The 55,683-nt window shown below is 76.6% G+C and carries 56 protein-coding genes (1 of these 56 only partly in view); 30 read left to right on the forward strand and 26 right to left on the reverse strand.

Features of this window, described 5'->3' with window-relative positions:
• Positions 1–156 precede the first annotated feature (156 nt).
• Positions 157–1,818, forward strand: coding sequence for a thiol reductant ABC exporter subunit CydC (gene cydC, locus ACI79L_RS18120; protein WP_456938106.1), 1,662 nt, complete (start codon positions 157–159; stop codon positions 1,816–1,818).
• Between the two features lie 91 nt (positions 1,819–1,909).
• Here the strand turns inward: cydC and ACI79L_RS18125 are convergent, their stop codons facing one another.
• Both ACI79L_RS18125 and ACI79L_RS18130 read right to left on the reverse strand, forming a co-directional pair.
• Positions 1,910–2,221, reverse strand: coding sequence for a hypothetical protein (locus tag ACI79L_RS18125; RefSeq protein WP_456938107.1), 312 nt, complete (start codon positions 2,219–2,221; stop codon positions 1,910–1,912).
• 128 nt (positions 2,222–2,349) lie between these two features.
• Positions 2,350–2,991 (reverse strand): hypothetical protein, encoded by a 642-nt coding sequence (locus tag ACI79L_RS18130; RefSeq protein WP_456938108.1) that lies wholly within the window; start codon positions 2,989–2,991, stop codon positions 2,350–2,352.
• A 19-nt stretch (positions 2,992–3,010) separates the two neighbouring features.
• On the opposite strand from ACI79L_RS18130, the gene ACI79L_RS18135 reads away from it, so the two are divergent.
• The 6 genes from ACI79L_RS18135 to ACI79L_RS18160 all read left to right on the forward strand — a co-directional run bounded on the left by ACI79L_RS18135 (position 3,011) and on the right by ACI79L_RS18160 (position 5,475).
• The gene (locus ACI79L_RS18135) at positions 3,011–3,274 is read left to right on the forward strand and encodes a hypothetical protein (protein WP_456938109.1); all 264 of its coding nucleotides are present in this window, start codon (positions 3,011–3,013) and stop codon (positions 3,272–3,274) included.
• Positions 3,275–3,407: 133 nt separating this feature from the next.
• The gene (locus ACI79L_RS18140; RefSeq protein ID WP_456938110.1) at positions 3,408–3,803 is read left to right on the forward strand and encodes a nuclear transport factor 2 family protein; all 396 of its coding nucleotides are present in this window, start codon (positions 3,408–3,410) and stop codon (positions 3,801–3,803) included.
• A gap of 34 nt (positions 3,804–3,837) precedes the next feature.
• Positions 3,838–4,248: a nuclear transport factor 2 family protein gene (locus ACI79L_RS18145; protein ID WP_456938111.1), complete on the forward strand. Its 411-nt coding sequence runs from the start codon at positions 3,838–3,840 to the stop codon at positions 4,246–4,248.
• The gene (locus tag ACI79L_RS18150) at positions 4,245–4,658 is read left to right on the forward strand and encodes a nuclear transport factor 2 family protein (protein WP_456938112.1); all 414 of its coding nucleotides are present in this window, start codon (positions 4,245–4,247) and stop codon (positions 4,656–4,658) included. The genes ACI79L_RS18145 and ACI79L_RS18150 overlap by 4 nt, the downstream gene beginning before the upstream one ends.
• Positions 4,655–5,080, forward strand: a complete 426-nt coding sequence (locus tag ACI79L_RS18155; RefSeq protein WP_456938113.1) for a nuclear transport factor 2 family protein — start codon at positions 4,655–4,657, stop codon at positions 5,078–5,080. The genes ACI79L_RS18150 and ACI79L_RS18155 overlap by 4 nt, the downstream gene beginning before the upstream one ends.
• Entirely contained in the window at positions 5,077–5,475 is a 399-nt protein-coding gene (locus ACI79L_RS18160) for a nuclear transport factor 2 family protein (protein ID WP_456938114.1), read from the forward strand. The genes ACI79L_RS18155 and ACI79L_RS18160 overlap by 4 nt, the downstream gene beginning before the upstream one ends.
• On the opposite strand, the gene eutC is transcribed toward ACI79L_RS18160, so the two are convergent.
• From eutC to ACI79L_RS18180, 4 genes are all read right to left on the reverse strand, one after another.
• A complete protein-coding gene (gene eutC / locus ACI79L_RS18165) occupies positions 5,468–6,202 on the reverse strand; it encodes an ethanolamine ammonia-lyase subunit EutC (protein WP_456938115.1) in 735 nt (244 codons plus the stop codon). The two genes, ACI79L_RS18160 and eutC, sit on opposite strands and share 8 nt — an antisense overlap.
• Positions 6,203–6,219: 17 nt before the next feature.
• Positions 6,220–7,635, reverse strand: coding sequence for an ethanolamine ammonia-lyase subunit EutB (locus tag ACI79L_RS18170; RefSeq protein ID WP_456938116.1), 1,416 nt, complete (start codon positions 7,633–7,635; stop codon positions 6,220–6,222).
• An 86-nt stretch (positions 7,636–7,721) separates the two neighbouring features.
• The gene (locus ACI79L_RS18175; protein WP_456938117.1) at positions 7,722–8,603 is read right to left on the reverse strand and encodes an SDR family NAD(P)-dependent oxidoreductase; all 882 of its coding nucleotides are present in this window, start codon (positions 8,601–8,603) and stop codon (positions 7,722–7,724) included.
• A gap of 36 nt (positions 8,604–8,639) precedes the next feature.
• Positions 8,640–9,041 (reverse strand): hypothetical protein, encoded by a 402-nt coding sequence (locus tag ACI79L_RS18180; protein WP_456938118.1) that lies wholly within the window; start codon positions 9,039–9,041, stop codon positions 8,640–8,642.
• 86 nt (positions 9,042–9,127) lie between these two features.
• Between ACI79L_RS18180 and ACI79L_RS18185 the strand changes: the two genes are divergently transcribed.
• From ACI79L_RS18185 to ACI79L_RS18205, 5 genes are all read left to right on the forward strand, one after another.
• On the forward strand, positions 9,128–9,748 hold the full coding sequence (locus tag ACI79L_RS18185) for a hypothetical protein (protein WP_456938119.1): 621 nt from the start codon (positions 9,128–9,130) through the stop codon (positions 9,746–9,748).
• 133 nt (positions 9,749–9,881) lie between these two features.
• Complete coding sequence (locus tag ACI79L_RS18190) at positions 9,882–10,151, forward strand: DUF2277 domain-containing protein (protein WP_456938120.1); 270 nt, start codon at positions 9,882–9,884, stop codon at positions 10,149–10,151.
• Between the two features lie 105 nt (positions 10,152–10,256).
• The gene (locus ACI79L_RS18195; RefSeq protein ID WP_456938121.1) at positions 10,257–10,790 is read left to right on the forward strand and encodes a hypothetical protein; all 534 of its coding nucleotides are present in this window, start codon (positions 10,257–10,259) and stop codon (positions 10,788–10,790) included.
• Positions 10,791–10,840: 50 nt separating this feature from the next.
• Positions 10,841–11,335, forward strand: a complete 495-nt coding sequence (locus ACI79L_RS18200) for a PGPGW domain-containing protein (protein WP_456938122.1) — start codon at positions 10,841–10,843, stop codon at positions 11,333–11,335.
• Between the two features lie 84 nt (positions 11,336–11,419).
• Positions 11,420–12,610, forward strand: a complete 1,191-nt coding sequence (locus ACI79L_RS18205; RefSeq protein ID WP_456938123.1) for an FUSC family protein — start codon at positions 11,420–11,422, stop codon at positions 12,608–12,610.
• Between the two features lie 2 nt (positions 12,611–12,612).
• On the opposite strand, the gene map is transcribed toward ACI79L_RS18205, so the two are convergent.
• Positions 12,613–13,395 carry a type I methionyl aminopeptidase gene (gene map / locus ACI79L_RS18210; RefSeq protein WP_456938124.1) on the reverse strand — a complete coding sequence of 261 codons (783 nt, stop codon included), beginning with the start codon at positions 13,393–13,395 and terminating at the stop codon, positions 12,613–12,615.
• A 69-nt stretch (positions 13,396–13,464) separates the two neighbouring features.
• Here map and ACI79L_RS18215 point away from each other — a divergent pair, with 69 nt between their 5' ends.
• Complete coding sequence (locus ACI79L_RS18215) at positions 13,465–13,722, forward strand: hypothetical protein (RefSeq protein ID WP_456938125.1); 258 nt, start codon at positions 13,465–13,467, stop codon at positions 13,720–13,722.
• Here ACI79L_RS18215 and ACI79L_RS18220 read toward each other — a convergent pair.
• Complete coding sequence (locus tag ACI79L_RS18220) at positions 13,719–13,931, reverse strand: hypothetical protein (protein ID WP_456938126.1); 213 nt, start codon at positions 13,929–13,931, stop codon at positions 13,719–13,721. The two genes, ACI79L_RS18215 and ACI79L_RS18220, sit on opposite strands and share 4 nt — an antisense overlap.
• A 167-nt stretch (positions 13,932–14,098) precedes the next feature.
• Between ACI79L_RS18220 and ACI79L_RS18225 the strand changes: the two genes are divergently transcribed.
• The gene (locus ACI79L_RS18225) at positions 14,099–14,650 is read left to right on the forward strand and encodes a DUF6328 family protein (RefSeq protein ID WP_456938127.1); all 552 of its coding nucleotides are present in this window, start codon (positions 14,099–14,101) and stop codon (positions 14,648–14,650) included.
• 80 nt (positions 14,651–14,730) lie between these two features.
• Here the strand turns inward: ACI79L_RS18225 and ACI79L_RS18230 are convergent, their stop codons facing one another.
• A complete protein-coding gene (locus ACI79L_RS18230; protein ID WP_456938128.1) occupies positions 14,731–15,183 on the reverse strand; it encodes a very short patch repair endonuclease in 453 nt (150 codons plus the stop codon).
• A gap of 62 nt (positions 15,184–15,245) precedes the next feature.
• On the opposite strand from ACI79L_RS18230, the gene ACI79L_RS18235 reads away from it, so the two are divergent.
• Positions 15,246–16,676 (forward strand): hypothetical protein, encoded by a 1,431-nt coding sequence (locus ACI79L_RS18235; RefSeq protein WP_456938129.1) that lies wholly within the window; start codon positions 15,246–15,248, stop codon positions 16,674–16,676.
• Here ACI79L_RS18235 and ACI79L_RS18240 read toward each other — a convergent pair.
• The 6 genes from ACI79L_RS18240 to ACI79L_RS18265 all read right to left on the reverse strand — a co-directional run bounded on the left by ACI79L_RS18240 (position 16,591) and on the right by ACI79L_RS18265 (position 22,731).
• Positions 16,591–17,352 carry a glycosyltransferase gene (locus ACI79L_RS18240; RefSeq protein WP_456938130.1) on the reverse strand — a complete coding sequence of 254 codons (762 nt, stop codon included), beginning with the start codon at positions 17,350–17,352 and terminating at the stop codon, positions 16,591–16,593. The genes ACI79L_RS18235 and ACI79L_RS18240 overlap by 86 nt on opposite strands.
• The gene (locus tag ACI79L_RS18245; protein ID WP_456938131.1) at positions 17,349–18,206 is read right to left on the reverse strand and encodes an NAD-dependent epimerase/dehydratase family protein; all 858 of its coding nucleotides are present in this window, start codon (positions 18,204–18,206) and stop codon (positions 17,349–17,351) included. The genes ACI79L_RS18240 and ACI79L_RS18245 overlap by 4 nt, the downstream gene beginning before the upstream one ends.
• Positions 18,203–19,000, reverse strand: coding sequence for an aldolase/citrate lyase family protein (locus ACI79L_RS18250; RefSeq protein ID WP_456938132.1), 798 nt, complete (start codon positions 18,998–19,000; stop codon positions 18,203–18,205). Before ACI79L_RS18250 ends, ACI79L_RS18245 begins: the two co-directional genes overlap by 4 nt.
• Before the next feature lie 43 nt (positions 19,001–19,043).
• Complete coding sequence (locus ACI79L_RS18255) at positions 19,044–20,111, reverse strand: ABC transporter ATP-binding protein (RefSeq protein ID WP_456938133.1); 1,068 nt, start codon at positions 20,109–20,111, stop codon at positions 19,044–19,046.
• Complete coding sequence (locus tag ACI79L_RS18260) at positions 20,108–21,610, reverse strand: ABC transporter permease (RefSeq protein ID WP_456938134.1); 1,503 nt, start codon at positions 21,608–21,610, stop codon at positions 20,108–20,110. Before ACI79L_RS18260 ends, ACI79L_RS18255 begins: the two co-directional genes overlap by 4 nt.
• Before the next feature lie 98 nt (positions 21,611–21,708).
• Positions 21,709–22,731 (reverse strand): iron ABC transporter substrate-binding protein, encoded by a 1,023-nt coding sequence (locus ACI79L_RS18265; RefSeq protein ID WP_456938135.1) that lies wholly within the window; start codon positions 22,729–22,731, stop codon positions 21,709–21,711.
• Between the two features lie 169 nt (positions 22,732–22,900).
• Here ACI79L_RS18265 and ACI79L_RS18270 point away from each other — a divergent pair, with 169 nt between their 5' ends.
• From ACI79L_RS18270 to ACI79L_RS18280, 3 genes are read left to right on the forward strand one after another with little or no spacing between them, the layout of a single operon-like run.
• Positions 22,901–23,935 carry an ATP-binding cassette domain-containing protein gene (locus ACI79L_RS18270; protein ID WP_456938136.1) on the forward strand — a complete coding sequence of 345 codons (1,035 nt, stop codon included), beginning with the start codon at positions 22,901–22,903 and terminating at the stop codon, positions 23,933–23,935.
• Entirely contained in the window at positions 23,932–24,795 is an 864-nt protein-coding gene (locus ACI79L_RS18275; RefSeq protein ID WP_456938137.1) for an ABC transporter permease, read from the forward strand. Before ACI79L_RS18270 ends, ACI79L_RS18275 begins: the two co-directional genes overlap by 4 nt.
• Positions 24,796–24,814: 19 nt before the next feature.
• Complete coding sequence (locus ACI79L_RS18280) at positions 24,815–25,261, forward strand: GNAT family N-acetyltransferase (protein ID WP_456938138.1); 447 nt, start codon at positions 24,815–24,817, stop codon at positions 25,259–25,261.
• Between the two features lie 7 nt (positions 25,262–25,268).
• Here ACI79L_RS18280 and ACI79L_RS18285 read toward each other — a convergent pair whose 3' ends face one another.
• Entirely contained in the window at positions 25,269–25,823 is a 555-nt protein-coding gene (locus ACI79L_RS18285) for a DM13 domain-containing protein (protein ID WP_456938139.1), read from the reverse strand.
• A gap of 81 nt (positions 25,824–25,904) precedes the next feature.
• Between ACI79L_RS18285 and ACI79L_RS18290 the strand changes: the two genes are divergently transcribed.
• Positions 25,905–26,288 (forward strand): PaaI family thioesterase, encoded by a 384-nt coding sequence (locus ACI79L_RS18290; RefSeq protein WP_456938140.1) that lies wholly within the window; start codon positions 25,905–25,907, stop codon positions 26,286–26,288.
• Positions 26,289–26,346: 58 nt separating this feature from the next.
• Here ACI79L_RS18290 and ACI79L_RS18295 read toward each other — a convergent pair whose 3' ends face one another.
• Positions 26,347–26,994: an LppU/SCO3897 family protein gene (locus tag ACI79L_RS18295; protein WP_456938141.1), complete on the reverse strand. Its 648-nt coding sequence runs from the start codon at positions 26,992–26,994 to the stop codon at positions 26,347–26,349.
• Between the two features lie 114 nt (positions 26,995–27,108).
• Positions 27,109–27,360 (reverse strand): hypothetical protein, encoded by a 252-nt coding sequence (locus ACI79L_RS18300; RefSeq protein ID WP_456938142.1) that lies wholly within the window; start codon positions 27,358–27,360, stop codon positions 27,109–27,111.
• Between the two features lie 120 nt (positions 27,361–27,480).
• On the opposite strand from ACI79L_RS18300, the gene ACI79L_RS18305 reads away from it, so the two are divergent.
• The gene (locus tag ACI79L_RS18305) at positions 27,481–27,762 is read left to right on the forward strand and encodes a DUF427 domain-containing protein (RefSeq protein ID WP_456938143.1); all 282 of its coding nucleotides are present in this window, start codon (positions 27,481–27,483) and stop codon (positions 27,760–27,762) included.
• Between the two features lie 48 nt (positions 27,763–27,810).
• Here ACI79L_RS18305 and ACI79L_RS18310 read toward each other — a convergent pair whose 3' ends face one another.
• The 3 genes from ACI79L_RS18310 to ACI79L_RS18320 form a co-directional block, all read right to left on the reverse strand.
• Positions 27,811–28,236, reverse strand: coding sequence for a hypothetical protein (locus ACI79L_RS18310; RefSeq protein WP_456938144.1), 426 nt, complete (start codon positions 28,234–28,236; stop codon positions 27,811–27,813).
• Between the two features lie 120 nt (positions 28,237–28,356).
• Entirely contained in the window at positions 28,357–29,337 is a 981-nt protein-coding gene (locus ACI79L_RS18315) for a ferritin-like domain-containing protein (protein WP_456938145.1), read from the reverse strand.
• Between the two features lie 100 nt (positions 29,338–29,437).
• Positions 29,438–30,169 carry a TetR/AcrR family transcriptional regulator gene (locus ACI79L_RS18320; protein WP_456938146.1) on the reverse strand — a complete coding sequence of 244 codons (732 nt, stop codon included), beginning with the start codon at positions 30,167–30,169 and terminating at the stop codon, positions 29,438–29,440.
• A 127-nt stretch (positions 30,170–30,296) separates the two neighbouring features.
• On the opposite strand from ACI79L_RS18320, the gene ACI79L_RS18325 reads away from it, so the two are divergent.
• Positions 30,297–32,468, forward strand: a complete 2,172-nt coding sequence (locus ACI79L_RS18325; protein WP_456938147.1) for an MMPL family transporter — start codon at positions 30,297–30,299, stop codon at positions 32,466–32,468.
• 51 nt (positions 32,469–32,519) lie between these two features.
• Here ACI79L_RS18325 and ACI79L_RS18330 read toward each other — a convergent pair whose 3' ends face one another.
• Positions 32,520–32,660, reverse strand: coding sequence for a hypothetical protein (locus tag ACI79L_RS18330; RefSeq protein ID WP_387988812.1), 141 nt, complete (start codon positions 32,658–32,660; stop codon positions 32,520–32,522).
• A gap of 840 nt (positions 32,661–33,500) precedes the next feature.
• Between ACI79L_RS18330 and ACI79L_RS18335 the strand changes: the two genes are divergently transcribed.
• The 6 genes from ACI79L_RS18335 to ACI79L_RS18360 all read left to right on the forward strand — a co-directional run bounded on the left by ACI79L_RS18335 (position 33,501) and on the right by ACI79L_RS18360 (position 44,711).
• On the forward strand, positions 33,501–34,001 hold the full coding sequence (locus ACI79L_RS18335; protein ID WP_456938148.1) for a TerD family protein: 501 nt from the start codon (positions 33,501–33,503) through the stop codon (positions 33,999–34,001).
• 427 nt (positions 34,002–34,428) lie between these two features.
• The gene (locus ACI79L_RS18340; RefSeq protein WP_456938149.1) at positions 34,429–34,689 is read left to right on the forward strand and encodes a hypothetical protein; all 261 of its coding nucleotides are present in this window, start codon (positions 34,429–34,431) and stop codon (positions 34,687–34,689) included.
• Positions 34,686–37,493, forward strand: coding sequence for a VWA domain-containing protein (locus tag ACI79L_RS18345; protein ID WP_456938150.1), 2,808 nt, complete (start codon positions 34,686–34,688; stop codon positions 37,491–37,493). Before ACI79L_RS18340 ends, ACI79L_RS18345 begins: the two co-directional genes overlap by 4 nt.
• Positions 37,494–37,528: 35 nt before the next feature.
• The gene (locus tag ACI79L_RS18350; protein ID WP_456938151.1) at positions 37,529–41,110 is read left to right on the forward strand and encodes a tubulin-like doman-containing protein; all 3,582 of its coding nucleotides are present in this window, start codon (positions 37,529–37,531) and stop codon (positions 41,108–41,110) included.
• Positions 41,107–43,851, forward strand: coding sequence for a hypothetical protein (locus tag ACI79L_RS18355; protein WP_456938152.1), 2,745 nt, complete (start codon positions 41,107–41,109; stop codon positions 43,849–43,851). Before ACI79L_RS18350 ends, ACI79L_RS18355 begins: the two co-directional genes overlap by 4 nt.
• A gap of 5 nt (positions 43,852–43,856) precedes the next feature.
• Positions 43,857–44,711 (forward strand): hypothetical protein, encoded by an 855-nt coding sequence (locus tag ACI79L_RS18360; protein ID WP_456938153.1) that lies wholly within the window; start codon positions 43,857–43,859, stop codon positions 44,709–44,711.
• On the opposite strand, the gene ACI79L_RS18365 is transcribed toward ACI79L_RS18360, so the two are convergent.
• Positions 44,697–45,698 carry a hypothetical protein gene (locus tag ACI79L_RS18365; RefSeq protein WP_456938154.1) on the reverse strand — a complete coding sequence of 334 codons (1,002 nt, stop codon included), beginning with the start codon at positions 45,696–45,698 and terminating at the stop codon, positions 44,697–44,699. The genes ACI79L_RS18360 and ACI79L_RS18365 overlap by 15 nt on opposite strands.
• A gap of 172 nt (positions 45,699–45,870) precedes the next feature.
• Between ACI79L_RS18365 and ACI79L_RS18370 the strand changes: the two genes are divergently transcribed.
• From ACI79L_RS18370 to ACI79L_RS18380, 3 genes are read left to right on the forward strand one after another with little or no spacing between them, the layout of a single operon-like run.
• Complete coding sequence (locus tag ACI79L_RS18370) at positions 45,871–49,149, forward strand: TRAFAC clade GTPase domain-containing protein (protein WP_456938155.1); 3,279 nt, start codon at positions 45,871–45,873, stop codon at positions 49,147–49,149.
• A 10-nt stretch (positions 49,150–49,159) separates the two neighbouring features.
• Positions 49,160–51,796, forward strand: a complete 2,637-nt coding sequence (locus ACI79L_RS18375) for a GAP1-N2 domain-containing protein (protein WP_456938156.1) — start codon at positions 49,160–49,162, stop codon at positions 51,794–51,796.
• The gene (locus tag ACI79L_RS18380) at positions 51,793–53,760 is read left to right on the forward strand and encodes a GAP1-M domain-containing protein (protein ID WP_456938157.1); all 1,968 of its coding nucleotides are present in this window, start codon (positions 51,793–51,795) and stop codon (positions 53,758–53,760) included. Before ACI79L_RS18375 ends, ACI79L_RS18380 begins: the two co-directional genes overlap by 4 nt.
• 115 nt (positions 53,761–53,875) lie before the next feature.
• Here ACI79L_RS18380 and ACI79L_RS18385 read toward each other — a convergent pair whose 3' ends face one another.
• The 3 genes from ACI79L_RS18385 to ACI79L_RS18395 form a co-directional block, all read right to left on the reverse strand.
• The gene (locus ACI79L_RS18385) at positions 53,876–54,400 is read right to left on the reverse strand and encodes a DUF4234 domain-containing protein (protein ID WP_456938158.1); all 525 of its coding nucleotides are present in this window, start codon (positions 54,398–54,400) and stop codon (positions 53,876–53,878) included.
• A 231-nt stretch (positions 54,401–54,631) separates the two neighbouring features.
• A complete protein-coding gene (locus tag ACI79L_RS18390) occupies positions 54,632–55,090 on the reverse strand; it encodes an NUDIX domain-containing protein (RefSeq protein ID WP_456938159.1) in 459 nt (152 codons plus the stop codon).
• A gap of 106 nt (positions 55,091–55,196) precedes the next feature.
• Positions 55,197–55,683: the 3' portion of a hypothetical protein gene (locus ACI79L_RS18395; RefSeq protein ID WP_456938160.1), read on the reverse strand. Its footprint extends 14 nt past the window's final position; the window shows 487 of its 501 coding nt (coding positions 15–501); its start codon lies beyond the right edge, outside the window; the stop codon is at positions 55,197–55,199.

Genomic DNA, 55,683 nt, shown 5'->3' on the forward strand with positions numbered 1-55,683 from the left:
GCGCACTCAGCACGCCGCGCACCTCCTCGGCCGGGACGGCGTAGGGCGGGTCGGCGAGCACGAGGTCGAAGCGGGCCGGGGGGGGGGGGGCGCCGCCCCCGCGCCCCCCCCCCCCCCCCCCCCCCCCCCCCCCCCCCCCCCCCCCCCCCGGGGCCGGTGCCGGCCGCTCCCGCCACCACCCCGACGACGGGGCTCGGCTGGCCGCGGCGGGCGCTGCTCCGGGCGGTCGCGGCCGGCACCGCCTCGGCCGGCGCGGGCGTCGCGCTCACCGCGGTGAGCGGCTGGCTGATCGTCCGGGCCGCGGAGATGCCGCCGATCCTCACGCTGATGGTCGCCATCGTCGGCGTGCGCGCCTTCGGCCTCGGCCGCGCGGCGCTGCGCTGGGTCGAGCGGCTCACCGCGCACGACGCCGCCCTGCGGTTGGCCGCCGACCTGCGGCTGCGCGTCTGGCGGGCACTGGCCGCGCAGGGCGTGGCCGCCGACCGGACGCCGGGCAGCGCGCTGGCCCGCGTGGTCGGCGACGTCGGCCTGGTGCAGGACCTGTCGGTGCGGGTGGTGCCGCCCGCGGCGGTCGCCGCCGCCGTCCCGGTGCTCACGCTGGCCGCGCTGGCGCTGCTCTCGCCGGCCGCCGCGGGCGCCGCGGCGCTCGTCCTCGCGCTCACCGCCGCGGGCGTGCTGCTGGTGCACCGGCGGGTCGACGCCGGCGCCGCCCGCACCGAGGGCGCGCTGCGGGTGGCCGCGCTGCGCGACGTCACCACCGCCCTCGACGGCGCGGCCGACCTGCGCGCGCACGGCCTCGCCGCCGCCACCGCCGCCGACCTCGCCGCGGTGGCGGGCCGCCGGTCCGCGGTCGCCGCGGCCGGCGCCCGGGCCGGCGCGCTGGGCACCGGCCTGGTCGTCCTCGGCACCGGGCTGGCCGCCGTCGCCGCCACGGCGGTCGGGGCGGCGTCGGGCCTCGGCGGCCCGGAGGTCGCGGTCCTCGGCCTGGCCCCGCTGGCGCTGGCCGAGCCGCTGGCCGGGCTGGTGTCCGCGCTGCAGCGGCGCGGCGCGCTCGCCGACGCCCGCGCCCGCCTCGAGGCCGTCCTCACCGCCCCGGTGCCCGCCGACCCCGCCGACCCGCTGCCCGCCCCCGCGCCGGTGCGCGACCTCGCCGTCACCGGTCTCGTCGCCGGCTGGCCCGGCGGCCCGGACGTGCTGCGCGGCCTCACCGCGCGGGCGGCCGCCGACGGCGGCTGGCTGGTGGTGCGCGGCCCCTCCGGCGCCGGCAAGTCGACGTTCCTCGCCGTGCTGCTCGCGGCGCTGCGCCCGCGGGCGGGGCGCTACGCGCTCGGCGGCGCCGACACCGCCCGGCTGACCGGCGCGGCCGTGCGGGCCCGCACCGCCTGGCTGCCGCAGGACGCGCACGTGTTCGCCTCGACGATCCGCGCCAACCTGGCCCTGGCCGCGCCGCGCGGCGAACTGGCCGGCCCCGGCGGGGAGGCGCGGATGACCGCCGCGCTCACCGCCGCCGGTGTCGGCCCGCTGCTGGCGGGGCTGCCCGACGGGCTGGACACGCCGGTCGGCGCCGGTGGCACCGCGCTGTCCGGCGGCGAGCGGCGGCGGCTGGCCGCGGCCCGGGCCCTGCTGGCCGACCGCGACGTCGTCCTGCTCGACGAGCCGACCGCCCACCTGGACCCGCCGACGGCGGCCGCCCTGGTGCGGGACCTGCGTGCCGCGCTGGCCGGCCGGGTCGTCGTCTGCGTGACCCACGACGACGGCGTCGAGCAGGCCGGCGACACCGTGCTCGACCTGGGCGACCGGCTGGCGCTCACCGCCTGAGGACCGGGCCCGACAGCGCACGTCCCGGCGTCACCGGCCCCCTCCCGGGGCCCGCCCCGAGCCAGCGAGGGGTGGGGAGGGGGGTCCTTCCTCAGGCGGCCGCGGCGCCGGACCAGCGGGGGACGGCGGGCCGGACCCGGCGCACCTCGAAGCCGGGGCTGGCGGGCAGCCGCGGGTCGACGACGAGGGGCACGCCGGCCGGCTCGCCGAGCGAGCGCGGACCGGTGCCGTGCCAGCCGAGCTGCGCGCACAGGCGCTCGTACAGCTCCGGCCGGACGGCGATCTCGCGGGGCGGCGCCGCGCCGGGCGCCCAGGCGACGGCGAGCAGGTCCCCGGCGGCGTCGGACGGGCCGGGGTGCGTGCTCGCGGGGAGGGGGACGACGGTGAGGGTCGTGGTGGCCATGACGAGCCTCCGTGGGCGGTTCCCCGTGCTCCGTACAACGCCGGGGGGAACGAGGTCATGCCTACCGCCGGGGTCTGACAGTTCTCCCGTGCTACCCGGTGGCAGCGCCGGGAACCGCGCCGGCGGGATCAGTTCCCGGCGGGCACGTCGACCGGGACCTCCGGCCCCAGCCCGGCCCCCTGCAGCAGCGGCAGGTCGTCGCCGGACCAGAAGCTGCCCGGGTCGTACCAGTTGCGCGGGCGGTCGGCCGGCAGCAGTCCCATGGCCGCGTAGGTGGCGGCCACCAGCTCGGCGCAGAACACCGTCTCGGCCGCGGTGCCCCGGCGCAGCCGGCCGCTGAGCCAGCCGCGGACCAGCCCGCGGGTGGTCGGGAACGGCCGGCCGTCGAGGCGGGCGACCGTGCGCAGGACGGCGTCCTCCATCGCGCGGGTCACCCCGCCGTCGTCGGCCGGGCCGACCAGCTGGCGCAGCCACGCGCGCTGGCCGTACCGCTGCCGCCAGGTGACGACGGCGTCGCGCAGGTCGTGCAGCTGGACGCCGCGCTGGTGCTGCCCGGTCCAGGCGTCGGGCAGCGAGCGGCCGAGCTCGGCGTGCCAGAGCAGCGGCGGGAGGTCCTCGAGGACCACCGCCATCCCGACGTGGTTGACCGGCGCGTTGGTCACCGCGCGGATGACCCGGTCGGCCGGCGAGGCGCCGCGGAACACCCAGACGTCGCCGGTGCGGGTCAGCTCGACCGCGTCGTCGAGCGGGAGCGTGCGCGGGCCGGTCACGCGGCTACGGTAGGAGACCGTGCGGTCACCGACGCGGCTCTGGAAGCTCCTCGGCCTGGCCGGGCTGGCCGGTGTCGCGGCCACCGGCGCGGTGCTCGCCCGCGGCGAGCGGCAGCGCCGGGCGTACACGCCCGAGGACGTCCGCGCGCGGCTGCACGAGCGGCACGCGGCCGCCCTCGCCGCCGCGCCGGAGGCGCAGCCGCACGCGGCGGAGCCGCCCGGCCCCGTCGAGGTGCCGGCACGGCGCCGGTGGCTGCGCCTGCCGCTCCGCCGTCGCCGCTGACCCAGGTCACCCCCGCCCGGACGGACGGCGACCGCCACACCGGGCCGCGCAGCACCCCCTCCTCCCCCTCCCGCGCCGGGTCGACACTGCTCGCGCCGTCCACGGGGGATCCGTCCTCGGGAGGGAGAGCACCGTGTCCGACCACGCCAACGCCACCCGCATGCGTGAGGGCTACGACGCGTACGCCAAGGGGGACCTCGCCGCCCTGACCGAGCTGATGCGCGAGGACATCCAGTGGCACGAGCCCGGCGACGGCCCCCTGTCCGGTGACTACGAGGGGCCGCAGGCCGTGTTCGCCATGTTCGCCCGGTCCATGGAGCTGACGGAGAACAGCCTGCGGGTCGAGCCGGTCCAGGTGTGCGCCGACGACGAGCACGGCGTCGCCCTGGTCCGGTTCCTGGCCCACCGCGGCGACCGGCACCTGGACGCGCTGGTCGCCCAGGTCTTCCGCTTCGACGGGGACGGCCGGGTGGCCGAGTTCTGGAACGCGCCCACCGAGCCGCAGGTGATGAAGGACTTCCTGAGCTGAGCCCGTCGATCCGTCGATCCTGGAGGAGGCAGTCGTGACCACCGAGCACCCCAACCTCGCCCGCCTGCGGGAGGCCTACGAGGCGTTCGCCAAGGGTGACCTGGCGACGCTGACCGGGCTGTGGCGGGAGGACATCCACTGGCACGAGCCGGTGATCACCCCGCTGGCCGGCGACTACGAGGGACCGCAGGCCGTGTTCGGCATGTTCGCCCGGCTCATGGAGCTGACCGGCAACACCTTCCGCGCCGAGCCGGTGCTCCTGTGCGCCGACGACGCGCACGGCACCGCGCTGGTGCGGTTCACGGCGTCCCGCGGGACCGCGTACCTGGACACGCTGGCCGCCCACGTCGTCCGCTTCGACGCGGACGGCAAGATCGCCGAGTTCTGGCACGCCCCCACCGAGCCGGGGGTCCTGGCCGCCTTCTTCGGCGGGCAGGAGGCGTGACCCAGGTGGCGCACCCGAACACCGCCCGCATGTGGGAGGGCTACGAGGCCTTCGCCCGGGGCGACCTGGGCACCCTGACGGAGCTGTGGCGCGAGGACGTCCACTGGCACGAGCAGGGCAACGACCAGCTGGCCGGCGACTACGAGGGACCGCGGGCCGTCTTCGGCATGTTCGCCCGGCTCGTGGAGCTGACGGGGAACAGTCTGCGGGTCGAGCCGCTGCTCGTCTGTGCCGACGACGAGCACGGCACCGCCCTGGTGCGGGTCACCGCCCACCGCGGCGACCGGCACCTGGACAGCCTGGGCGTACACGTCGTCCGCTTCGACGGGGACGGGAAGCTGGCCGAGTTCTGGAACGCCCTCACGGAGCCGGACGTCGTCGACGCCTTCTACGACGGGCAGCAGGCGTGACCGACGTGGCGCACCCGAACGTCGCGCGCCTGCACGAGGCGTTCGAGGCGTTCGGCAAGGGCGATCTCGACCGGCTGCAGGAGCTGTGGCGCCCGGACATCCGCTGGCACGAGCCCGGGCAGAACCGGCTCAGCGGCGACTACACCGGCATCGACGAGGTCTTCGAGCTCTTCGGCCGGGTGTTCGTGCTGAGCGAGGGCACCTTCCGCGTCGAGCTGCAGGCGGCCTTCGCCGACGACACCGACGGCGCGGCGATCGTGCGGATCACCGCCTCCCGCGGCGACCGGCACCTCGACGTGCTCGCCGCCGACCTGGTCCGGTTCCAGGACGGGCAGGTCGCCGAGTTCTGGGAGGCGCACACCGACCAGGCCGCGATGGACGCGTTCTTCAGCTGGCCGGCCGACGACGAGGAGGCGACGTGACCGGCTCCCCGCACCCCCACCTCACCCTGATGCTGGAGGGCTACGAGGCCTTCGGCAAGGGCGACCTCGGCCGCCTCCCCGAGCTGTGGACCGACGACGTCCGGTGGCACGAGCCCGGGACGCACCCGCTCGCCGGCGACTACACCGGTCCGCAGGAGGTCGTCGGCCTCTTCGGCCTGGCGTTCGAGGTCACCGGGGGCAGCCTCCGGGTCGAGGTGCGATCCGCCTTCGCCGACGACACCGACGGCGCGGCGATCGTCCGCATGACGGCCCACCGCGGCGACCGGCACCTCGACGTCCTCGCCGCCCAGCTGCACCGCTTCGAGGACGGGCGGATCGCCGAGATCTGGGACGCGCACACCGACCAGGCCGCGATGGACGCGTTCTTCAGCTGACCCCGCCGGCGGGGAGCACCGGGCCCTCGTCCTTGAGCGCCACACCGGAGGCGCCCAGCTCGCGGGCGGAGGAGAGCAGGGCGGCCACGGTGTCGGCGGCCTGCGCGTAGGACAGCCCGTGCGGCGGGCGGACGTTGGAGACGCAGTTGCGCTCGGAGTCCACCCGCCCCGGCCGCGGGTCCCAGGTGAGGTAGACGCCGAGGGAGTCCGCCGACGACAGCCCCGGCCGCTCGCCGACCAGCACCACGACGGCGCGCACGCCGAGGGCCTCCCCCACCGCGTCGCCGAGTGCCACCCGTGCCTGGGTGGCCACGACGAGCGGCGCGACCGACCAGCCGGGCAGCCGCTCGAGCAGCGCGGCGGCCAGTCCCGGCCCGTGCGCCTGCACCGCGCGGGGGCTCAGCCCGTCGGCCAGCACGAGCGCGAGGTCGGCGCCGGTCCGCGGCAGCGCCGTCCCCTCCGCGAGCTGCCGGCCGAGATCGGGGCGCTGCAGGTAGGTGGCGCGGTCGGGCGCGGCCGAGGCGACGGTCAGGACCTCCCTGCCGAGCGCCGCGCGGACCGCGCCGACGTCGAGCGGCGAGTGGACGGCGTCCCGGGCGGCGGCGTGCGCGGCGCGGAACTCCAGCTCGCGGTGCGTGGGCAGCGCGTCCCCGGCCCGCCCGAGCGCCACCCGCGCCCGGGTCGCGGACCGCAGCACCGCCCACGGGTCGGTGGCGGAAATGGCCATTTCTGCCGCCCTGTCGCTCACGACGACGCCGCCGCGAGGAGGGCCCGCGCCGCGGGGGCGTCGGGGGCGAGCTCGCGCACCCGGCCGGCGTCGTCGAGCAGGTCCATCCGGGCCAGCCACGCCTCGAACTCCGGCGCCGGGCGCAGGCCCAGCACCTGGCGGGTCGTGAGGACGTCGGAGAACGACAGCGACTGGTAGTGCAGCATCACGTCGTCCGAGCCCGGGACGGCGATGACGAACGAGCAGCCGGCCGCGCCGAGCAGCAGCACGAGGGAGTCGGTGTCGTCGCCGTCGACCTCGGCGTGGTTCGTGTAGCAGACGTCGACGCCCATCGGCAGGCCGAGCAGCTTGCCGCAGAAGTGGTCCTCCAGCCCGGCGCGCAGCACCTGCTTGCCGTCGTAGAGGTACTCCGGGCCGATGAACCCGACGACGGTGTTCACCAGCAGCGGGCGGAAGTGCCGGGCGACGCCGTACGCGCGGGCCTCCAGCGTCTGCTGGTCCACCGGCCGCCCGCCGACGCCCAGGTGCGCGCCGGCCGACAGCGCCGACCCCTGCCCCGTCTCGAAGTAGGTGACGTCGTCGCCGACGGTGCCGCGGCCCAGCGCGAGCGCCCCGGCGCGGGCCTCGGCGAGCAGGTCGAGGGTGACGCCGAAGCCGCGGTTGGCCTCCTGGGTGCCGGCGACCGACTGGAACACCAGGTCCACCGGCGCGCCCTGCTCCAGCGCGCGCAGCGTCGTCGTCACGTGGGCGAGGACGCAGGACTGCGTCGGGATCCCGTAGCGGTCGATCACCGCGTCGACCAGCTCCAGCAGCGCCACCGTGCGGGCCGGGGAGTCGGTGGCCGGGTTGATGCCGATGACCGCGTCGCCCGAGCCGTGCAGCAGCCCGTCGACGATCGAGGCGGTGACGCCCACCGGGTCGTCGGTGGGGTGGTTGGGCTGCAGCCGGGAGGCGAGCGTGCCGGGCAGGCCGATGGTGCTGCGCAGCCCGGTCACCACCCGCGTCCGCCGGCCGACGGCGACCAGGTCGGCGTTGCGCATGAGCTTCGACGTCGCCGCGACCATCTCCGGCGTGAGGCCGGGCGCGAGGGCGCTGATCGACGCTTCGTCACCGGCCGCCGCCCAGGCCAGCAGCCGGTCGCGGAACTCCCCCACCGTCAGCGAGGCGACCGGCGCGAACGCCGCGGCGTCGTGGGTGTCGAGGACCAGCCGGGTGACGTCGTCCTCGTCGTAGCCGACCACCTGGTCGTCGAGGAAGGTGGCCAGCGGCAGGTCGGCGAGCACGGTCTGGGCGGCCACCCGCTCGGCGGCCGACCCGGCCGCGCACCCGGCGAGCACGTCCCCGGAGCGCAGCGGGGTGGCCTTCGCCAGCAGCTCGACGAGCGTCGGGAACTCGTAGGTGTGGCCGCCGAGGGTCGTGCGGCGGACGGTCACGGCGGCTCCCCGGGTCGGCGGCCCGGTCAGCGTGGCCCGGCGCCGCCCGGCGGGTCAACGGGGTGGGACGGAACGGAACACGCCGTTCACGGGATGCCGTGCCAGCGGCCCTTCTGGGCGTTGCCGGCCGGCCGGGACTCGAAGACGTTGCCCTCCGTCGGCTCCGTCCGGTGGTCGTCGGCGAGGGCGAACACGCGCAGCAGCGGGCCGACGAGGGCGTCGTAGACCGCCGGGAACAGCCGGAAGCCGAGGATGACGACGGGGTTGGCGAAGCCGGACTGGGCCAGCCGGCGCGGCCGGTCCAGCCGGGCGACGACCGAGCGGGCGACCCGCTCCGGCGAGTAGACCGGGATCGGCGGGCGGCCCTTGAGGCCGATGTAGCTGCCGGCCTGCGAGTAGATGGGGGTGTTCACCCCGCCCGGCGCCACCGCCGACACGTGGATGCCGGCGACGTCGCGCGTCTCCTGCTGCAGGACGCGGATCAGCCCGAGCTGGCCCCACTTGGCGGTGATGTAGCTGCCCATGAGCGGGGTGGTCACCGAGGCGAGCAGCGAGCTCACGACGACGAGGTGCCCGGCGCCCTGGCGGCGGAACTGCGGGAGCACGACGCGGGCCAGGTTGGCCGTGCCGTGCAGGGCGGTGTCGACCACCCGCTCGTACACCGCCTTCGGCACCTCCTCGATCCGCCCGTAGGCGACCACCTGCGCGGCGTGGACCACGACGTCGAGGCGGCCGGACCGGACCACGGTGCCCTCGACGACGTCCCGCAGCGCGTCCTCGTCGAGCACGTCCGCCGGGCAGACGACGACGTCGGCCGCGCCCTCCGCGCGGACCTCGGCCGCGGTCTCCTCCAGCGCCTCGCGGCCGCGCGCCAGCAGGACCAGCGACGCGCCCCGCTGGGCGAACAGGCGGGCGGTGGCGCGGCCGATGCCGCTCGAGGCACCGGTGATCAGCACGGTCTGGGGCATGCGGGGACGACTCCTCGGCTCGGCGGTCCTCCCCGGCTACCCCGGTCGGTTGCCCGCCATGCGATCGAGCACGCCGAGCAGCCAGCCGGGCCCGCGGACGTCGGTGCCCCCGGGCAGCCGGGCCCGCAGGCCGCGGTCGGCGGTCACCGCGAGCACCGCCCGGCCGGCGCCGGTCAGCGCGGCGGCCTCCGCGGCCAGGGCGTCGTCCCCGCTGCCGGCCGCGCGCACCAGGCGGACGCCGTCGGGGGCCGGGACCTCCCGCGCGGCGCCCTCGACGACGACCACCACCTCGTCGATCCGGAGCCCGTCGACGTCCTCCGGGAGGGACGCGCCGGCCAGCCGCCGCAGCAGCCGGGCGGTGGCACCGGCGCGGTCGCGCCACCAGCCGTCGGGCCGGGCGCCGACGACGTTGGCGGCGTCGACGAGCAGGACGGTCACGTGTCCTCCCTGCGGGTGACCCCGTTCGCGCAGGTCCGGAAGGGGGTACCGGGCGGGCCAGCACTCCCCCACGACGAGGAGGTCCGATGGCGAGCACCGACCGTACCCACCACGACCACGACGCGACGGCGACCACCGACGGCGCGCACGCGACCCGCGGCGCCGCCCGCGACGCGATCGACGCGCAGCGGGACCGCTTCGGCGGGATCAAGTGGGGAGCGGCGTTCTTCGGCTGGCTGTCGGCCAACGGGCTGGCGGTCGTCCTCATCGCGCTGCTGGCGGCCGCCGGCGTGGGGCTCAGCCTCGCCGAGGTCGACGGCGTCGAGGACGTCCCGTCCGACCCGACCAGCGCCCTCGGCGTCGCCGGCGGGATCGCGCTGCTGGTCGTCCTGTTCCTGGCCTACCTCGCCGGTGGCTACGTGGCCGGGCGGATGGCCCGCTTCGACGGCGCCCGGCAGGGGCTGGCGGTGTGGCTGATCGGGCTGCTCGTCGTCGTCCTGCTGGCCGTGGCCGGGACGGTGCTGGGCGCGCAGTACAACGTGCTGCAGCAGCTGAACCTGCCGCGCATCCCGATCGACGAGGGCACCGCGACCACCGCCGGGATCGTCACGCTGGCGGCGGTCCTGGTCGCCACGCTGGTCGGCGCGCTGCTCGGCGGCAAGCTCGGCACCCGCTACCACCGCCGGGTCGACCGCGCCGGCTTCTAGAAGGACCCCGTCCCCCTCACCGCTCGCAGGCTCGCGGCGAGCCTCTGGACGCGGCCGCTCCCGTCTCTCACCACCGCAGGGCCCGGTCGCCGACCGGGCCCTGCGGTCGTACCCCGGCCATACGCTGCGCCGCATGTGCCGCAACATCCGACCCCTGTCGAACTTCGAGCCGCCGGCCACCGAGGACGAGGTCCGGGCCGCGGCGCTGCAGTACGTCCGCAAGATCAGCGGGTCCACGCACCCGTCCCGGGCCAACGCCGAGGCCTTCGCGCGCGCCGTCGAGGAGGTGGCCGCCGCGTCCACCCGGCTGCTCGAGTCCCTGGTCACGACGGCGCCGCCGAAGGACCGGGAGGTCGAGGCGGCGAAGGCGCGCGCCCGCGCCGCGGTCCGCTACGGGACCTGACGCCCCAGCGGGTCGTGCACGATCCACTTGCCCTCCCCGGGCATGGCCTCCGGCGGAGCGGGTAGGGGGCGGACTCCCGACCCCTTCCCCTCGAGGAGAGTCCCGATGGCCCGCAACACCCTGTCCCGCGCCCTGCACGACCTCGGTCTGTCCGCCTGGTTCGGCGGCACGCTGGCCAACGCCGTGGCCCTCAACGCCGCCGCAGCGGACGCCGGCGGGGACGCCGGCCGGGTCGCCAACACCGGCTGGAACCGGTGGACGCCGGTCAACGCGCTGGCCATCGGCGCGCACCTGGTGGGCAGCGTCGGCCAGCTCATCGGCAACCGCGGCCGGGTGGCCCAGCAGGAGGGCGTGGCGGGCATGTCCGCCGTCAAGACCCTGCTCACCGCCGCCGCGCTGGGCGTCACCGCCTACAGCCGCTCGCTGGGCCAGGTCGTCAACAGCCAGGACAACCCGTCGGCGAAGTCCGGCACCAAGCCGACCAAGCGCACCAAGGCCGAGATCGCCCACGCGCAGCAGCAGCTGGACTCGCTGCAGTGGGTCGTCCCGGCCCTGACCGGCGCGCTGGTCGCCGTCAGCTCCTACGCGGGCGAGCAGCAGCGGCCCGGCGAGGTCGCGAAGGGCGTCGCCCACCGCTGACCGCGGCGCCGACCCGCCCGCACCGCCCGCACCGACCCGGAAGGGGACCCGTGTCCCGGACCGACACCCGCACGACGACGTTCTCCGGCAACACCGTGGCCGACCGGTCCCCCGGTGGCCACGGCGCCACGGTCTGCCCCGACTGCACCGACGGCCTCGGCCGGCCCCGGGAGGTCCCCCCGGGTTCGTGGCGCGACCGCATCCGGCAGAACCGGCCGCTGCACCTGGCGTACCGGGTCGCGGTGTTCGTCGCCGGGCTGCTGTTCGTGCTGCTCGGCCTCGCGCTCACGGTGCTGCCCGGGCCGCTCACGATCCCGCCGATCCTGGTCGGGCTGTGGGTGTGGTCGACGGAGTTCGACTGGGCGCGGCGGTTCTTCGCCGCGTTCCGCCGCAAGGCGGTCGCGGCGTGGCAGCACGCCAGGCAGCACCCGGTCAGCTCGGCGGTCGTGACCGTCGGCGGGCTCGCGGCCGCGGCGCTGGTGTTCTGGGCGGTCGGCCACTTCTCCCTGGTCGACCGGGCCACGACCGCGCTCGGCCTCGGCTGACCCCGCACGTCCCCGGCCGCCGTCCGCACCCCGCGGACGGCGGCCGGCGCGTGTCCGGGCCCGTCGCGCGGGCACAGTGACCCCGTGGCCGGACCGCACGCCCTGCCCCGCCGGCTGCCCCGGCTGGTCCGGCGCGGGCGCACCCCCGGGCTGCGCACCGGCAAGACCGTGCTCGCCGCGGTGCTGGCGTTCCAGATCGCGACCTGGCTGGACACCAGCAGCTCGCCGGTCCTCGCCCCGCTGACCGCGCTGCTGGTCGTGCAGCTGACGATGTACGAGACGCTGGCGACCGGCTGGGAGCGGATCGCCAGCGTCACCGCCGGCGTCCTGATCGCGGCGCTGTTCGCCTCCGTCGTCGGCCTGTCCTGGTGGAGCCTCGGGCTGGTCGTCGGGCTCTCGCTGGTGGTCGGCCGGCTGCTGCGGCTGGGGCCGCACCTGGCCGAGGTGCCCATCAGCGCGATGCTCGTGCTGGCCGTGGGCGGGGCGGAGAGCGCGGCGCTGGACCGCGTCAACGAGACGCTGATCGGCGCGGCGGTCGGGGTGCTGGTGAACCTGGCGGTCGCCCCGCCGCTCTACGTCCAGCCCGCCGGCGAGGCGATCGCGGAGCTCGCCGAGCGCATGGCCGGGTTCTGCGAGGACCTCGCCGCGGCGCTGCGCGGCCCGTGGTCGCGCCGCCTCACCGACGAGCTGCTGGCCCGCGCCCGCGCGGTGAGCACGGAGGTGGCCCGCGCCGACCGCCGGCTCGCCCGCACCGAGGAGAGCGCCCGCCTCAACCCGCGCGGGCGGGCGGCGCGGGAGGCCCAGCCGCGGCTGCGCAACACGCTGACCGCCCTCGAGCGGGTGCACGTCACCCTGCGCAACACCGCCCGCGTGCTGCTGGACCGCACCTACTTCCTGCCCGAGGACGACGCCGACCGGGCGTGGTCGCGGCCGGCGCGGGAGGCGCTGGCCGACCTGCTGGTCGCCGTCGCGACCACGCTGCGCGACGTTGCGGCCGTGGCGGTCGGCGCCGGGCCGGCGGCCGGCATCGACCCCGCCTGCATGGAGACGCTGCTCGCGCTGCGCGCCCGGCTGGCCGAGGCGCTGCTCGTCGACCCACGGGCCGACCCCGCCGCCTGGTCGCAGCACGGCGCCCTGCTCGACGCCCTGGACCTGCTGCGCGTGGAGCTGGGCACCGCGCTGCAGCCGCCGACGGCGTCGTGGGCGCCGCCCCCGCTGGCCGCGGCGCAGCGGCGCGCGGTCCGCCGGGCGATGACCTGGCGCCGGCGCCGCTGACCTCAGGGCGCGGTGAGCACCACCGGGCCGTCGTCGGTGACCGCGACGGTGTGCTCCACGTGCGCGGCGCGCCGGCCGTCGGCGGTGACCACCGCCCAGCCGTCCTTCTTGTGCTTGTAGCGGTCGCCGCCGGCCAGCAGCATCGGCTCGATCGCCAGGGTGCTGCCGGCGTGCAGGCGCACCCGGTCCAGGCCGGCGGAGGGCCGGTTGGGCACGAACGGCGGCTCGTGCATCGAGCGGCCGATGCCGTGCCCGCCGTGGTCGGGCAGGTGCGCGTAGCCGTACCGCCGGGCGACGTCGTCGACGGCGCGGGCGACGTCCTGCAGGGTGGCGCCGGGCACCGCGGCGGCGATGCCCGCGGCCAGCGCCTCCTCGGTCGCGGTGACCAGCCGCGCGTCCTCGTCGGAGGCCTGCTCCCCCACCAGCAGCGAGATCGCCGCGTCGCCGTTCCAGCCGTCGACGACGGTGCCGCAGTCGACGCTGAGCAGGTCGCCGTCCTTCAGCCGCTGGCCGCTGGGACGGCCGTGCACGACGACCTCGTTGGGCGACAGGCACAGCACGCCGTTGTAGGCCGTCGGCGCCCACGCCGGCTTGTAGCCGAGGAACGACGACGTCGCGCCTGCCTCGTACATCGTCGTCCTGGCGAGGTCGTCGAGCTCGCGCAGCCGCACGCCGGGGACCGCCGCCGCCCGCACCGCCGCCAGCGTCCGCGCCACCGCGCACCCGGCCTCCCGCATGGCGTCGAGCTCGGCGGCGGTCCGCGGGGGCAGCACGGTCAGGTCCACGCCCCCGACGGTACGAGACGCCCGGCGCACGGCTGGCCGCGCCGTCCGGCCGGTGCCACGGTGACCGCCATGGACTTCCGGAGGGTCAGGCCCGGGCAGTGGCAGCGGGCGGCGCGCGTCGAGATCACCGAGCCCGGCGGGCTCCCGACGGCGCGCGAGGTGCACGAGCGCTGCCACGTCCTGTTCACCGAGGGCTGGTGCTACGTGGAGACCTCCGAGGGCAGCATCGACGTCTACCCCGCCCACCGGGTGCGCGCCGCGCACGACCTGCGCGAGCCCGACCAGCCCGACGAGGCCCCCGCGACGGGGCCCAGCCCGCTGCTCTAGCCGGCGTCCGTCCCCCGCCGGACGTCGCCGGGGTCGGGCGTGCGGAAGACCGTGTCCCGGCCCTCGGCGTCCGCGGGCGACACGCCGTCCTCCTCGGGGCGGTCGGGCTCCTCGCCGCCGACGCCGAACCCCTCGGCCGGCGGCGGTGCGCCGGCGCCCGGGTCGGCGGCGGCGACCTCGTCGTCCGGGCGGTACCGGTTCGGTGTCATGGGCTCCCACATCGACATCGCCCTCCCCTACCCACGCGCGGGTCCCTCCCGTCGGCCGTCCGGGTGACCAGCAGGTGATCACCGGGCGTCCGCCGGGTATACGGCCCGGGAACGGCCGGGATCACGGGGATCCACGGGGCGGCCGGTTCCGGAGGGAGCACGCGACGATGGCGACGACGGGCTCTGGTCAGCGGGCACGACGGGACGCCCGGCCGGTCCCCGCCCAGCACGGGATGGACGGCGCGGACGACGGGCGGCGGGAGAGCCGCGCCGAGCGGATCGACCGCGAGCTGATGGAGCTGCTCAACGAGCTGCGGGTGGCGCTGCCCGGGGTGCAGTTCCTCTTCGCCTTCCTGCTCATCGTGCCGTTCCAGCAGGCGACGTCCCGCGCGACCGACTTCCAGCGCGACGTCTACTTCGTGACCCTGGTCGCCGCCGTGGTGGCCACCGCCCTGCTCATCGCCCCGGCCGCGCAGCACCGGGCGCTGTTCCGCCAGCACGACAAGGAGGACCTGCTGCGGCGCAGCAACCGCAACGCCTTCCTCGGCCTGTGCGTGCTCGCGGTCGCGATCGTCTCGGCGGTGGTGCTGGTGGTCGACTTCCTCTTCGCCCTCCCGCAGGCGCTGATCACCGGCGGCGTCGTGGCGCTGCTGCTCGGCTGGCTGTGGATTGGCAGCCCGGCCGTCCAGCGCGCCCGCGGCGGCGCCGCCCACGACTGATCCGCCGGGGCGCACGGCCGTCGTGGCCGACCGCCGAACCCGGGCGGCCCGTGTCCGGGCCGGAAGTGGGCCACCGGTGTTCACCCGCCCGGCCGAGCCGGCCTGCCCAGGACCGCACAGACGGCGTCGACGACGTCGTCCGGGTCCTCGGGCTCCCAGAACCGCAGCACGCGCCAGCCGAGCCCGGTGAGGAGCGCGTCGGCCCGGCGGTCCCGTGCCACGTTGCCCGCGAGCTTCGCCGCCCACCAGTCGCGGTTCGCCCTCGGCAGGTGCCCGCACTCGGGGCAGCCGTGCCAGAAACACCCGGTAAGGACCCCGTCCCCCTCACCCCTCGCAAGCTCGGGGCGAGCCTCTGGACGGGGCCGGGGCCGGACGTCGACCCGGTAGCGGACGCCGCGGGCGTGCAGCCGCCGCCGCACCGCCATCTCGGGCCGGGTGTCGCGCCGGCCCTGCCGCCGGAAGCGCGCCGCCACCACCTCCGAGGACGGCACGGGTGCGGGCCCGGGACCGGTCGTCGGGTCGGGGGCGGCCACGCGCGCATCCTGACCGCCGGCACCGACGGTCCGGCGGCGCCGCTCCCCTAGGCTGGCGTCCCGTGCAGACGGCGGTGACGACGGACGCCCCGCCGCGACCGGCCGGCGGCCCCCTCCGCTGGTCCCCCGTCGAACTGCTCCCCCCGGCGGTGCTCGCACTGCTGTGCGCCGTGCTGCTGGCCCCCGGGCACGGGCTCTGGTTCGACGAGGCGTTCACCGCCGAGGTCGCCCGCCGCCCCCTGGCGGACATCCTGCGGGCGGTCGTCACCGGCGACGGCGTGACCGGCTACCTCGCCGACGTCCCGCCCTCCTACAACGCGCCGTACTACCTCGTCGTGCACCTGTGGGTGTCCCTCCCGGGGCCGGGCGGCGACACGTCGCTGCGGGTGCTCTCCGTGCTGGCCACCGCCGGCGGGCTGGCGCTGGTCACCCGGGCGGTCACCCGGCTGGCCGGGCGGGTGACCGGGGTGCTGGCCGGCCTGGTGCCCGCCGCCGCGCCGCTGCTGCTCGAGCAGGCGGTGGAGGCGCGCAGCTACGGGCTGGCCGTCCTCGCCACCGGCGGGGCGCTGCTGGGCCTGACCCGCTGGCTGCAGACCGGGCGCGGGCTGCTGCTGTTCGGCCTCGCGGGCGCCGGCATGGGTCTCATGCACTGGTACGCCGTCACCGTCCTGGCCGCGTTCGTCGCCGCGGCGCTGCTGCTCCGCGGCCGCGCGGCCGTGCGGGTCGCCGTCGTCGGCGCGCTCGCCGCCCTGCCGGCCGTCGGCCTGGTCGGCGTCAACCTGCTCAACGGCACCGGCGCGCGCAACGCCGAGCACCTGCGCGACACCGGCGGCACGCTCGCGGACCTCGCCGTCGAGGCGTGGGCCGGCGGGCGCACGCCGCTGCTGTACCTCACCGTGGGGCTGGCCGTGGTCGGCGCGCTGCGCGGCGGGGGCACGCGGGTGGTCGGCGTCTGCTGGGTGCTGGTGCCGCTGCTGCTCCTGCTGGCCGCCGAGACGGTGCGGCCGGTCTACCTGCCCCGCTACCTGCTGGCCGGACTGCTCGGTCTGGGCGTGCTCGCCGCGGTCGGCGCCACCGCCCTCCCCCGGGGTGCGCGGGCGCCGGTGGCCGCCGCGCTGGTCGGCCTGTCCCTGGTGGCGAGCGCGCCGCTCGCCACCAGGGAGCCGCGGGAGCGGTCGGACGAGGTCGTCGCGTTCCTGCTGCGGGAGCAGCACGCGGGCGAGCCCGTGGTGGCCGCCGACCAGCGCGCTGCGCTCGGGCTCGACCACTTCGTGCGGACGGAGGGCCCGCGGCTGCGTCCCGACGTCGTCCTGCCGCCCGACGACGCCCCCGCCGGCGCCGAGCGCGTCTGGCTGGTCCGGCGTCTGATCGACGGCGAGCCCGTGCCCACCGACGACGACGCGGTCCTCATCGACGCCGGGCTGTCCCTGACCCGGACCGAGGAGTTCCCGGGCGCGAAGACCGACCTGGTCGTCCAACTCTGGGAGCGCTGACCCCGCGCGTCGCCGCCCAGGCGAGCGACCGCAGCGACTGCCGCAGCCGGGCGCGGGTGGTCCACGCCGAGGCGCCCTCCGGCCGGCGATCGCGCGCGACCGGCACGCTGGTCAGCGGGGCGCCGGGCAGCCCGGCGGCGAGCACGACGCTGGGCGCGTCCCCGGCCAGCACGGCCGCGACGACGGCGTCACGGACCGCGGGCCCGAGCGCGAGGAACGCACCGGCGTCCGGAGGCAGGCCGGTGAGGCGGGCGGCGACCCGCCGGTGCAGCTCGCCGGTCAGCCGGCGCACCGGCGACTCGTAGCGGCCCCGCCGCCCCGCGAAGACCGCGCCGACGTCGTCGTCTGCCAGCCGGTCGAGCAGCGCCGGCACCGCCTCCGGCGGGTCCTGCAGGTCGGCGTCGAGGCACACCCACACGTCGGCGTCCTCCGCGGCCAGCCCGGTGGCCAGGGCGCGGTGCTGGCCGACGTTGACCTCCAGCGCGGTGACCGCCACCCGCGGGTCGGCCGCCAGCTCCCGGGCGACCGCCAGGCTGCCGTCGGGCGAGGCGTCGACCACCAGCCGCAGCCGCCAGTCCCGTCCCCCCAGCGCCGCGGCCAGCCGCTGCGCCAGCGGCCGCAGGGTCGCCTCGTTGCCGTACACCGGGACGACGACGGCGACGCGGGGCGGGCTCACTCCGCCGCCCACGTCCGCGCGAGCCCCTCCGCCAGGTCCACCGTCGGCGTCCAGCCGAGCAGCTCGCGGGCGGCGCCCGGGTCGCACACCCAGTCGGCGGTGTCCCAGTGCCGGCCGGGATGGGTGCCCGGCGCGGTCGCGATCGGCCGGCCGGTGACCCGCTCCGCGGTCGCGACCAGTTCCGCGACGTCGGTCTGCACGCCGGTCCCGACGTTCACCACCGCGCCCGGCGTCAGGGTGTCGTCCGTCGCCGCCCGCACGCAGGCCTCGACGACGTCGCCGACCCACACCCAGTCCCGCCGGCTGACCCCGGCCGGCAGCGGCACGGTTCCGCCGGTGCGGGCGGCGGCGAGCACCACCGGCACCAGCCGGGTCGGGTGGTCCCCCGGCCCGTAGACCTGGAACGCGCGCAGCACCGCCGCCCGCACGCCGCGCTCCGCGGCGGCCGCCTGCAGCAGCAGCGAGCCGGCCGCCTTGGTGGCGCCGAAGAAACCGCGCGGCCGCAGCGGGGCGTCCTCGGTCAGCGGCGCCGGGCCGGCCGCGTACTCGGTCGACGAGCCGAGCCGCACGACGGCACGGCAGCGGTCGGGCAGCGCGTCGACCAGCCAGGGGCTGGTGTTGACCGCGACCGTGGCGGCCCGCTCGGCCGGCGTCGCCTTGGCCCGCCCGGCCGCCAGGGAGAAGACGACGTCCGGATCGGCGGCCCGGACCGCCGCCGCCGCGGCGACCGGGTCGGCGAGGTCGACGGCGGCGCGGGTCGGTCCGGTGACGTGCCAGCCGTCGGCCCGCAGCCGCGCCACCAGGTGCCGCCCGACGAAGCCGCCGGCGCCGGTGACCAGCGCCCGGCCGCTCACGCGGGCAGCGCGACCGGGAGGTCGACCGCGGCGGCCTCCACCGCCGCCACGAACCCCTCCCGCCGCTCGGCGACGGCGAGCCGGTCGGCGGCGGACAGGCCGGCCAGCGCGGCGCGCAGGCGCGGCACCTCGACGAACGGGTCGCGCCCGGCCATGTCCGCGGTGAACGAGCGCCGCAGGAAGGTGAAGTCGGTGCGCAGCCGCACCAGCTCGGCGGCCAGCAGCACCCCGGGCACGGGGAACCCGCCGCCGGGCAGGGTCAGCCCGCCGACGCCGAAGGGCACCGGGACGGCGGCGCGCACGGCCTCGACGGTCCCGTCGACCAGCGGCCGGAACAGCTCCCGCGACCGCCGGTCGATGCGCAGGTCGTTGAGCCCGACGTAGATCCGCGACAGCGGCCGCCGGGCCAGCTCGGCCACCCGGTCGACGGCGTCCTGCGTCTCGACCAGGATGCCCAGCCCGCAGCGGCCGGCGACCAGGTCCAGCGTGCGGTCGACCTCCTCGGGCGTGCGGACCATGGGCAGCAGGACCTCGTCGGCGCCGGCCGCCACCGCGTCGGCCACCTCGCGCGCCGTCCACGGGCCCGCGGCGTTGATCCGGCACAGCAGCCGCCCGTCGGTGGCCGCGCGCATGCGCACGAGGTCCGCGAGGGTGTCGGCGTTGATCTGGGTGCCCTCGCCGGCCTGCCGGCGGTGCTTCCCGCGGCGCTCCCAGTCGACGACGATCCCGGCCGCACCGGCCGCGACGACGTCCCGCCCCCAGGCGGCGTCCACGGTGAAGAGGAACAGATCCACGCGGTGAGCTTAGGCACACCTAACTCACCGTCCGCGCCCAGGGTCAGGCGGGCGCCGGGGCCCGCCCGGGCGACGGTGACGGCGCGGCCAGGGCCGGCGGGAACGGCACCGCCGGGCCCTGCACGGTGACGGTGACCTCCGCGCCGGGGGGCGGCAGCTCCGCACCCTCGGTGCGCGCGCTCACCCGCCGGCCCGAGGGCAGCTCCAGCTCGACGCGGGCGTCGTGGCCGTAGAAGTCGACGCCGCGCACCCGGGCGCCCGGACCGGCCGTCAGCCGCAGCTGCTCGGGCCGCAGCATCACCCGGACCGGGCCGTCCGGACAGGGCCGGCCCAGCGCCAGCTCACCGAGCTCGGAGGCCACCCGGCCCCCCGCGGCGACGCCGTCGAGCACCACGGCCTCCCCGACGAAGGCGGCCACGTCCAGGTCGCGCGGCTCGCGGTAGAGCGTGCGCGGATCGGCCAGCTGGGCGAGCGTCCCGCCGCGCAGGACCGCCACCTGGTCGGCGGTCGACAGCGCCTCGGCCTGGTCGTGCGTGACCAGCACGGCGGTCGCGCCGGTGGCCCGCAGCGCCTCGACGACGGCCCGCCGGGTGTCCTCCCGCAGCGCGGCGTCGAGGGACGAGAACGGCTCGTCGAGCAGCACCAGCGACGGCTCGGGCGCCAGGGCCCGGGCCAGCGCCACCCGCTGCTGCTGGCCGCCGGAGAGCTGGTGCGGCGCGCGGTCGGCGAGCGCGGCGTCGAGGCCGACGAGGGCGAGCAGCCCGGCGATCCGCGCCCGGTCCCGGCGCAGCCGGCGGGGCAGGCCGAAGGCGACGTTGCCCGCCACGCTCAGGTGCGGGAACAGCCCGCCCTCCTGCGGGACGAAGCCGATGCCGCGCCGGCGGGCGGGCAGCCCGCGGCCGGCCCCGGCCACCACCCGGCCGCCCAGCTCGACCGTGCCGGCGTCGGGGTCGTCGAACCCGGCGACGATGCGCAGCAGCGTCGTCTTCCCGCAGCCGGAGGGCCCCAGCAGCGCGGTCGTCGTCCCGGCGGGGACGTGCAGGTCCACCCCGGTGAGCACGGGGGTGCGGCCGTAGGACTTCGCCAGGCCGGTGACGGTCAGCGCGCTCATGTGGTCAGACCTCGTCGGACGTCTCGGGAGAGCAGCACCGTGGCCGGTGCCGAGAGCAGGACCATGACGACGGCGTAGGGCGCGGCGGCGCCGTACTCCAGGGCGCTGCTGGCCGACCAGAACGCCGTCGCGAGGGTCCGGGTGCCGGTCGGGGCGAGCAGCAGGGTGGCGGTGAGTTCCGTGACCACCGCGAGGAACACCAGCGCCGCACCCGCGCCGATCCCCGGGGCCAGCAGCGGGAGGGTCACGCGGGCGAGCCGGGCCGGCGCGGAGGCGCCGAGGGAGGCCGCCACGTCGTCGTGGACCGGCGGCGACTGCTCCACCGCCGCGCGCACCGTGACGATCGCCCGGGGCAGGAAGAGGATCGCGTAGGCGGCCAGCAGCACCGGGACGGTCTGGTAGAGCGCCGGCAGCAGCCGGATGCTCACCGTGACCAGCGCCAGCGCGACGACGATCGCCGGCACGGCGCTGCCCAGGTAGGTGGTGCGCTCGAGCAGGGTGGCCAGCGGCCCGCGGCGGCGCACCGCGAGCCAGCCGGTCGGCAGGGCCAGCGCGGCGGTGACGGCCGCGGCCGCGGTGGCCAGCGCGAGGGTCGTGCCGGTGGTGGTGGCCAGGGCCGCCCAGTCGACCCGCGCCGAGGTGCCGGTGAGGAACGAGGACGCCAGCGCGGCGACGGGGACGACCAGCGAGAGCCCCACGACCGCGGCGAGGGCCAGCAGCGCCGGCCCGGTGAGCAGCCCGAGCCGGACCGCGCGCGGCCGGCGGGCGGCGCCGGCCCCGGTGCGGGCGTAGCCGCGGGCGCCGCGCAGGCGGATCTCGGCCACCAGCAGCACCAGGCACAGCAGCAGGAGGACGCCGGCGAGCACGGTGGCGGCCGGCCCGTTGAAGGTGGCGCGGTACTGGTCGTAGACCGCCGTGGTGAAGGTCGGGTAGCGCAGCATCGCCAGGGCACCGAACTCGGCCAGCACGTGCAGGGCGACGAGCAGCGCCCCGCCGAGCACCGCCACCCGCAACTGGGGCAGCTGCACCCGCCGGAACACCGCCCAGCCCGACAGGCCCAGGCCCCGCGCTGTCTCCTCCAGCGCCGGGTCGGTGCCGCGGAGGGCGGCGACCGCGGGCAGGTACACGAACGGGAAGTAGGCCAGCGAGACGACCAGCAGCGCGCCGCCGTACGTGTCCAGCCCGGGCAGCAGGGAGATCCACGCCGAGCTGGTGACGAACGCCGGCAGGGCCAGCGGCGCGACCATCAGCACGTGCCACACCCGGCGTCCGGGCAGGGCGGCGCGCTCCACCAGCCAGGCCGCTCCCACGCCGAGCACGACGCAGACGGCCACCGTGCCGGCGACCAGCCGGAGGGTGTTGCCCAGCAGGTCGGCCACCCGGCGCCGGAAGAGCAGCTCCGCGACGCCGCTCCAGCCGACCTCCACGACGGCCACCGCGATGTGCGCCAGGGGCAGCAGCGCGAGCGTCGCCACGGCCGCGGCGAGCGCCACCGTCACCGGCGCGCGCCGCGCCCGGGACGCGCGACGGCCCCGCGACGCCGGAGGGGCGGGGGTCGCGGGGCGCGGGCGGGCGGGGGCCGGGGCCCGGGAGGTGCTCAGAGCAGGCCCACCTCCTGCATGAGCTCGGTGACCCGCTCCTGGTCGAGGGAGCCGGGGTCGACCGCGGGCGCGTCGAGGGTGTCCAGCGCCGGGAGCGCCTCGGCGGAGGCGACCCCGGTGCCGACCGCGTACTCCAGGGCGGTGCTCTCGGCCAGCCGCTCCTGCGCCTCCCGCCCGGTCAGCCAGGCGACCAGCCGCTGGGCGTCCTCGGGCTGGTCGGAGGAGGTGAGGACGCCGGCCCCGGAGACGCTGAGGAAGGCGCCCGGGTCCTGGCCGCCGAAGAAGTGCAGCCGCGCGTCGTCGCCCTTGAGGCCGCCCTCGGCCTGGTCGCGGTACCAGTAGTAGTGGTACATGACGCCGGCATCGATCTCACCCTCGTCGGCGGCCACCATGACGGCGGTGTTGCTCTGGTAGACGCCGGCGTTGCGCTCGAGCCCCTCCAGCCACGCCCGGGTGGCGTCCTCGCCGCGCAGCGCCAGCACCGCGGCGACGATCGCCTGGAAGTCCGCACCGCCGGCCGCGATGCCGATGCGGCCCGCCCACGCCGGGTCGGCCAGGTCCAGGATCGACGCCGGCAGCCGGTCCTCCGGCAGCGCGGTGGGGTCGTACACCAGGACGGTCGAGCGGGCGGCGAAGCCGGTCCAGGTCCCCGACGACGGCCGGAACCGCTCGCCGACCTGGTCGAGCGTGGCCGGGTCCAGCGGGGCGAGCAGCCCCTCGCGGTCGAGGACGGCGATCGAGGGGCTGTTCTCGGTGAGGAAGACGTCGGCGGGCGAGGCGTCGCCCTCCTGCACGATCTGGTTGGCCAGCTCGGCGTCGTTGCCGTCGCGGAACTCCACCTCGATGCCGGTCTCCTCGGTGAAGCCCTCGAGCATCGTGCGCACCAGGCTCTCGTGCTGGGCGCTGTACACCGTGAGCGTCTCCGCGTCCGACGCACCGGCGCTCCCGCAGGCGGCCAGCGCTCCGGACAGGCAGACGGCGGTCAGAACGGCGGCGGTCGCCCGCCCGGGCGTGGTCACGGGTCCTCCAGGAGACGTGCACGGCTGATCTACAGCCAGGGTAGGCACACCTAACCAGAAGCGCCGACGAGGCCGGGGACCGATGAGTCCGCGCCCCCTCCCCGGTCGGAAGCGTCAGACCCGCGCGGGACCGTGCGGGCACCCGACTCGGGAGCAGGGGGTGGGGCACGTGACGGCGTACGTCGGTGATGCGGCGCCGGCCGGTGGGCAGGCGCCCGGGAGCGACGGGGTCCCGGCGATCGAGGCCGCGGGGCTGGTCAAGCGCTTCGGCACCACGACGGCGGTCGCCGGGGTCGACCTGCTGATCCCGCAGGGCGGCGTGCACGGCTTCCTGGGCCCCAACGGGGCCGGCAAGACGACGACGATCCGGATGCTGGCGACCCTGCTCCCGCCCGACGGCGGCACCGCCCGGGTGTTCGGCCACGACGTCGTCACCGACGCCGACGCCGTCCGCGCGCGGGTGAGCCTGACCGGCCAGTTCGCCTCCCTGGACGAGGTGCTCAGCGGCGCGGAGAACCTGCTGCTGCTCGCCCGGCTGCTCGGCTACTCGCGGGCCGCCGCCCGCCAGCGCACCGACCAGCTGCTGTCGGCGTTCGGTCTCACCGAGGCCGCGGGCAAGCAGGTGAAGAACTACTCCGGCGGCATGCGGCGGCGGATCGACATCGCCGCGAGCATCGTCGTCCGGCCCGACCTGATCTTCCTCGACGAGCCGACCACCGGCCTGGACCCGCGCAGCCGCAACCAGGTGTGGGACGTCGTGCGGGCCCTGGTCCGCGGCGGGACGACGGTGCTGCTGACCACGCAGTACCTCGACGAGGCCGACCAGCTCGCCGACCGCATCTCCGTCATCGACGCCGGCCGCGTCATCGCCGAGGGCACGCCGGGTGAGCTGAAAGCGTCGGTGGGGTCGGGCACGCTGCACGTGCGGGTCGGCGACCCGGCCCGCCGGGGGGCGGCCCGCGAGCTGCTCGAGCGGGTGCTGGCCGTGCCGGTGACCGAGGACGGCGACCCGGCGGCCCTCACCGCCTCCGTGCCCGACGCCGGGCCGGCCGCCCGGGCGCTCACCGAACTGGAGGCCGCCGGCATCCCGCTGGCCCAGTTCGCCCTCGGGCAGCCGAGCCTCGACGAGGTCTTCCTCGCCCTGACCGGCCGGCCCGCCGAGACCGCCGCTCCGTCCGCCCCTGACCCGGAGGACCCGCGATGACCACCCTCGACAGCCCGCCGGCCGCCACCGCCTCCGCCGAGGTCGCGGCCCCGGACACCGACGCGGTCCTCGCCGCCCTCGGCTCGGGGGAGCGCCCGCGGCCGCAGGGCCCGCTGGCGGCGTCGGCGACCTTCGGCCGGCGCACCCTGCTGCGGATCAAGTACGTCCCGGAGCAACTGTTCGACGTCACCGTCTTCCCGGTGATGCTCACGCTGATCTTCACGTACCTGTTCGGCGGCGCCCTGGCCGGCTCGGTCGACCGCTACCTGCAGTTCTTCCTGCCCGGGATCCTCGTGCAGAGCATCCTCATGATCACGATGTACACCGGGGTGGCGCTCAACACCGACATCGAGAAGGGCGTCTTCGACCGCGTCCGCTCGCTGCCGGTCTGGCGGCCCAGCGCGCTGGTCGGCGCGCTGCTCGGCGACGTCGTCCGGTTCACGCTCGCCTCGGCGGTGGTCATCGGCCTGGGCCTCGCGCTCGGGTTCCGGCCGCGGGGCGGGCCGGGCGGGGTGCTCGCGGCCGTGGCGCTGCTGCTGGTGTTCGCCTTCGCGCTCGGCTGGATCTGGACCTACCTCGCGCTGGTCGTGCGCACGCCGAACGCGGTCATGGGCTGGAGCATGCTGGTCATCACGCCGCTGACGTTCGGCAGCAACATCTTCGTCGCCCCCGCCACGATGCCCGGCTGGCTGGAGGCCGTGGTCGAGGTCAACCCGGTCAGCCACCTGGTCAGCGCGGTGCGCGGGCTGGTGCACGGCGAGGTCGCCGGCTCCGACGTCGTCCTCGTGCTGGTGTGGGCGGCCGCGCTGGTCGCCGTCCTCGGCCCGCTGACCATGCGCCGCTACCGCACCCGCAACTGACGTCGGCTACAACGGGGAGGTGCCCGCCTCGCAGCCGACCCTCCGCACCGCCCCCTTCGCCGAGCTCACCGCGTTCGAGGTCTACGCCCTCTGCCGGTTGCGGGTCGACGTCTTCGTCGTCGAGCAGGAGTGCCCGTACCCCGAGCTGGACGGCCGGGACACCGAGCCCGCCACGCGGCACCTGTGGTTCGAGGAGGACGGCGAGGTGCTGGCCACCATCCGCGTCCTCGACGACGGCGCGACCCGGGCGATCGGCCGGGTCGCCACCGCCGCCACCGCGCGCGGGCGCGGGCTGGCCGCGCGGCTGGTCGAGGCCGGGATCGAGCTGTGCGACGGCGCCCCGATCACGCTGGGCGCCCAGGCGCACCTGCAGGGCTGGTACGAGCGCTTCGGCTTCCGGCTCAGCGGGCCCGGGTACGTGGAGGACGGGATCCCGCACGTGCCGATGCGCCGCGAGCCGGCCTGACCCGCGCTCAGGCCGCCGTCGCCGGCCCCAGGTCGGCGGCGCCGAACGCGGCGTCGAACCGGTCGCACCAGATGACGACGCTCGTCCAGCCGGTCGCGTCGACCCCCGCGGGCACGGCGTAGTTCTGGTCGCCGACGTTGCCCTTGAGCGGTCCGAGGTCGACGAACTGCTCGTCGAACGCGGCCTCCTCGCCGGTGGCCGGGTTCTGCGACAGGTACACGTACAGCGCCGGGCCGTTGGAGGTCGCGAAGCCCTCCAGCCGGACGACGACCTGCCCGTCGGGGAGCCGCACCACCCGCGCGGTGCCGACGGTCTCGTGCTCGCGGGAGACGAACGTGCCGGTGGCGAGGTCGACCGGCCCGGGCGGCGCCACGGTGATCACCGCTCCCCCGCCGTCGCCGGTCTCCGGGGTCTCCTCCGCGGCCGCCGACGGCAGGCTCTCGTCCACCCGCTCGTCGTAGAAGAGCTTCTGCGGCTGGAACCAGACGAGCGCGACGGCGGCCAGCGCCACCCCCACGACCGCCGCCGTCAGCCAGATCCGGGTCCTCCGCCGCGTCGACACGGCGGCGGACCCTAGCCGTGGCCCCGCCGCCCGTGGGGCCGCGCGAGCGTGGCCGTCCGGCGGTCGGGTACCGCGCGCCCCATGGCAGACGACAGGACCCCCGGCGGGTTCGCCGGACGGCTCGGGGCGACGGTGGAGGACGCCGGCGACGGCGCCGCGACGCTGGCGTTCGAGGTCCGCGACGAGCACCTGAACCCGGCGGGCACGCTGCACGGCGGCGTCGTGGCGACGCTGGTGGACACGGTCATGGGCCAGGCGGTGCGCAGCACCACCGGCGACGGCGAGGTGCCCGCGACCAGCCAGCTCACCGTCACCTACCTGCGCCCGGGGAGGCCCGGCCCCCTCGAGGTGCGCGGCCGGGTGCGCACCCGCGGCGAGCACCTGACGATCTGCGAGGCCGACGTCGAGCAGGAGGGCAAGGCGCTGGCCCACGCCGTCGCGACGTTCGCCCTGCTCGAGCGCTGAGAACGCGCGAGCGCCCCGCCGGCCGGGCCGGCGGGGCGCTCGTCGTGTGCGGGTGGGATCAGGCGATCGGCTCGAGGCAGTAGACCGTGCCCTCGTCGCCGGTGCTGCCGTACCAGAGGGCGTCGGTGGCCGAGGCGAAGTCGATGCAGGTGTCGGGGTCGGCGAGGTACTCGCTCTCCGTCTGCTCCTCCTCCTCGATGCCGACCACCCGCAGCTCGGCCGCCGAGTCGTCGCAGGCGACGACGTCGACGTCCGTGCCGCTGGTGCGCTGCACGCAGTCGCCGACCTCGGGGGCGCCGAAGTCGATGAAGCGGAACGCGGCGAGGCCGCCCGCGACGGCGACCGCGGCGACGACGCCGCCGATCTTCTTGCCCTTGCCGGGCTTGCCGGCCGGCGCGGGGCCGCCGAAGGGCCCCGGCTGACCGGGCTGGCCGGGACCGAACTGCCCCGGGGCGCCGGGCTGGCCGAACGCCGGCTGACCGGGCTGCGGCTGGCCGAACGCCGGCTGACCGGGCTGGGGCTGACCGGGCTGGCCGTACCCCTGCTGGCCGGGCTGGGGCTGACCCCACGCGCCGGGCTGCCCGGGCTGGCCACCGGCGGGCGGCTGCCAGCTCCCCGGCTGCGGGGCGCCCTGCGGCGGAACGGGCCGGCCGGGCTGCGGGCCCCCTGCCGGCGGCGGGGTGCCGGGCTGTCCCGGGTTCGTCATCACGTGCTCCTCGGTGCTCCGACCGGCGCCGGGGTGGCACGCGGTCCGACGGGCACCTTCACACACGGCGAACGCGCAGGTCAGGAGGACGCGCCGCAGCCTCCCCCGCGCGGGTCAGACCGGAACCGGCGCCGGGAGGGGGTCGTCGAGCACCATGCTGACGCTCGCCGGGGCACCGGCCGGGTCGTCCTCGTACACCTCGTCGTCGTCCCCCGTGCCGCACTGGCTGACCAGGAGGATGAAGGCGAACACCAGGACGATCAGGCCGAGGAAGGTCCCGAGGAGCACCGCCCGGCCGCGCTTGGGCCGCGGCTGCATGCCCCGCCGCGGGTCGTCGGGGTCGGGCGGTCGGGCGGCCTGGGACATGGGCGGGCTCCTCGTGCAGGACGAACGGGGCGGCGTGTGCTGCGCCCTCTCTCCCCACACATGCCCAGCGCGCCCGCCGGTACGCCTGCGGGACGCGGCGGCGGGCGGCACCCTCGCCGCATGACCACAGCGACGTGGAACGGGACCGTCATCGCCGAGTCCGACGACATCGTCACCGTCGAGGGCAACGCCTACTTCCCGCGCGAGTCGGTGCGCGAGGACGTGCTGCGCCCGTCGTCGACGCACACCACCTGCCCGTGGAAGGGCCGGGCCTCCTGCTTCACCCTCGAGGTCGACGGGCAGACCAACCCCGACGCGGCCTGGTACTACCCCGAGCCGAAGGACGCGGCGAGGGAGATCACCGGCCGGGTGGCCTTCTGGCGGGGCGTCGAGGTCCGCTGAACGACGAGGGCCCGGCCGCCGCGGCGGCCGGGCCCTGGCGTCGGTCCGTCACGAGCTGGGGCGTCCACCGGCGAGCTCGCGGGCGGAGGCGGCCTCGTCGGGCGCGAGGGCGGCGCTGCGCTCCTGGCGCTCGATGGCCCGGTGGTAGGCCTCCCAGGCCTCGTCCGGGGAGACGCCCAGCGCCGCGGCGATCTGCTCCCAGCTCGCCCCCCCGCGCAGCGCGGCACGGAAGCCGGTCAACTGGCTGTCGTGGGCCTTGCGGGCGATGACCTCGCACAGCGCGAGGATCTCCAGGGACTCCGGCACGTCGAGCGAGGTCTGCTCGCTCAGCAGCGAGGTCCAGTCGTCGTCGTCCCGGTCCCGGACGGTGTTGAGAGTCGTCGCCCCGGAGTCCCGCCGGCTGAGGAAGTCGAGGCGGGTGGCGGCCGTCTGGAGCGAGAACTCCTGCTCCAGGGCCTCGGGAGTGATCTGCATGCCCCCACCTTCCCCGAGGAGGCGGACGGTTGCGACCCGCTGCGACGCGGATCTCCCCCGGTCGGCGGAGGGCCCGCACCCAGGGTGGGTGCGGGCCCTCCGGAGCGTGTCAGCCGGGCGTCACTCGTCCTCGACGCCCACGGCCTCCTTGGCCACCGCGGCCAGCGCCACCTGCGCGGCGCTGATCACGTCCGGCCGGTTCTTGTGCGTCTCCTCGTACCGGATGAGCACGTTGATCTGGCGCGGGTCGCGCAGGGCCTTGGCGGCCTCGGCGGCGTCCGGGGTCGACAGCGAGTCGAAGCCCTTGACGGGCAGCTCGTCGGCGGAGACGTCGCCGAGCTCCTCGCGGGCGGCCCGGGCGGCGTCGGCGGCCTCGCGGTTGCCCTCGCGGCCGGCGACCCGCTCGGCCCGGCGCAGCGCGGCGCTCCGGCCGGCCCCCAGGGTCTCGCGGACGGCGCCGGCCAGGCCGCTCGCCCTGTCCGCGGCCTGCCCGAGCTCCTCGCCCATCTTCTGCCGCCGCTGCTCGGCGGTGTCGAGCGCCCCGTTCACCCGGTTGGCGACGAAGCGGTACGGCGCGACGACGGCCCGGCTGGCGGCGCCGGCGACCTGCTGGAACGGGGTGGGCCGCAGCGCGGCGGGGCCGCCCAGCGCCTCCTCGGCCAGCACGACGCGCAGCCAGTCGACGGTCGCCTCGTGGGCGGTGACCAGGCCCTCCGCGAGCCGCACGACCTCCTCCAGGCCGGCCTTCTGGCCGAGCACCTTGAGGTAGAGGGCGCGGTCGAGCAGCTGGTGCTCGAGCGTGAGGTCCTGCAGCAGCGCCTCCTCGATGGGCGCGGCCTGCTCGAAGGTGGCCTTGAGGAGGGCGGCCAGCCGGCCGAGGGCCGGGGTGACGACGTCGGGCACGCCGCCGAGGTCGCGCAGCACGGCGGTGGTGAGGCGGGTGCGCTCGGCGGCGTTGTCGGCGTTCTGGGTCAGCTCGCGGCGGACGGCGTCGGTCCGGGCCTGCAGCACCCGGGTGCGGGCGATCTGCTCCTCGGTCTGGCTGAGCAGGACGAGCGCGCGGAGCTGGTTGACGATCTTGGCGTTCTCGTTGTCGGTCACGGCGGGGACTCCAACGATCGGGGACGACCTGACGCCCCCTTCCTGCCCCGCCGCCGGGCACTGCTAACAACAGCAAGCGGATTGCTAGCAGTGAGGCGGGTCACGTACCCGGCGGCACCCACTCGGCCGAGATGCCGAGCTGCTCCCCGATCGCCCGCATCTCCGCCTCGAACAGCGGCGCGGCGTCGACGAGGGCGAACTTCAGGTGCCCGAACACCTCCATGCAGACCAGTCCGTACAGCCGCACCCAGCAGGAGAGGAAGACCGCCATCACGCCCAGCGGCAGCTCGACCGGGAGCTTCGCGCACCACGCGCGCAGCTGCTCCTGGAAGTCGGGGGCGAGGTCGGCGTCGGCCGGGACCGGGAACGGCCGCTGGAAGTACACGGCCGCCAGGAGGGCGGCGAAGACCCCGCCGAAGCGGCGGCCGGCGACGGCGGCCGGCCCCTCGCCGGTCTCGTCGGGGACGACGCCGTCGGCCGCGGAGCCGAAGAGCAGCCCGAACTCGGCCGGGTGGCCGACCGCCCAGGTGCGGAAGGCGCGCGCGGTGACCAGCAGCTGCGCGCCGGGCCGGGGCGGGACGACGGCGTCGCGGGCGGCCTCCAGGTGGTCGCACAGCTCGTCGTAGAGGTCGGCCACCACCTGCTCGACGAGCTCCTCGCGGCTGGCGTAGTAGCGGTACAGCGCCGGCGCGGTCAGCCCGACCTCGCGCGCGATCGCCCGCAGCGCCAGCCCGTCCGGCCCGTGCTCGACCAGCACGCGGCGGGCCGCACTCCGGATGTCACGCAGCGTCTCGGCGCGCAGCCGCTCGCGCCTGCTCACCGGCTCCGCCACGGCCGACCACCTCCCGGGGTTGACGTCAGTGAACGGCGTATGCAGAGTTACCGCCGTTCGCTAACAGTGTTCACCCAGCCTACCGGGAGAGGGAGGGGCTGCCGTGTTCGAGGCCCTCGGACGAGTGGTGTACCGACGGCGACGGTGGGTGCTGGCGGTCAGCGCCGTCGCCGTCGTCGTCGCGGGTGTGTGGGGCACGGGCGTCTTCGGCCGGTTGACCGGCGGCGGCTTCGAGGACCCGGGCAGCGAGAGCGCCCGGGCCGCCGAGCTGGCGGTCCGCGAGCTGGGCCGCGACGCCTCCGACGTCGTCGTCCTGTACCGCAGCGACGACCTCACCGTCGACGACCCGGCCTACCGGGAGGCGGTCACCGCGTCCCTGACCGGGCTGCCCGACGGCGTGGTCGAGCGGGCCACGACCTGGTTCGACACCGGCGCCGAGCCGCTGGTGAGCGAGGACCGCCGGTCCACCTACGCCGTGCTGCAGCTGGCCGGGGACGCCGACGCGCGCACCGACGCCGTCGACGTCGTCGAGGAGGAGCTGACCGCGCCGGGGCTGGAGACGTCGATCGGCGGCGCGACCACGGTCGAGCGCGACATCAACGAGCGGGTCAGCGCCGACATCGCCCGCGCCGAGATGATCTCGCTGCCGGTGCTGGCGGTGCTGCTCGTCGTCGTGTTCGGCAGCCTGGCCGCCGCGAGCCTGCCGCTGGCCATCGGCGTCACCGCGATCCTCGGGGCGTTCACCGCGCTGCGGGTGGTCAGCCTGTTCACCGAGGTGTCGGTGTTCGCGGTCAACATCGTGACGATCCTCGGGCTGGGGCTGGCGATCGACTACGGCCTGTTCGTGGTGAGCCGGTTCCGCGAGGAGGTGCGCCGGCAGGCGACGGTGGAGGACGCGCTGGCCCGCACGATGGCGACGGCGGGCCGCACGGTCGCCGTCTCCGGGATCACCGTGGCGCTGTCGCTCGCCGGGCTGGTGGTGTTCCCGCAGGTGTTCCTCCGCTCGATGGGCTTCGGCGGGGTGAGCGCGGTGCTGGTCGCGATGCTCGCCGCGCTGACCCTGCTGCCCGCGCTGCTGGCGGTGCTCGGCACGCGGGTGGACGCGCTGGCGGTGCCGTGGCGCCGGCGGGTGCGGGACGCGGAGCCCGGCCGCGGCGCGTGGGAGCGGATCGCCCGCGGCGTCATGCGCCGGCCGGTGCTGGTGACCGTCGCCGTCGTCGGGCTGCTGCTGGTGCTCGCGCTGCCGTTCCTGCGGGTGCAGTTCGGCGCGATCGACGTCCGCGCGCTGCCGGCCGGCACGGAGAGCCGGGTGGTGGCCGAGACGATCGACCGGGACTTCCCGCCCGCGCCGTCGGGTCCGGTGACCGCCGTGGTCAGCCTGGCCGACCCGGTCGACTCCCCCGCCGGCGCCGCCGCGCTCGAGGACTACGTGGCCGACGTGGCCGCGCTGCCCGAGGTGGACGGCGCGACGGTGACCGGCGCGGCCGGCACGACCGCGCGGGTGTCGGTGGCCTACGACGGCGACCCGGTCGACGCCGGCGCCCGCGCGCTGGTCGCCGACGTCCGCGCCGTGCCCGCCCCGCCGGGCGGGGAGGTGCTCGTCGGCGGCGAGAGCGCGGTGATGACCGACCTGCTGGACAGCCTCGGCTCGCTGCTGCCGTGGATGGCGCTGATCGTCGTCTCGACGACGTTCGTGCTGCTGTTCCTGGCCTTCGGGTCGGTGGTGCTGCCGGTCAAGGCGGTGCTCATGAACGTGCTGTCGCTGGGCGCCTCGTTCGGCGCGCTGGTGTGGGTGTTCCAGGACGGCAACCTGTCCGGCGTCCTGGGCTTCACGCCGACCGGGTTCATCGAGGCGACCCAGCCGATCCTCGTGCTGGCCATCGTGTTCGGGCTGTCGATGGACTACGAGGTCTTCCTCATGTCCCGCATCCGCGAGCAGTACGACCTGACCGGCGACAACACCGCCGCCGTCGCCACCGGGCTGCAGCGCACCGGCGGGATCATCACCAGCGCGGCGCTGCTGCTGCTCGTGGTGATCGGGGCGTTCTCCACCTCGGGGATCACCTTCATCAAGATGATCGGCGTCGCGATGGCGATCGCGATCGTGGTGGACGCGACCGTGGTCCGGACCCTGCTGGTGCCGGCGACGATGCGGCTGCTGGGCCGGGCCAACTGGTGGGCGCCGGGGCCGCTGGGCCGGCTCTACGCCCGCTACGGGATCCGCGAGTCCGACGGCGAGACGCCGGACGCCCCGCCGTCGCCGCGGCCGCGGGTGCCCGAGCCGGCCGGGGTGGGCTGACGTGCGGGTCGCACCGGCTCCGCGGGACCGCCGCGGAGCCGGTGCGGCGCCTCAGCGCGCCGGCGCCGGGGGGACCGGCGGCCGGCGGCGGGTCTCCAGCCGCAGCACCGGCTGGGTCAGCTGCGCCAGCGCGGCGCAGCGGGCGCAGACCGGGCCGGGGTGGGTCTCGGCGGCGCAGGTGTCACACAGCACGCGGGTCTCCTCGCTCGGGAGTCCGTCAGGACTCGGGAGCCAGAAGATGCCACCCACCTGCGACGTCGCGCCCGCCCGTGGGACGGGTGTGACGTCTCGTCAGCGATCCGTCACCGAAGCCGGCGACGGCGGCGCGGCGGGACCGCTCCCCCACCCCGGGCGGCGGCGCAGGACGGCGGTCGCGACGGGGCGGGACGCGGGCGCGCAGGCCTGGTCAGGGCCACTGTGCGAGGTGCTCAACGGGACCTCCCGGGACGGTGGCCACCGACGATGACGGCACCCCGGCCGCGGCGCGAGGCCCGCCGCACCGGTGGGACGAGACGTCACACGATCGACCCACCCCGTTCCCCCGTCCGGCACCCTCCGGCCGCCGGCGTCCACCGCCCTGACGTGCACCCGCCCAGGGCGAGCGGGATCCCGGACGGTCAGCGACACCGGCCGGTGGCCGGCGAGTGGTCACCTGCCGGGGGCACCGCACCTCGATGACCCCGACGACCGACCACTCGTCGCCGCTTGTCGACCTGCGGTCGTCTCGGGACGGCCGAGCCAGCAGCAGGTCGACAACCGTTCGCCTCAGCCGGCGTCCTCCACCGCGTGCCCCTCGTCCTCGGCCGGGACGCGCGGGGCGACGTCGTCGGCCGAGCGCCTGCCGACGGCGGCCGGGATTGCGGACGGTCCGGTCCTCTCCTGTCGCGCGCCCCTCCTCCGCCCCACGCGCCCCACCGTCTGACACCAGAGGGTCACGGCGCGTGCGGGATCAGCGACACCGGCCGGTTCCCGACCTACTCTCCCCGGGGCCGACGCGGAGAGCGCCGGGCACAGCACAGGAGGACGCCGCGCATGACGACCACGCTGGTGCGGGGCGCCAACGCACCGCTGCGCTCGGCATCGCAGCAGCCGACCGCCGAGGTCCGGGTCGAGCTCGCCTGGCGCAGCGCCCGCGTGCCGGCCGTCCTGACCGCGGTCGCCTGCGACGACCGCGGCCGGGCACTGAGCCCGGCCCACCAGGTCACCTGGCAGCGCCCGACGTCGGCCGGCGGCCGTGACCGCTTCGAGGTGCTCGTCGACCTGCGCGCCACCCCGGACGACGTCGTCAGCGTCGTCCTCGCGCTGGACGTGCCCGGCCCGGGTGTGCGGGCGCTGGCCGGGCTGACCGCCACCGTGCGCACGGCGTCCGGCGAGCCGCTCGCCGCCTACCCGGTGGAGGACCTTCCCGACGCCCCGGGCCTGCTGGTGACCGAGGTGTACCGCCGCTCGGGCCAGTGGAAGGTCCGCGCGATCGGCCAGGGCCTGGTCCAGGGCCGCTCAGGACTCCTGCGCTCGGTGGGCCTCCCGGGCTGACCGGCACAGACCACGGCCGCGGACGACTTCAGCGGTCGCCGTCAGGGCCGATACCGATACTCGACCGACCCGGACCCCCGTGTGGGGCCCACCGACGGGGGGAACCGATGCTCGTCCCACGCGTGCCCACAGGCCCGCGGCCGACCGCCGAGGGCGCCGCATGACCGGCCAGGGTGGGGCCGGCTCCTGGGGGGCGTGGCCGTCCGGACCCACGGGAGGCGCGTCCACGCCGGGCGGGTTCCCCTCGCCCGGCGGGTTCCCGTCGACGGGTGGCTTCCCGTCCCCTGGCGGGCTCCCGTCCCCCGGCGCACCCGCCCCGGGCCCGCTCGGGAGCACCGGCTCCCCGTGGGGTCCGACGCCCGCCGGGGCGCCGGCCGAGCGGGCGACGCCGCCGATCGCCCTGCTGGGCGCCGCGCTGCTCGCCCCGGTGGTGACCGTGCCGCTGCTGTTCCTCGACGGGTGGGGCTGGCACGTCCTCGGCTGGGCGGTCGCCACCTTCGGCGCCGCCGCACTGCTCATCGCCGCCACCCTCGCCGACACGCGGCGCCGTGCCTCCGCCTGGTACCTCGCCCGCGACGGCCTGGTCAGCGCGCTGCGGCTGGGCACCGTCGTCCTCGCCCTGCTCGCCGCCGGTGCGCACGCCTGGCTGTTCGCCGACTGGTTCTCCCGCCTCGAGGTGTTCGCGTGACCGCTGCACTCCCCCGCCGCGCGGCCGCGCTCCTGCTGGTCTGCGTCGGCGCCGTCCTCGCGCTCACCGGCCTCGCCGGCCCGGCCGCCGCCGCGCCGTCCCCGGTGGGAACCGCCGCGCTCCAGGACCTCGGTGCCTGCCTCGCCGACCAGCAGCAGGCCGACGTCCTGCTCCTGGTCGACGAGAGCGGCAGCCTCGGCCGCACCGACCCCGGCGACACCCGCGTCGCCGCGGCACAGCTGCTGCTGGCCCGGCTCGCCGACACCGCCGCCCGCAGCGGCGCGACCATCGACCTCGCCGTGAGCGGCTTCTCCGCCGGGGTCCGCAGCGCGCTGGACTGGTCGCCGCTGACCGAGGGGTCCCTGCCCGATGCCTCGGCCGCGGTCGCGGACTTCGCGAACCGCGACGACGGCTTCGAGACCGACTACTGGACGGCGCTGACCACGGCCCGCCAGCAGCTGGTCGACCACCGCGACCCCGCGTCGACCCGTCCCTGCCAGGCCCTGGTGCTGTTCACCGACGGGCAGTACGAGCTGTCCGCCCGCGACACCGACGCCGAGCGCCGGCAGTACGGCGAGACCCTGCCGATCCCCGGCGCGGAGGGCGTCCCGGTCACCTCCGACGAGGCCGCCGAGCAGGTGGCCGAGGCCGGGCAGGCGGACCTGTGCCGGCCCGGCGGCGTCGCCGACCAGCTCCGCGAGGACCGCATCCTGCTCATCGCGCTGGGCCTGTCCGGCGACGGGGTCGACCTGGGCCTGCTCGGACGCATCGCCGAGTCGGCGGCGCCGCCCCCGTGCGGCCAGGCCGCCCCCTACGGCCTGTTCCTCGACGCCGACGACGTCCAGGACCTGGTGCTGGCCTTCGACGCCGTGGGCGACCCGGCCAACCCGCCGCAGCCGGTCGACGAGAAGGGCGTCTGCGTGGGCGCGGCCTGCCCGCAGCAGGCGCACACCTTCACCCTCGACGCCTCGATCACCTCCATCCACCTCGTGGGCACGTCCGACGCGACGGGGATCGACGTCTACGTCCAGCCGCCGGGCGTGCCGCAGCCCCAGCTGCTGCGCTACGACGCGACCCGCCCCTCGGGCGTTCTCCCCGCCGGCGCGGTCGGCCTGGACTACACCTGGTACGCCGACGGCGCCTTCTCCGTCGACGCGGCCATCCCGGCCGACGGCGCCAACTGGTCGGGCCCCTGGCAGGTGGTCTTCGTCGACCCGACCGGCCAGAACCCCGACGCCGTCACCCGCACCCAGCTGACCATCCAGGCCGACCTGGCCGCGGTCGTCGGCCCGGGCGACCCCGTCCAGTGGCGGGTCGGGGAGGACGTCGGCCCGCTGTCGTTCGCGCTGGTCCGGTCGGACGGCACGCCGGCCACGCTCGGCGACCCGGCGCCCACCCTCGCGCTCGACGTCGCGCTGCTCGCGGACGACGGCACCGAGGCCGTGCTGGCGACAGCCGTGCCGGGCGCGCGGCTGGGCGCCGTGCAGCTCACCGTGCCCGGCGACTTCCCGCCGGGCCCCGCCGAGCTGCGCACCTCGCTCGCGGTCACCACGGTCAGCGGCCAGGTCCTGCAGCCGCAGGTGCGCACCGCGCAGGTCGACGTCCTCCCGCCGCTGGGCTTCCCGACCGTCGCCGCCGACCCGGTCGACTTCGGCCGGCTGGAGGGGACCGGGCCCAGCGACACCGTGACCATCCCCCTCACCGGCCCCGGCTGCGCGTGGGTGGAGTCCGCGACGCTCGACGTCCACCCCGCCGGCGTCGACGGGGTCACCGCGACCTCGCCGTACGGCAGTGCAGCAGAGTGCCTGGAGGTCGCTGACGGCGAGACCGGCGAGCTGACGGTGCAGCTCGAGAGTGACGTCGTCGACGCCGGCGACCTGCAGGGTGACCTGGTGCTGCGCGCCGCGCCCGAGGGTCTCGACGCCGGCGAGCGCGAGGACCGCGCGGTCGACGTGCGCGTGGCCTACGCCGCCGAGCTCGTCCGGCCGGCCGACACCGGCGTGCTCATCGGCGTCTTCCTCGCCGCCCTCGTCGTCGGCATCGGCCTGCCGGTGCTGGTGTTCCTCCTCGGCCGCCGGATCGCCGCCAAGCTGCCGGACAAGCCGCTGCAGTCGACGCTGCTCGACGTGCGGGTGGGCCCCGGCGGGCTGTCCGGCGCCGCGCTCGACCGCGCGTGGGACCCGGTTCCGCCGCCCGGCGGCGGTCGCAAGCAGGCCGTGCTCTCGGGCGTCCCGGTGCGGGCCCGCGCCGGGGTGAAGCTCACCGAGGCCGGCTACGCCGAGGTCGAGGACCCCTCGCGGCTCGGCGTCTCCGGCGCGCCGGGCAGCCGGGCGCCGAAGACCCTCGCCGCGCGACTGCCACTGGCGCTGGCCGGCAGCTGGACGCTGCTGCTGGACCGGGCGACGGCGGCCTCCGACGCCGCCGAGGTGCCGGCCCGGCTGCTGCTCGTCGTCGACGCGGCGGCCACCGGCGAGCAGCGGGAGGCGCTGCTGTCCCGCGCCCGCGCGGAGGGCGCCGGCGCCGTCGACAGCCTGCGGGCCGCGGCCCGGGAGAGCGCCGACGCCCCGACGGCTCCCCCGGCCCCGCCGGACCCCTTCGGCGGCCCCGGCGGCACCCCGCCCGGCGGCGGCCCGGCGCCGGACCCGTTCGGCGGCAGCCCCGCACCCGCGTGGCCGGGTGGCGGCGGCTCGTGGCCGCCCGCGGCCCCGGCGTCGCCGAGCACGCCGCAGCCGGCCCGCGACCCGTTCGCCGGCGGTGCCGGCTCCCCGTGGCCGTCCCCCTCGTCCGACCCCTTCCGGCGCTGACGGCGCCGCGCACCCCGCACTGACCTGGAGAACCCGTGTACAAGATCTGCGTCGTCGGCCTGGGCGGCTCGGGCGGCAAGACCCTGCAGTTCCTCATGGACCAGCTGCGCTCGGAGCTGAGCACGGTCGGCTGGACCGCCGACCACCTCCCGCGCTGCTGGGAGTTCGTGCACATCGACGTCCCCGCGGCGCCCGACGGCGTCGGCCCCGGCCTGCCGCAGACCGTGCCGGCGCAGGGCGGGACGTACATCCCGGTGAGCAACCCCACCGACAGCTACGCCGTCCTCGACTCGGCGCTGCAGACCACGCTGTCGTCCCAGCCCACCGGCAGCCAGCTGCGCCAGCTGGCCCGCTGGCGGCCCGACCCGGGCAAGGTGACGACGCCGATCACCGAGGGGGCCGGCCAGTACCGGGCCGTCGGCCGGCTGCTGACCCTGGCCCGGGCCGGCCTGGTCTACGACCGGCTGGTGCCGGTGGCCGAGCGGCTCAACCAGGGCGCGGCCGACAGCGACCTGCGCGCGCTCACGAACCTGCTCAAGCTGGACGACAAGCCGTCCCAGGGGACGCTGGTCTTCGTCGTCTCGTCGCTGGCCGGCGGCACCGGCGCCTCCATGACGCTCGACGTCTGCAACCTCCTTCGCGCCGTCGCCGGGCAGGTGCCGAACTTCCCCGCCGAGCAGGCCCTGGCCTTCCTCTACACGCCGGACGTGTTCGAGCGGCTGCAGGCCAACCGGCGCGCAGGGGTGAACGCCAACGCCCTCGGCACGGTCGCCGAGCTCATGTCGTCGATGGCCGCCCGGCAGACGCCGTGGACCCCCCAGGAGTGGTCGGTCTACGGCGGCGTCCCCCAGCCGGTGAAGCCCGGCCGCGGGCCGCTGCTCGCCTTCCCCGTCGGCGCCTACAACGGCATCACCGGTGCCCGGTTCGGTGACGGCGCCTCGGACACGGTCTACCGCGGGTTCGCCCGGTCGCTGTCCTCGCTGTTCGTCTCCGAGTCCCAGCAGACCAGCCTCAAGGCCTACGCCATCGGCAACCTGGAGTCCGCGGCCACCTCGCTGCAGGACCGCACCCAGCTCAGCGTCCAGCCCGCCCGCCACGGCGCCGAGGGCGAGACCACGGAGCCGCTGGTCTTCGGCTCCATCGGCTTCGCCTCCCTCGGCCTGGGTCGCGACCGGTACGCCGAGTACGCGGCCCAGCGGCTGGCCCGCCGCGGGCTCGAGCGGCTGCTGCGCGGCCACTGGGACGTCACCGTGCACACCGGCGAGCGCAGCCCGCAGCAGGCCGTCGCTGCCACCGCGGCCGAGTACTACCCGCAGTTCCTGCAGTGGGCGGGGCTGCCGGACCTGCGCCTGCGGGACACCAGCTACCTGCGGTACCTCGTCGACGACGTCTGGGCCGCCGAGGCGCGCGAGAACCTGGCGGCCACCTCCACCCAGTCCACCGTGGCGCCGGCGATGGCGCCGGGCTACGCGGCCAAGGGCGCGCACTTCGCCCAGCAGCTGGCCGGCCTGATCAGCTCGTCCTTCCACCGGGTGGTGGGCGACGCCGAGGCCGAGCTCCGCGAGGCCGCCGTGCGGTGGGTGCCGGCCGTCCAGGCCCGGCTGGAGACGGCCGCGCTCCGGGTCGCCGGCGAGCGCGGGCTGCCGGTGGCCGAGCGGGTGCTCGAGACGCTGGCCGGCGACCTGCAGGCCGCCGCCGACCAGCTGACCCGGAACTCGGCCACGACCCTGCAGCCGCAGGAGATCGCCGCCGACGTCACCGGGGAGCTGCAGACGGTGACCTCCGCCATCGATGCCAACCACGGCGTCGTCGGCCGCGCGACCACCCGCATCCGGCAGCACTTCGCCGACCTGTTCGTCCGCAAGGGCGCGGCCCTGGCCGGGGACCTGCTGGCCCAGCTCGGCACCGACCTGCTGCCGCCCCTGCGCACCGGGCTGCAGCACGCCCGGGAGGCGCTCGAGGCCGCCGAGCGGGCGACCGTCGGCAACGCCCCGGTGTCGACCGTGGCGACGACCGAGGTGCAGCAGTGGCCGGTCGGTGACGACGTCCCCGGCCGGTTCGCCACCGCCCAGAACGAGGTCCTGCTCGAGGACATCGCCACCTACCCGCGGTCCTTCGCCGACCAGCTGGTGCAGAACTACAACGGCTTCGCCCCCGGCGGCGGCGCCCCCTCGGCCGAGCGCGCCGAGGAGCTCGCCGTCTTCGAGGTGCTGACGTGGCTGCACGCCGACGTCCGCACCCGGGTCCGCTCCGCCGACCGGCTCACCGGGATCGACACCAACGGCTCGCCGGTGCGCATCGGCCGCCGCTCGGAGTGGTGGCCGCAGGCGCTGGCCTCGGTCAACCCGTCCCGCCGGGCCACCTACCGCGTCGAGCTGGACCACACGGCCGTGCTCGACGGCGCCCGCGCATGGGTCAGCCGGGCCGACGAGGTGATGGGCAAGTTCATCACCCAGGGCCTCGACGCCTACCTCCAGCGCGAGGGCGCCGGCGTCCACGAGCGGGAGGCGCTCGCCCGCCACTTCGTCGACCGCTTCGAGGCCGCCCTGCAGCTGGCCGCCCCGCTCGTGGCCGTGGACACCGGCATGGTCCAGGCGGTGCACGACGTCCGGGTCGAGGTGACCTACCAGTTCGGCGAGGTGCCGCTGGCGGGGCACCGGGACGTCGTCGAGCGGATGGCCGACGCGCTGCGCCGCGGCGCCAGCGACAACGACGCCGTCGAGCGGCTCCACCGCGCGGTGACCGAGGTGTCCCGCAGCCGGATCGACATCCTGGGCAACTACGCGGGCATCTACAACCCGGTCGTCTTCTCGTCGCTGCAGCGGCCCATCCGCAAGCAGTGGACCGAGTCGAACTCGCCGCAGCTGCGCGGCAGCTTCTGGCGCTGGCGCCGCGGCCGGTCGCTGACCGACTACGCCCCGGTCTCCCGCACCTGGCTGCAGTCGATGATCACCGGCTGGCTGGTCGGCCGGCTCACCGGCGAGGTCCTCGTCCCCGGCGAGGGCCCGATCCTCGACGGCGGGGTCGCCGTCTGGTCGGAGGAGCTGCGCGCCTTCACCCGGCTGCCGCACCCGCTGCTCGGCGCCGAGGACCCGGCCCGCGACGCGCCCGGCTGGGGCCTGCTGGCCGCCGTCGTCGAGTCCCTGCCCCTGGCGATCGCCCTGTGCGACGGCAACACCCAGCTGCCGGCGCTGCAGCCCTACCAGGCCCTCTTCCAGCTCGGCCGGTTCCTGCAGTCGACCGACGAGCGGCAGCCGAACGACGCGCTGCTCACCTGGATCCGGGACGGCCGGACCCGCAGCGGCGCGCTGCCCTGGGGCGAGGCCCCGGTCGTGGCGACGCCGGAGCAGCGGCTGGCCGAGGCCCGGGAGTGGTGCGCGTCGCTGGGTGAGGACGCCACGAGCCTGCTGCCGCCGGACGCGTCCGTGCCGGGTCCGCGCGGGGAGTTCAGCACCGTGAGCCCGCACAACTTCTGGAAGGTGCCCCGGGACTGGGAGATCGCGCCGCAGCTGCTCACCGCAAGCTCCCAACTGCTGGCCAACCTGGAGCTCCCCGACTACACCGGGCTCTCCCTGGCGCCGCAGGCGGCCAGCGGCATCACCCGGACGCGCGCGTGACCGCGCCCGGCTCCGGCCCCACGACGGTCGTCCTCGGCCGGTTCGGCGGCGGCGCGGCGGCGGACGTCCGCGAGGTCGTCCGCGACTGGACGGCGACCGACCTGCTCGGCCCGTCGGTGTGGATCGACCTGGACCAGCCGGCCGGACCGCCGCAGCTGACCGTCGTCGACCGGGACGGCGCGCGCACGTCCCCGGCCGAGCAGTGGCTGGCCGTCTCGGGCATCACCGGGGCGCGCGTGGTGCTGGTGCAGGTCTTCACCGAGGACGCCGGCACCGCGCCGCGGCCCGCCGTCCCGGCGACGACCGCGGCCCTGGCCCTCCTCGAGCGGATCGGCCTGGGCCACGCGCCCCTGGTCAACCTGCTCGTCCCCGCCACCGGTGCGACACCCGTCCCCGAGGACGCCGTCGTCGGGTCCCGGCCCAACGTCCTGCTGCAGGCCCGCGACGGGCAGAGCCCGACCGCGGTGAGCCGGCCGGTGCCGGCCGGGGAGCTCGCCGCGCACGCCGCCTCGGGGCTGGCCACCGTCGCCGGGCTGTGGACCGCGATGGCCGAGGCGCCGTTCGACGGCACCCAGGTCTGGCCGGGCACGCAGGTGGCCGTCGCCCGCGCCTTCGCCCGGACCCTGGACTCCCAGGCGGTGTTCACCGGGCTGTCCGAGCAGGTGTACCGGGCCGAGGGGGCGCTCCCCCGGGCGCGCACGCCCCGCGGGGACCGGCTCACCGACGTCCCCGACGTGCAGGCGCTGCCCGCCGCGGAGGCCGCGGCGACCGCCGTCCTGGAGCTGCACCGCGACCTGACCCGATTCGCCGCCCCGCCGCCGTTCACGCCCGCTCCCCGCACCGGCGTCGGGCTGCTGCAGGCGGTGCGGATGTTCCTCTCCTTCCTGTGGGCGGCGATCCGGAACGCCCCGAGGGCGTGGGTCGAGGGGCTCGTGCACCGGACCGCCGGCGCCATCGCCGGGTGGGCCAACGACCGGCTCTTCGGCGACCGGTCGGGCTACGAGGTGCTGGTGCTCGGCATCCGGCCGGCCAACCGTCCGCCGCAGTCGGCCGACGAGGACGACATCAGCGTGCTCATCGACGAGGCGACGCGGCTGTCGGCCCAGGTGTCCCCGGGCAGCGAGGTCGCCACGGTCGACGCCGGCGCGTTCTGGAACGACGTCACGGCGGTGGGCGTCAGCCTGGCCGACGGGTCGGCGGTGCACCCCAGCGTGCGGATGCCCCAGTTCGGCCAGGACCGGCAGGTGCTCGACCGGCCGGAGCTCATCGTCCCGCCACCGGCCGAGCCCGTGCACCGGCTGCCGGTCGGTGCCCTGCCGGAGGCCGGCGCCGTCGAGGTGCACGCCGACGACCCCTACCTCGCCGCCCAGGCCCACCGGCTGCTGACCGGCGAGCGCGACCGGCCCGCCGCGGGGACGAACGACCCGTCCCGCTACGCCGTCCTCGACGGCACCCTGCGGTCACTGGGCACCTGGATGGCCAAGCAGCGCAGCTTCACGTGGACGCTGGGCTCGTCGCTGTCCTGGGAGCTCGAGCAGGCCCGCCGGACGCTGAGCGAGGCGATCGGCACCGCCGGGGACACCGGCGGCGACGAGCCGCCGGCGCGCATCCTGGAGACCCAGCGGCGCACCCGCCGGTTCGTGCTCGGGGCCCTGGCCGCGGTCGTGGCCGCCCTGCTGCTGGTCGTCGGGCTCGTCGTCGGCGAGGTGCTCTCCGTCCTCGTCGGCAGCCTCGTCGGCGTCGGCCTGCTGGTCGTGTGGTTCACCAGTTCCGCGCTGGTGTTCATGCGCCGGCAGAAGGAGCTGTTCACCTGGCTGCACGAGCGCGACGAGCAGCGGGCACGCCGGGAGTGGGCCCAGAAGCACGTCGCCCACGTGGCACGCGAGGTGCAGCGGCTGGGCGTGCTCTACCGGCAGAGCCGGCTGTGGACCCGGGTGCTCTCCCGCGTCGTGCACGACCCCTTCGGCGCGGCCGGGACCGCTGACGAGGAGTCCGCCTACCCGACCGGCCTGTCCGGGACGCTGCCGCTGTCGCTGGCCGTCGGTTCGGCCGGCTTCTCGGCCGACGAGCACGTGCAGCTGGTGCACGAGGCGCGCCGGGCCCAGGTGCAGGTCGGCTGGCTCGGCGCCCAGCTGCAGGCCCGCATCGAGGCCGCACTCGCCGCCCGCTCGCAGCGGTACGGCCGGGCCGAGCACTCGGCCGTCTGGAGCGACACCGGCTACTCCGACCAGGGACCGCTCGCCGAGCTGGTGCGGACGCTGGGCACACCCGAGGACCGGCACGCCGCCGCGGCCGCCGCCGACGCGCGGTTGGTCGACTGGCTCACCCGGCTGGGTGCGGAGCGCGGACTGGAGTGGTCGCTGGCGGTCGTCCACCCGACGGTGGCGGTGACCGCCGGCATGCGCGAGGAGACCGTGTCCGGCCCGGCGTTCCTGTCCCCGGTGCTGGGGAGCGCCACCCACCTCGACCGGGAGGGCTTCAGCTCCACCGGCGCGGTGATGCTGGCCAACCAGGTCGAGTCCACCGTGCTCGCCGCCGTGGGCGTCCCGGTGCCCCCCGGTACGGCCACCCAGCTGCGGGTGGTCCCCGCGGCCGGCCGCCGCAGCATGGACCGCTTCGTCGCCCGGCTCGACCTCACCCGCCAGCTCACGCTGGACCAGGTCGCGCACTTCACCCCGTCCACGCCCGAGGAGCCCGAGCCGCCGGCACCGGTGTCGCGCGGCATCGGCACGAGGAGCTGACCGGCGTGCTGTGGGACCTGCTGGCGCTGACCGGTCAGCTCTTCCTGCTCATGTGGCTGGCCACCGCGGTCTTCTGGGCGTTGGCCGGCGCCGCGGTGGGCGGTGCGCTGGGCCGGCCGGCCTGGCAGGGCCCGTTGCTCGGGGCGGTGCTGCCCGGCGTCGGCCTGGTCGTGCTGCTGGTGGTCGAGATCGTCCGCCACGGCGGCACCGCCGGCGTGCGCGCACGGCCGGCCGCGCCGTGGCGGGTGCGCGGCGCCCGGGAGGCGGCCGCCGGCCTCGCCGTCCTGGGCGCCGTCGCGGTCGTCGTGGTGACCGGCCTGCGCGACACCCGGCTGGCCGTCGTCACCGGGCAGGTGTCCTTCACCGTCCGCGACCTCGGCCTGACCACTGTCACCGGGGTCACCGTCCTCGTGCTCCTGGGCGCCGCCGTGCTGGCCTGGCGCCGGCCGAGCCGGGTCGCCGCCGTCGCGGTCGCCTGGTGCGCTTCGTGGTGGCTGCTGTGGGCGACCGGCGCGCTGCTGGTCGGCGACACCCTGCGGGTGCTCGCCGACTCCACCGGTCTGGCCGACGCCCTCGACGCGGCGGTCGAGGTCGGGACGTCGTGGTGGCTGCTGCTCGGCGTCGCGGTCGCGCTGCTCGCCTGGAGCACCGCGCTGGTCGTCACCGGCGTCCGGGGCCGGGTGCCGGAGCCGCTGACGCCCGGCCTGCCCCAGCCCGGCCTGCCCCTGCCGCGGGCCGGCGCGGACCCGTTCACGGATCCGTTCGCGCCCCGCACCCCGTTCGCGGCGCCGGATCCCTTCGCCGGTCCGGCCGACCCGTTCGCCGGTCCCGGCCCGCGGCTGGGCTCAGGAGGCTGGTGAGGCGTGCGCCAGCGCCCTGACCACCGCCGCTGCGTCGGGCCGGGGCTCCGGGACGACGACGGTGCCCAGGCCGCTCGCGGCCACGGTGCGACCCGGCTCGGGCGCGGCCAGCACCACGCGGTAGCCGGACGCCGCGGACCCGCCCTCCTGGTCGGTCACCGTGACCACGACACCCGGTCGACCGTCGCCGGCCGTGGTGACCGCACGGGATCCGGTGCGGAGGCCGATCTCGGCGGTCCAGGCGCGGAGGAACTCCTCGGGGTCGTCGGCCAGGCCGAGCTGTCGCGGCGGCTGAGGGCGGTCGCTGACCGCCACCACCGTGACGGCGGGCTGGTCGGCGGCCGCGGCGAGGGCCTGGACGGCGCCCAGGACGCTGGCCACGGTGCCGGCCACCAGTCGCGGGCGCATGGACGCGGACAGGTCGAGCACCGCGGTCACCGGGACGCCGCTGGCGACCAGGCCGGCGTGACCGGCCAGCGCCGTGGCCTCGCGCAGGGCCTGCGGGACCTCGACGTGCGTGGGCGCGGGTCCGCCGCCGCGCAGCCACGGGTCGCGAGTGGGCACGTAGGGCACCTGCTGTGGCAGGACGGCGTAGCCCGTGTCGGTCGGCGCCAGGCTCAGCGCCACGGTCGCGGTGCCCCCGACGGTGTCCAGGCCCGGGTGCTGGAAGGCCTCCTCCGCGCCGGCGCCCGGGCCGGTGCGCACGACCAGCGACAGGGACAGCGGGTGCGCCGACGGCGCGGTGACCACCAGGTCCAGCCGTTGCCACCCCGCGGGCAGCGCGTCGGCGTCGAGCAGCCAGGTGTTGTCCGCCCAGGGCTGGCGGCGCAGCCCCGGGACCTCGACGTCGGGGAAGCGGAGGTGCTGCCCGGAGGCGGTCACCAGGTGCGCGGCGACCTCGTCGCCGGGCCGCAGCCCCTGCCACTCGACCAGGCACTGGGCGCCCGGCAGCGGCTCGCGCTGGTTGACCGTCATGAGCACCGTCATCGGGTAGCTTCCCCCTCCGGATCCGGATCGTCCGTGCCCCGGCCACCCGGCCGGACGCCGCCGCAGTGTGACAGAGCGCCGGCCCCCCTGGGCTCGCTGCCGGCCCATCCGCGCGTCCCCTCCGGGGCGGTCTCCCCCGCCGTCCCGTCCCCGCACCACACGAGGAGTCCCCGTGGCGTCAGCCCTCTACAGCGCGCTGCGCACCGCGCGTGACCAGCACGGCGTCGCTCCCGATGCGAGCGACGGCGTGCTGCTGCTCATCGCCCGGTCCCGCGTCGGGGACCCCGACCAGCTCGCCGGGCTGCTGAGGGACAAGGGCATCACGCTCGCGCCGTCGTCGGTGCACGAGCTGGCCCGGCTGGTCCGCGAGAACGGTGGCGGGACGCCCCCCGCGCCCCCGGCCGCCGCGCCCGCGTCCGGCGGCGCCATGGGCTTCCTGACCCGCGTCGACGACCAGCCGGCCGGCCGCGTCGTCGACAGCATCCCGCCGGCGCCGGCCACGCCTCCGCCTCCCACGGCGCGGCGCAACCGCCGCGGGCCGTCCCCCGAGCAGGCGGCCTCCCGCAGCGCCGCGGGCACGCTCCCGCCGCCGGCCACAGCGCACGCCGCCGCGCCCGAGCCGGCTCTCACTCCAGAACGCCCGGCCGCCGCTGCCCCGCCGCCCCCGGCTCCCGTCCCGGCCCCGGAGCCCGAGCCGGTGGCCCAGGACCCGGGCCTGCCCGGCCCCGAGGCGTTCTCCGACGACGTCGACCAGTGGGCGACCCGCGGCGACAAGGTGTCCACCCGCCGCATCGACGACCGGACCGTCGACATCTCCTGGCCGGTGGTGGACGCCTCGGGCCGGTCCGTCGTCTACCTGCTCGTCGCCTCCTCCACCGGCATCCCGCCCCGGCCGAGCGCGGGCACCCGTGTGCTCGTGACCGACGAGCCGCGCGCGTCCGTCCCGGCCGGCACGGGACCCTTCGTCTCGGTGTTCAGCTACTCGGCGGACGCCCCCGGGAGCCTGCCGACGGTGCAGGCGGTGCACCACGCCGCCGGCCGGGTCGTGCCCGAGGTCGCCGACCTGCACGTCAGCGTCCACAACGACGCGGTGGTGCTGAGCTGGACCGCGCCCCAGGGCGTCAGCCGGGTGCGGGTGCTGCGCAGCCTCCCCGACGAGGCGCTGCCGCCCACCTTCGACGCCGCGCGGGAGATCGTCAGCACCCCCGCCTATGCCCGTGACACCGGCGTGCTCCCCGGCCGCCGCTACGAGTACCGCGTCCTCACCCAGTTCACGGAGGGCTCCGCCACCCACCTGTCGACGGGCATCGAGGCCGTCGCCACCATCCCGGCGGTCCCGCAGCCGGTGACCGACCTGACCGCGGCCGTCTCCGGCGAGACGGCGATGGCGCGGGTCGAGCTGCGGTGGACCACGCCGGACCTGGGCACCGTCGTCGTCTACGAGGCCGGTGACAAGCCCGAGCACGCCGCCACCGGACGGGTCATCAGCCGCGGCCAGCTCGACGTGCTGCCCCTGGGACGGCCGGTGGGTGAGCCGGTGCTCGCCGAGGGGCCGGTGTCCATGGTGCCGGGCATCCCGTTCCGCCAGGCCGAGGGCGCCCGGCGCGCGTACACGCCGGTCACGCTGATCGGTGACCAGGCGGCGGTCGGGCCGGCGGCGGTCGTCGACCTGCTCGGCGCCCCGCGCGACGTCACGCTCACCGAGCGGGTGGGATGGCAGCTGCTGCGCTTCGCCTGGCCGGTGGGCGCCACCTTCGTCGAGGTCGAGCGCGGCGGCATGGGGGGTCCCCCGGACGGCACCCCGGCCGTGCGCATCTCCGAGCAGGAGTACCGGCGGCTGGGCGGCATGCGCCTGGAGAACCTGCCGGTGAACGGCTGCGACCTGCACCTGCGCGGCTCGGTCCGGTCGGGCGGTGTGTGGACGCACGGCCCCACGACGGTGGTCACCTACCCCGGCCGCTGGGTCCTCTACTACCGGGTCGACAAGGCCGGCCGGATCGGCCGCCGCCGGCAGCTGTCGCTCTACGTCGAGCGGCCGTGGCAGGACGCCGCCCGGGTGGCGTTCGTGACGCGCCGGGACCGCATGCCGCTCAACCCCTGGGATCTTGAGCGCCAGCCCGATCTCACCATCGACGTCCGCGGCAACACGCTGGTGCCGCACCAGTGGACGCCGGTGGGCGAGCTGCCGCCCGAGGGACCCGGCTACACCCGGCTGTTCGCCCAGCACGAGCGGGCGGGCTGGCCCGCCGTCGTCCCGCCGCCGACCGTGCCGCGCCCGCCGGGCCCGGCGCCCGCGCCCCTGGCGCCGGGCCAGCTGCGGTGCGTCACCTGCGGCACCACCCAGGACGCCCTGCCGACGCTGTTCCGCTGCACGGGCAGCTGCCAGCCCGCTGTCGACCCGGTGCTCTCGGGTTTCCTGGGCAGGTCGACCCAGGACCGGCCCCTGTTCGCCGCCGCTGCGCCGGGCATGGACAGCGTCGCATGCCCCACCTGCAGCACGCCGTCCCGCGAGGTCATCTGCAAGGCGTGCCACTCGCCGCTGCAGTCCCAGGCGGCCGCCACCGACCCGGTGACCGTCACCGTCGTCGGCGCGCGCGGCACCGGGAAGACGACGTTCCTGGTCCGGTTGTGCGACTGGATCGAGAAGGTGTGGGGCCCGGCGACCGGCGCCCCGGCGACGCCGCTGGACTCCTACACCGTCGGCCGGCTGCAGGCCATGCGCGAGTCCCTCACGGACGGCCGCGCGCTGCCCTCCACGATGACCGTGGAGCAGAACCCCGACCTGCTCACCCCGATGCTGATGACGCTCGACCAGTGGGGTGGCCGCGCCCGCACCCTCGCGCTCTACGACGTCGCCGGGGAGGACACGGAGCGCCCCGGCGCCCTGGCGCCCTACGGCCCGACGATGGCGCGCAGCGACGCGCTGCTGTTCCTGCTCGACCCGCTGCAGATCGAGGACGTCCGCAACTTCCTCGAGGGGCAGATCCCGCTGCCGCCGGTGGCCGGCAACCCGCTCACCGTGCTGAACAACGTCATCACCGAGATCCGGCGGCGAACGAACGAGGCGGGGCGTCTCGGCATGCCGCTGATGGTCGCCGTCAGCAAGCTCGACGGGATCCACGAGGCGGTGGGGACGCCCGGCACCGACCTGTCCGAGCTGCTCAACGGCGGGTCCGCCCTGATGCACGACCCGACGGCCGGTGACTCGCTGGCCTTCGACCCGTACGACCGCTACCAGGTGCACGAGGAGACCCGCAGCCTGCTGCTGCGGCTCAACGCCATGCAGTTCCTCTCGCTGGCCGAGGAGTCCTTCGCGCGGGTCGAGTACTTCTCGCTGTCCGCCCTGGGGCACTCGCCGGCCGGCGCGACCCTGTCGGAGGCGGGCGTGTCCTCCTTCCGCGTGCCGGACCCGCTGCGCTGGCTGGTCGCCGGCCGCTGGCCGGGACGCTGAGGCCACGAGCATGCTGCGCGCGCAGTTCACCTACACGGCCTCCCGCCGGCCCGGCCCCTTCGACACCGGCGCCGGCTGGAAGGTCTCGGCCATCTCCAAGGTCGGACCGGTGTCCGACGAGGTCATCCGGGCGGCGGCCCGCAACGTCGGCGGGTTCGTGCCGCCGCCGCTGCCGGAGCTGGCCTCGAAGGCGGACGTCGACGCCCTGCCGCACTGCCTCCGGCTGGACGTGCTAGACGGTCCCGAGCCGCTGGTCTGCCTGAGTTCCATCGTGGCGGCCGGGCCGGACTACTCGGGGCGGCCGAACACCTTCGCCCACGGGCTGGTCCTCTCCGGCGACGGGCTGGCGGACGGGCGGGGCCGTCCCCTGCGCCCGGCCGACCTGTGGGACGCCGCCCTGTGGCGGCGGCCCCTGGGTGCCCAGGCTGCCGAAGGGACCCTGCTCGACGAGCACCTGCGGGATCTCACGCGCGGGCCCCTGGACGACGCCGCGCTGGAGACCTTCACGCGCGCTCACCCGGACCAGCGCGAGCTCGTGCTGGCGGCGGTCGAGCGGTACCTGGGTGGTGCCGGCCCGCTGGTCGTCGTCGGAGACGCGTCGTTCTCCTCGGTGGCCACCTGGCTGCACCTGGCCGGGCGGCTCCTGCTGCCCGCGTCGGCGTGGCGGCTGCCGTTCAGCACCTACGAGCGGCTCCGGGACGCCCGGGCGGCGAACGGCTGGCCGTTCGCCGTCGTCGGCGTGCCGGCGGCCGACGCCGCGGCCGCCGGCGCCCTGCCGGGCAGCCGGTTCACCGTCCTCCGCGACGACGAGCAGCCGGCGCGCGCGAGCCTGGGCCGCTGGACGCTGCACGACGGCGCCGAGCTGACCGCGGGTCCCTGGGCACGGCTGGCCGAGTCGGTCATCACCTCCGAGTTCCTGCCCGTGGTGGCCGAACAGGTGGAGGCACTTGCCGTCGAGGTGGAGGACTCGACCCTCGACCGGCCGCTGTGGGCACTGGGGGCGGCGGTCCTGCTCGACGACGACCTGGCGGAGTTCTTCGGCAGCGAGGCCGCCGACGTCGTCGCCGAGCACTGGCCCACCTCCCTCCCCGCCGAGGCGACCTTCGACAGACTGCTGGAGCGGGTCCGAGAGCTCGCCGCTCCCGGGTCGCACGCCACGGAGCGGATCCTCGAGCGTGCCGGCGTCGATCCCCACGGCATGGTGGCTCACCGGGCATCGATCGAGCCGGTCCGGACGGCGCTGGCCTCACCCGTGGACTTCGAGAAGCACCCGCTTCCCGGGCCGCTGGCGGCGGTCTCCCCCGCGGGGCTCCGCGTGCTCGACAAGGTGCTCGGCGGCGCGCTGGAGAAGGTGTCGCAGGCGGTCGACCCTGCAAGGGACCTCCTGGAGATCGCCGGTCTGATGGACGGCACGACGAACCCGGTGGAGCTGCGGCTGCGGGCGGTCGAGCTGGCGCGGGAGCTGCTGGTGCCCAGGCTGGTCGACCCGGCGACCGATCCAATCGACCGCGGCTGGGCGCCGGTGCCGCCCTGGCTATGGAATTCCCTGTTGCCCGCACTCGCCGCCATGCCGGGACTGCAGCATGGCAGTGAACTGCCCGGTAGAAATCTGTCAGCGGCTACCCATGAGTGGCTGGGGTCCCTGTCGGTCCCAGTCGGCGATCTGACGGTTGACGAACTGCAGGGCACAGGACCCATCGAATGGGAACGCGCCGCTTACCGGCTGTTCATACGCCGAGCGGAAGACGTCACACCGCTTGAGCGGGCAGCGGCATACCTGAGCATGATCTCTTCCAACGCATTCACCGAGGGCATCCCGATCGAGCGCTGGGCCGGCTATGCCGCTGACGAGACTTATCCGCGAGGGACGCTTGACCTAATCACTGCGACTGTCCTCATGGAGGCGCTTCCTCAGGGGATTCCTTTCGCATCAGCATTTGGCGCAGTACTGCAACGCACGTCACCCAGTTCCACCAGCCAAGCGGCGGTCGCTCAGTTCCGACAACGGGATGAGGAGATCCCGGCCGCCGTACAGAAGCTGCTCGAGCAGCACATGTGCGGCGGTCGGTCCGAGGACGTCCTCATCACCGCATACAAGCAACTCCTACCGGTACTCATACCGGTCACTGACCGGCACCCGGCGTCGGCCTGGATCCCAGTCGCCGAAGCGATGCTCCGGATCGACGTCCGCCAACTGAGAACGATCAAGGGCCTGCCCGATTACGCCTGGCGGCCGAGCATGCCCTGGGACGAAGGTTGGGCGAAGCTGCGAGAAGGCCAGACCGATCCCGGCGCACGGTCGCTGCTCGCGGCACACCTCCTCTGCCGCGGCGCCAGAGCAGTTCATTGGCCGGAGGAGGACCGGGCATCACGGTGGCTGACCGGCGAGGGCGACCGACGTGGTCGCCGCTGGGCTGAGACGGTTGCCGAGGCGCTGTTCATCAGCGGCGACCCGGAAGCCAATCTGGTCGCCACCGTTGAGCGATTGGTTGCCGAAACTCCCCGTAAGCAAGGCGCGGGCAGCACCGCCGGATCCGAGGCCTACCGCCGCGAGGACTCGTGGCGCGAGGACGCCATCGCTTGGGCTCGTCGCATTGTCGCTGAGCACCCCCGCCGTCCGTCTCCATTCCCGCGAACGCAGAGGTGAGCAGCCCGGTTCGCGGCTTCGTCGTCGGCGAGGCCACGTGGCCGCCGGGGACGGCCGGGCCGGTGCGGTGGGAGCCGCAGATGGTCTCCCCCGGCCTGTCCGAGGACGACGTCCGCCGCGTGCTCGGCGACGCCTCCTCGGGTCTGCCGCCCGCCTCGGCCGCCATCCGACGTGAGGGTCGCCCGTTCCGGCTCGCGCTGTCCCCGGTCGGGGACCACGGGCTCGTCTGCCTGCGCGCGACCGCCGCGGCGCCGGAGACCTCGGGCGCCGTCCGGCTGCGCCTGACCTGCCTGGTGGTCGACCCGGACAGCGTCGGCCGGCAGCTGCCACGCCCGGCCGAGCTCTGGGACGCCCCGCTCTGGACGGTGACGCTCGGCTACCCGCTGCCGCCACTGACCCCCGGCCCGATCGACGACGCGGCGCTCACGGCCTTCGCCCGCACGCATCCCGACCAGCGCGAGGTGGTGTTCGCTGCCGTCGGGCACGCCCTCCGCGACGGCGGGCCGCTGCTCGTCGTGGGGGACGATCCTGCCGCCGCAGCGCACTGGGCGTGTCTGGTCGGGCGGCTGCTGCTGCCCGTGTCGGCCTGGCGGCTGCCGTTCAGCACCCACGAGCGGCTGGTCGCCCCGCGGCCGGACGGCGCCGTGCCCTTCGCCGTCGCCGGCGTGCCCGTGGTCGACGCCGCCGCGGCGGAGGCTCTGGCGACCCGGGACTTCACGGTGCTCGCCGACGACGAGCAGCCCGTGCGCGGCGGCCGCAGCCGGTGGGCGTTGCGGTCCGGCCCGACGGTGGGCGTCGGCCCGTGGGCGCGGCTGGCCGAGACCGTCGTCGTGGCCGGACTGCTGCCGGACGTGGCGCAACGGATCGACGAGCTGGCCGGCGAGTCCGGTCGCCCGGCGACCCGCAGGCCGCTGTGGGCGCTCGGCGCCGCGGTGCTGCTGCTCGACGACGTCGACGACCTCGGCGACCTCGCCGCGGACGCCGCCGACCTCGTGCGCGTGCAGTGGCCGGCCGAGCTCGCCGGCGACGGGCCGCTGCTGCACCGGCTGACCGGCCGCCTCGCCGTGCACACCCGTCCGGTCGTCGACGAGGCAGCGGTCGAGGGCCCGACCTCCCGTGTCGAGGTGCTGTGGCAGGACGTCCGCACGCGCGTCGTCCCCGAGGCCGGCGAGTCGCTGGCCCGCAACCTGTCCCGGCTGTCCGGCGCGGTGCGGCGCGGGGTCGAGGCGGCACGCGACCGGGCGCGGGAGCGACGCGGCGACGACCTGCCCGGCAGCCTGCTCGAGGTCGCGGCGCTGCTCGACGCCGATGCGCCGGCCGCGGACCGCCGGGAGGTCGTCGACCTGGCCTCCGACGTCCTCGTGCCCGCGCTGCTCGACGCCCGCACCGACCCGCTGCGCGCGGGGTGGGAACCGATCCCCGGGTGGCTGTGGGAGGAGCTGGTCCCCGAGCTCGAGGGGACGCCGCTGTTCGCGGACGGCGGCCGGCTGCCCGGCCTGGTGTTCTCGCCCCACGTCCACCGGTGGCTGGGCTCGCTGTCCCTGCCGGTGGGGCAGCTCCGCGTCGAGGCGCTGCAGCGCACCGGCCCGCTCGAGTGGGAGCGGGCCGCCCACCGCGTGTACGTCCTGCGCTCGGCCACGGTCTCCCCGCTGGAGCGGGCCGCGGCGTTCCTCGGCACCGTCTCCTCGACGGTGGCCAACCGGGGGGTGCCGGTCGAGCGCGTGGCCGCGCAGGCGGCTGACAGCACCTACCCCGGCGACTCGCTGGACGCAGCCACGGCCTCCGTCCTCATGGCGGTCCTGCCGGCCGGACTCCCGTTCTCCTGGGCCCTGGCGCCGGTGCTGCAGCGCACGGCACCCAGCGCGACCACACGGGCGGCGGTCGCCCGGCTGCGCGAGCACGAGGTGGTCCCCATCGCCCTCGCGAACCTGGTCGAGCACCACGAGCGACCCGCGGGGCGGTAGCCGGGACGACGGCCGTACCCCGGTTCCGATGCTCGCCGTCGGAGATCCGGCCACTGACACGTCGGCCGCGCCGCCCGCGGGTGCGGACGGCGCGGCCGACGACGAGCGGTCCGGCTCAGGCGGCGCCGAGGGACCGCCAGTAGGCGTTGAGCGCGCCGTTGGTCTTCACGAACCAGACGATCGGGCCGACGACCAGGAAGATGCCCGGGAAGTACCAGAGCCCCGTGGCACCGCTGACCGGCTTGGCGCGGCCCATCCGCGCGTAGAGGTTCCCGACCTCGCTGCTGACGACGTACGGCGACGCGATGCCGAAGAAGATCGCGATCACCAGGGCCAGACCGCCGCCGAGGCCCTGACCGGTGTGCCGCTTCATCTCGTCGTGCACGCAGTAGAACCAGACCAGGCTGTAGATCCCGAAGGTCACGATGAGCAGCAGGATGGCGATGCCGGTGCTGCGGACCTTGCCGATCGGACCGGACTGGGGGTACTGCGCGCCCGCCGGGACGGGCGGCATCGGCTGGCCGGTGTAGCCCGGGAAGGCCGGCGCATGGCCGAAGGGAGCCTGGCCGTACGGGGAGTACGGCGTGGCCGCGTAGCCGGCCTGCTGCGCATGGGCACCCGGGAACGGAGAGGTGGTCATGGTCCCCCGATTCGGAAGGGCCGGCGGTGTCTCCGTCGGCGTCGCAGCAAGCTAGACAGCGCCGTACCGAGACGTCGGGACGCGACCGGCGACACGGGCACAGCAGTCACGCCGACCCCAGCCGTGTGCCGGCTCCCCGCCCGATGCGACGTGGGGACCGAGCACAGGACGTCGACCTGACGTCGCCTCGGGACGGCCGAGACAGCAGCAGGTCGACGAGCGGCGCGAAGGTCAGCCGGCGAGCAGGTCCAGCAGCCGGTCGAGGTAGGGCACCTGGCCCTTCACCAGCTTGGCCCGCGCCTCGTCGACGCCGAACCAGGCGGCGCGGTCGATCTCCGGGAACTCCTGCAGCCGCCCCGACCGCGGCGGCCACTCGATCGTGAACGTGTTGCTGACGGCGGCGTCCGCGTCGAGGTCGCCCTCGCCGGCCCACACGGTGAGCACCTTGCCGCTGGCCCGCAGCTCGCCGAGCGGCACCAGCGACGTCGCCGGCACGGGGCTGCCGAGCTCCTCCTCGAACTCGCGGTGCGCGACCGCGAGCGGGTCCTCGCCGTCGGCGTACTCACCCTTCGGGAACGACCAGGCGCCGTCGTCCTTCCGCGCCCAGAACGGCCCGCCCATGTGGCCGAGCAGCACCTCCACGGAGGGCGTGCGCCGGTACAGCAGGACCCCCGCGCTCCGTCTCGGCACCGCCCCAGCCTCTCGTAGGTGGAGACGGCATGCCGCCCGGCGGCGGGCCCCGGTCGGGGTGCCGGCACCAGCGGTGGGACGAGTCGTCTCGGGACCGTCACACCGGTCAGCGGCAGTCGTCCGGGCCGGTCCCGTGACCGTTGCCCTGGCCGTGGCCGTTGCCGCGTCCCGGACCGTCGCAGGGGGCGGGGGCGACGGGGGCGGGGGCGATGGGCGGAGGCGGGGTCGCCGGCACGGCGAGCGTCGGCGCCGCGGTGGGCACCGGCTCCTCCGCGACCCGGGAGGGCTCCGGGTCCGGCGCCGGGGTCGGCTCGGCCGAGGGCTCGGGCCCCGGCGTCGCCGTCCGCCCGGCCGGCGGCGCGCTCACCGGCGCGGGGCCGGACAGCGGCGGTGGCGCGGGCGCGGCTCCCCCGCGCACCGCGGGGGCGACCAGCACGGCCAGCCCGGCGACGAGGAGCAGCAGCACCGCGGCCGCGCCGATGCCGAGCCACCGCCGGCGCAGCCCTCCGCGCGCCGCCCGGTGGCGGGAGCGGGTGGGCAGCACGTCGGTGTCGTGCTCGCCGGCGGGATCGGGCGCGGGGACCGGGTCGAGG

Source organism: Geodermatophilus sp. SYSU D00684 (assembly GCF_054050455.1).

What these genes read in the sequence shown, in the direction of transcription:
- ACI79L_RS18125 (WP_456938107.1), bottom strand. Translation starts at nt 2,221, where the DNA reads ATGGCCACCACGACCCTCACCGTCGTCCCCCTCCCCGCGAGCACGCAC.
- eutC (WP_456938115.1), bottom strand. Translation starts at nt 6,202, where the DNA reads ATGGCCATTTCCGCCACCGACCCGTGGGCGGTGCTGCGGTCCGCGACC.
- ACI79L_RS18175 (WP_456938117.1), bottom strand. Translation starts at nt 8,603, where the DNA reads ATGCCCCAGACCGTGCTGATCACCGGTGCCTCGAGCGGCATCGGCCGC.
- ACI79L_RS18185 (WP_456938119.1), top strand. Translation starts at nt 9,128, where the DNA reads ATGGCGAGCACCGACCGTACCCACCACGACCACGACGCGACGGCGACC.
- ACI79L_RS18190 (WP_456938120.1), top strand. Translation starts at nt 9,882, where the DNA reads ATGTGCCGCAACATCCGACCCCTGTCGAACTTCGAGCCGCCGGCCACC.
- ACI79L_RS18195 (WP_456938121.1), top strand. Translation starts at nt 10,257, where the DNA reads ATGGCCCGCAACACCCTGTCCCGCGCCCTGCACGACCTCGGTCTGTCC.
- ACI79L_RS18215 (WP_456938125.1), top strand. Translation starts at nt 13,465, where the DNA reads ATGGACTTCCGGAGGGTCAGGCCCGGGCAGTGGCAGCGGGCGGCGCGC.
- ACI79L_RS18220 (WP_456938126.1), bottom strand. Translation starts at nt 13,931, where the DNA reads ATGACACCGAACCGGTACCGCCCGGACGACGAGGTCGCCGCCGCCGAC.
- ACI79L_RS18225 (WP_456938127.1), top strand. Translation starts at nt 14,099, where the DNA reads ATGGCGACGACGGGCTCTGGTCAGCGGGCACGACGGGACGCCCGGCCG.
- ACI79L_RS18255 (WP_456938133.1), bottom strand. Translation starts at nt 20,111, where the DNA reads ATGAGCGCGCTGACCGTCACCGGCCTGGCGAAGTCCTACGGCCGCACC.
- ACI79L_RS18275 (WP_456938137.1), top strand. Translation starts at nt 23,932, where the DNA reads ATGACCACCCTCGACAGCCCGCCGGCCGCCACCGCCTCCGCCGAGGTC.
- ACI79L_RS18290 (WP_456938140.1), top strand. Translation starts at nt 25,905, where the DNA reads ATGGCAGACGACAGGACCCCCGGCGGGTTCGCCGGACGGCTCGGGGCG.
- ACI79L_RS18295 (WP_456938141.1), bottom strand. Translation starts at nt 26,994, where the DNA reads ATGACGAACCCGGGACAGCCCGGCACCCCGCCGCCGGCAGGGGGCCCG.
- ACI79L_RS18300 (WP_456938142.1), bottom strand. Translation starts at nt 27,360, where the DNA reads ATGTCCCAGGCCGCCCGACCGCCCGACCCCGACGACCCGCGGCGGGGC.
- ACI79L_RS18305 (WP_456938143.1), top strand. Translation starts at nt 27,481, where the DNA reads ATGACCACAGCGACGTGGAACGGGACCGTCATCGCCGAGTCCGACGAC.
- ACI79L_RS18310 (WP_456938144.1), bottom strand. Translation starts at nt 28,236, where the DNA reads ATGCAGATCACTCCCGAGGCCCTGGAGCAGGAGTTCTCGCTCCAGACG.
- ACI79L_RS18335 (WP_456938148.1), top strand. Translation starts at nt 33,501, where the DNA reads ATGACGACCACGCTGGTGCGGGGCGCCAACGCACCGCTGCGCTCGGCA.
- ACI79L_RS18365 (WP_456938154.1), bottom strand. Translation starts at nt 45,698, where the DNA reads ATGACGGTGCTCATGACGGTCAACCAGCGCGAGCCGCTGCCGGGCGCC.
- ACI79L_RS18375 (WP_456938156.1), top strand. Translation starts at nt 49,160, where the DNA reads ATGCTGCGCGCGCAGTTCACCTACACGGCCTCCCGCCGGCCCGGCCCC.
- ACI79L_RS18385 (WP_456938158.1), bottom strand. Translation starts at nt 54,400, where the DNA reads ATGACCACCTCTCCGTTCCCGGGTGCCCATGCGCAGCAGGCCGGCTAC.